This window comes from Pseudomonas sp. Q11 (assembly GCF_024494355.1).
Taxonomy (GTDB): Bacteria; Pseudomonadota; Gammaproteobacteria; order Pseudomonadales; family Pseudomonadaceae; genus Aquipseudomonas; species Aquipseudomonas hefeiensis.
The window spans coordinates 1-43,215 of record NZ_JAKNQY010000036.1 but is presented as its reverse complement, the minus strand read 5'-3'; the positions used below and the strand labels follow the sequence as shown (position 1 = coordinate 43,215).

At 60.5% G+C, this 43,215-nt stretch carries 39 protein-coding genes; 15 read left to right on the top strand and 24 right to left on the bottom strand.

Annotated features, from left to right (window positions below):
- Positions 1-247 precede the first annotated feature (247 nt).
- From thiO to MA884_RS25995, 7 genes are read right to left on the bottom strand one after another with little or no spacing between them, the layout of a single operon-like run.
- The gene (thiO, locus tag MA884_RS26025) at positions 248-1,348 is read right to left on the bottom strand and encodes a glycine oxidase ThiO (RefSeq protein WP_256233190.1); all 1,101 of its coding nucleotides are present in this window, start codon (positions 1,346-1,348) and stop codon (positions 248-250) included.
- 55 nt (positions 1,349-1,403) lie between these two features.
- A complete protein-coding gene (locus MA884_RS26020) occupies positions 1,404-1,805 on the bottom strand; it encodes a type IV pilin protein (RefSeq protein WP_256233189.1) in 402 nt (133 codons plus the stop codon).
- 10 nt (positions 1,806-1,815) lie between these two features.
- Entirely contained in the window at positions 1,816-4,917 is a 3,102-nt protein-coding gene (locus tag MA884_RS26015) for a pilus assembly protein (RefSeq protein ID WP_256233188.1), read from the bottom strand.
- Positions 4,904-5,383: a PilX N-terminal domain-containing pilus assembly protein gene (locus tag MA884_RS26010; RefSeq protein ID WP_256233187.1), complete on the bottom strand. Its 480-nt coding sequence runs from the start codon at positions 5,381-5,383 to the stop codon at positions 4,904-4,906. Before MA884_RS26010 ends, MA884_RS26015 begins: the two co-directional genes overlap by 14 nt.
- A 13-nt stretch (positions 5,384-5,396) precedes the next feature.
- Positions 5,397-6,110, bottom strand: a complete 714-nt coding sequence (locus MA884_RS26005) for a PilW family protein (protein ID WP_256233186.1) — start codon at positions 6,108-6,110, stop codon at positions 5,397-5,399.
- Entirely contained in the window at positions 6,107-6,568 is a 462-nt protein-coding gene (gene pilV, locus MA884_RS26000) for a type IV pilus modification protein PilV (RefSeq protein WP_256233185.1), read from the bottom strand. The genes MA884_RS26005 and pilV overlap by 4 nt, the downstream gene beginning before the upstream one ends.
- A complete protein-coding gene (locus tag MA884_RS25995) occupies positions 6,565-7,038 on the bottom strand; it encodes a GspH/FimT family protein (protein WP_256233184.1) in 474 nt (157 codons plus the stop codon). The genes pilV and MA884_RS25995 overlap by 4 nt, the downstream gene beginning before the upstream one ends.
- 175 nt (positions 7,039-7,213) lie before the next feature.
- Between MA884_RS25995 and MA884_RS25990 the strand changes: the two genes are divergently transcribed.
- On the top strand, positions 7,214-7,729 hold the full coding sequence (locus MA884_RS25990; RefSeq protein ID WP_256233183.1) for a GspH/FimT family pseudopilin: 516 nt from the start codon (positions 7,214-7,216) through the stop codon (positions 7,727-7,729).
- On the opposite strand, the gene ispH is transcribed toward MA884_RS25990, so the two are convergent.
- The 6 genes from ispH to murJ form a co-directional block, all read right to left on the bottom strand.
- Positions 7,706-8,653 (bottom strand): 4-hydroxy-3-methylbut-2-enyl diphosphate reductase, encoded by a 948-nt coding sequence (gene ispH, locus MA884_RS25985; protein ID WP_256233182.1) that lies wholly within the window; start codon positions 8,651-8,653, stop codon positions 7,706-7,708. The genes MA884_RS25990 and ispH overlap by 24 nt on opposite strands.
- A gap of 135 nt (positions 8,654-8,788) precedes the next feature.
- Positions 8,789-9,226 (bottom strand): FKBP-type peptidyl-prolyl cis-trans isomerase, encoded by a 438-nt coding sequence (gene fkpB, locus MA884_RS25980; RefSeq protein WP_256233181.1) that lies wholly within the window; start codon positions 9,224-9,226, stop codon positions 8,789-8,791.
- Positions 9,219-9,740 carry a signal peptidase II gene (gene lspA / locus MA884_RS25975; RefSeq protein WP_256233180.1) on the bottom strand — a complete coding sequence of 174 codons (522 nt, stop codon included), beginning with the start codon at positions 9,738-9,740 and terminating at the stop codon, positions 9,219-9,221. Before lspA ends, fkpB begins: the two co-directional genes overlap by 8 nt.
- Positions 9,733-12,564 carry an isoleucine--tRNA ligase gene (gene ileS, locus MA884_RS25970; RefSeq protein WP_256233179.1) on the bottom strand — a complete coding sequence of 944 codons (2,832 nt, stop codon included), beginning with the start codon at positions 12,562-12,564 and terminating at the stop codon, positions 9,733-9,735. Before ileS ends, lspA begins: the two co-directional genes overlap by 8 nt.
- Before the next feature lie 13 nt (positions 12,565-12,577).
- The gene (gene ribF, locus MA884_RS25965; protein WP_256233178.1) at positions 12,578-13,516 is read right to left on the bottom strand and encodes a bifunctional riboflavin kinase/FAD synthetase; all 939 of its coding nucleotides are present in this window, start codon (positions 13,514-13,516) and stop codon (positions 12,578-12,580) included.
- A gap of 129 nt (positions 13,517-13,645) precedes the next feature.
- On the bottom strand, positions 13,646-15,184 hold the full coding sequence (murJ, locus tag MA884_RS25960; RefSeq protein ID WP_256233177.1) for a murein biosynthesis integral membrane protein MurJ: 1,539 nt from the start codon (positions 15,182-15,184) through the stop codon (positions 13,646-13,648).
- A 254-nt stretch (positions 15,185-15,438) separates the two neighbouring features.
- Here murJ and rpsT point away from each other — a divergent pair, with 254 nt between their 5' ends.
- Positions 15,439-15,717 (top strand): 30S ribosomal protein S20, encoded by a 279-nt coding sequence (gene rpsT, locus MA884_RS25955; RefSeq protein ID WP_003185593.1) that lies wholly within the window; start codon positions 15,439-15,441, stop codon positions 15,715-15,717.
- Positions 15,718-15,901: 184 nt separating this feature from the next.
- Here the strand turns inward: rpsT and MA884_RS25950 are convergent, their stop codons facing one another.
- The 5 genes from MA884_RS25950 to rplU form a co-directional block, all read right to left on the bottom strand.
- The gene (locus tag MA884_RS25950) at positions 15,902-16,366 is read right to left on the bottom strand and encodes a CreA family protein (protein WP_256233176.1); all 465 of its coding nucleotides are present in this window, start codon (positions 16,364-16,366) and stop codon (positions 15,902-15,904) included.
- A gap of 9 nt (positions 16,367-16,375) precedes the next feature.
- The gene (proB, locus tag MA884_RS25945; RefSeq protein WP_256233175.1) at positions 16,376-17,494 is read right to left on the bottom strand and encodes a glutamate 5-kinase; all 1,119 of its coding nucleotides are present in this window, start codon (positions 17,492-17,494) and stop codon (positions 16,376-16,378) included.
- Between the two features lie 285 nt (positions 17,495-17,779).
- A complete protein-coding gene (gene cgtA, locus MA884_RS25940) occupies positions 17,780-19,003 on the bottom strand; it encodes an Obg family GTPase CgtA (RefSeq protein ID WP_256233174.1) in 1,224 nt (407 codons plus the stop codon).
- A 190-nt stretch (positions 19,004-19,193) separates the two neighbouring features.
- Positions 19,194-19,451 (bottom strand): 50S ribosomal protein L27, encoded by a 258-nt coding sequence (gene rpmA, locus MA884_RS25935; RefSeq protein ID WP_003176049.1) that lies wholly within the window; start codon positions 19,449-19,451, stop codon positions 19,194-19,196.
- A gap of 35 nt (positions 19,452-19,486) precedes the next feature.
- A complete protein-coding gene (gene rplU, locus MA884_RS25930; protein ID WP_003176051.1) occupies positions 19,487-19,801 on the bottom strand; it encodes a 50S ribosomal protein L21 in 315 nt (104 codons plus the stop codon).
- A 239-nt stretch (positions 19,802-20,040) separates the two neighbouring features.
- Between rplU and MA884_RS25925 the strand changes: the two genes are divergently transcribed.
- The 3 genes from MA884_RS25925 to MA884_RS25915 all read left to right on the top strand — a co-directional run bounded on the left by MA884_RS25925 (position 20,041) and on the right by MA884_RS25915 (position 22,019).
- On the top strand, positions 20,041-21,009 hold the full coding sequence (locus MA884_RS25925) for a polyprenyl synthetase family protein (RefSeq protein WP_076386394.1): 969 nt from the start codon (positions 20,041-20,043) through the stop codon (positions 21,007-21,009).
- Positions 21,010-21,216: 207 nt separating this feature from the next.
- Positions 21,217-21,558 carry a zinc ribbon domain-containing protein YjdM gene (locus MA884_RS25920; protein ID WP_076386396.1) on the top strand — a complete coding sequence of 114 codons (342 nt, stop codon included), beginning with the start codon at positions 21,217-21,219 and terminating at the stop codon, positions 21,556-21,558.
- 203 nt (positions 21,559-21,761) lie between these two features.
- On the top strand, positions 21,762-22,019 hold the full coding sequence (locus MA884_RS25915; RefSeq protein WP_256233173.1) for a hypothetical protein: 258 nt from the start codon (positions 21,762-21,764) through the stop codon (positions 22,017-22,019).
- A gap of 127 nt (positions 22,020-22,146) precedes the next feature.
- Here the strand turns inward: MA884_RS25915 and MA884_RS25910 are convergent, their stop codons facing one another.
- The 4 genes from MA884_RS25910 to MA884_RS25895 all read right to left on the bottom strand — a co-directional run bounded on the left by MA884_RS25910 (position 22,147) and on the right by MA884_RS25895 (position 26,680).
- Positions 22,147-22,764, bottom strand: coding sequence for an FKBP-type peptidyl-prolyl cis-trans isomerase (locus tag MA884_RS25910; RefSeq protein ID WP_025215564.1), 618 nt, complete (start codon positions 22,762-22,764; stop codon positions 22,147-22,149).
- A 205-nt stretch (positions 22,765-22,969) separates the two neighbouring features.
- Complete coding sequence (locus MA884_RS25905; RefSeq protein WP_047230159.1) at positions 22,970-23,458, bottom strand: TIGR00645 family protein; 489 nt, start codon at positions 23,456-23,458, stop codon at positions 22,970-22,972.
- 132 nt (positions 23,459-23,590) lie between these two features.
- Positions 23,591-23,932: a hypothetical protein gene (locus tag MA884_RS25900; RefSeq protein WP_210641051.1), complete on the bottom strand. Its 342-nt coding sequence runs from the start codon at positions 23,930-23,932 to the stop codon at positions 23,591-23,593.
- Positions 23,933-24,241: 309 nt separating this feature from the next.
- Entirely contained in the window at positions 24,242-26,680 is a 2,439-nt protein-coding gene (locus MA884_RS25895) for a Lon protease family protein (protein ID WP_256233172.1), read from the bottom strand.
- Between the two features lie 272 nt (positions 26,681-26,952).
- Between MA884_RS25895 and MA884_RS25890 the strand changes: the two genes are divergently transcribed.
- The 4 genes from MA884_RS25890 to MA884_RS25875 all read left to right on the top strand — a co-directional run bounded on the left by MA884_RS25890 (position 26,953) and on the right by MA884_RS25875 (position 30,416).
- The gene (locus tag MA884_RS25890; RefSeq protein ID WP_057451579.1) at positions 26,953-27,441 is read left to right on the top strand and encodes a DUF3015 domain-containing protein; all 489 of its coding nucleotides are present in this window, start codon (positions 26,953-26,955) and stop codon (positions 27,439-27,441) included.
- Between the two features lie 88 nt (positions 27,442-27,529).
- On the top strand, positions 27,530-29,383 hold the full coding sequence (locus MA884_RS25885; protein ID WP_256233171.1) for a DUF4105 domain-containing protein: 1,854 nt from the start codon (positions 27,530-27,532) through the stop codon (positions 29,381-29,383).
- 117 nt (positions 29,384-29,500) lie between these two features.
- Positions 29,501-29,854: a hypothetical protein gene (locus MA884_RS25880; RefSeq protein ID WP_256233170.1), complete on the top strand. Its 354-nt coding sequence runs from the start codon at positions 29,501-29,503 to the stop codon at positions 29,852-29,854.
- Between the two features lie 70 nt (positions 29,855-29,924).
- On the top strand, positions 29,925-30,416 hold the full coding sequence (locus tag MA884_RS25875; protein ID WP_256233169.1) for a GreA/GreB family elongation factor: 492 nt from the start codon (positions 29,925-29,927) through the stop codon (positions 30,414-30,416).
- A gap of 383 nt (positions 30,417-30,799) precedes the next feature.
- Here the strand turns inward: MA884_RS25875 and ettA are convergent, their stop codons facing one another.
- Positions 30,800-32,464: an energy-dependent translational throttle protein EttA gene (ettA, locus tag MA884_RS25870; RefSeq protein WP_256233191.1), complete on the bottom strand. Its 1,665-nt coding sequence runs from the start codon at positions 32,462-32,464 to the stop codon at positions 30,800-30,802.
- A 271-nt stretch (positions 32,465-32,735) separates the two neighbouring features.
- Between ettA and MA884_RS25865 the strand changes: the two genes are divergently transcribed.
- From MA884_RS25865 to MA884_RS25840, 6 genes are all read left to right on the top strand, one after another.
- Positions 32,736-36,584 carry an EAL domain-containing protein gene (locus MA884_RS25865; RefSeq protein WP_256233168.1) on the top strand — a complete coding sequence of 1,283 codons (3,849 nt, stop codon included), beginning with the start codon at positions 32,736-32,738 and terminating at the stop codon, positions 36,582-36,584.
- 222 nt (positions 36,585-36,806) lie between these two features.
- Positions 36,807-38,060, top strand: coding sequence for a serine hydroxymethyltransferase (gene glyA / locus MA884_RS25860; RefSeq protein ID WP_256233167.1), 1,254 nt, complete (start codon positions 36,807-36,809; stop codon positions 38,058-38,060).
- A 197-nt stretch (positions 38,061-38,257) separates the two neighbouring features.
- Positions 38,258-38,788, top strand: coding sequence for a hypothetical protein (locus MA884_RS25855; RefSeq protein ID WP_256233166.1), 531 nt, complete (start codon positions 38,258-38,260; stop codon positions 38,786-38,788).
- 303 nt (positions 38,789-39,091) lie between these two features.
- Complete coding sequence (locus tag MA884_RS25850) at positions 39,092-40,405, top strand: C4-dicarboxylate transporter DctA (protein WP_256233165.1); 1,314 nt, start codon at positions 39,092-39,094, stop codon at positions 40,403-40,405.
- 59 nt (positions 40,406-40,464) lie between these two features.
- A complete protein-coding gene (locus MA884_RS25845; protein WP_256233164.1) occupies positions 40,465-41,169 on the top strand; it encodes a FadR/GntR family transcriptional regulator in 705 nt (234 codons plus the stop codon).
- A gap of 22 nt (positions 41,170-41,191) precedes the next feature.
- A complete protein-coding gene (locus MA884_RS25840) occupies positions 41,192-41,911 on the top strand; it encodes a GntR family transcriptional regulator (RefSeq protein ID WP_256233163.1) in 720 nt (239 codons plus the stop codon).
- Here the strand turns inward: MA884_RS25840 and yjiA are convergent.
- Positions 41,903-42,871: a GTPase gene (gene yjiA / locus MA884_RS25835; RefSeq protein ID WP_256233162.1), complete on the bottom strand. Its 969-nt coding sequence runs from the start codon at positions 42,869-42,871 to the stop codon at positions 41,903-41,905. The genes MA884_RS25840 and yjiA overlap by 9 nt on opposite strands.
- Between the last annotated feature and the right edge of the window lie 344 nt (positions 42,872-43,215).

Below are 43,215 nucleotides of genomic sequence, written 5' to 3'. Positions count from 1 at the left end.
GTGGTGGGGCAAAGCGCTTTTGGTTACTTTTGGCGCTCTTCCAAAAGTGACCCGCTGTAAGAGCGGAACCGCCAGCAGCCATTACCGCAGAAACGGATATATACCCAGCCAACAAAACCCTGGCCGGCTGTCAGGCCGCCATCGCGAGCAGGCTCGCTCCCACAGTTGGATCCGGGTACAACCGTGAGAGACAGGCCGGCTGTCAGGCCGCCTCGTCACCCAGCTCAACCCAAACCAGAGCCGAACCTTACAATCGCCCCGCCGGCGCATAAGGCGCAGGATCAATCACCGGCTCACGCCCCAACATCACATCAACAAACAACCGACACGACGCCGGCGCCAGCACCAGCCCATTACGATAATGCCCACAGTTCAACCACAACCCAGCAAACCCCGGCACCTCGCCGATATAGGGAATACCTTCAGGCGATCCAGGCCGCAACCCGGCCCAATGCCCCACCACCTCGGCGTCCGCCAGCGCAGGAATCAGCTGCTGCGCCGACGCCTTCAGGCTCTCGAGCGCAACATCGGTCGGGGTCTTGTCGAAGCCTTCGCGCTCCAGCGTACTGCCCACCAGAATATGCCCGTCGCGACGCGGAATCGCATAACGGCCCTTGGCCAGGACCATGCTCGATAGAAAATCCGACGCACACTTATACAAAATCATCTGGCCCTTGACCGGCTCGACCGGCAATTTCAGCCCCAGAGTCTTGAGCAGTTCACCGCTCCAGGCGCCCGCAGCCAGGACCACCTGATCGCCAAGGATCGGACCCTCGGAGCTGTTAACCCCCACGACACGCCCACCGTCGCGGATGAAACCACCAACCTCGCATTGCTCATGCAGCGTGACATTGGGTAGCGCCAGCAACGCTGCCTTGAGGGACTTCACCAACCGGGGATTGCGCACATTAGCCACATCGGCCATGTAGATCGCCCGGGAGTAACCCGCGCCCAGCACCGGCACCGCATCATGGACAGCCGAGATTTCCACAGCCTGCAACGGGCGCCCTTCCCGCTCGGCCCAGGCCAGTGCTTCGGCCTGATCGTCCAGGTCCAGCCAATACAGACCGGTGACATGCACCTGCGGATCAACCCCGGTGGCGGCTAACAGACGCTGAGCCAGTTGTGGATAAAAATCCTGCGACCAGTGGGCCAGCGCAGTGACCGCCGGGCTATAGCGCCAGGGGTACAGCGGCGAAACAATACCGCCACCGGCCCAGGACGATTCCTGGCCGACACTGGAGCGGTCCAGTAGCACCACACGCTGCCCTTCGGACGCCAGATTGAACGCCGTCAGCAGACCGATGACTCCGCCGCCGACAATCACCACTTGCTGTTGCCTGGTCATGTTCTATTTCAACTCACAAGACAAAGGGCGCAGGACAGCGCCCGAATAAATAAACTCAGCGACCCCAGCAATCCTTGGCAGTCAGCCCGGCAGCAGCGTTGATGATGCTTCGCGCGCCGGTGTTGTTGATGGTGAAATCACCACATTTGTCGGTTGCCATGGACGAGGCGTTGTTGCGCACGGCAGTCAGGGTGAAACTCTGGTCCATGAGCGTCTGGGTAATGGTGTAGAAATCGTTACCGCTGCTCAGCCCGGTCGCGTTGGTGTAGACATTGTTCTTGGAGTAATGGCGCTCAAGGATCTGCGCCTGCTCCGATAGCAACCCGGCGATTTCGGCCCGTCGGCCTTTTTTCATGTATTCGGTCAGGCTCGGATAGCCGACGGTGATCACGATACCGATGATCGCGATCACGATCATGATTTCGATCAAGGTGAAGCCCCGGTTGGATCTGCGCATACCTTATCTCTCATTGTATTTGCCGCCACATGATGCGGCGGCTGCCGCCGACGGATTTTCCCAGCAGGTCGGTGATACCGCCACCGGAGTCGTTCACGATCATGTTGGTGGCCCCATTGGCACTGACGACAGCACTCAAGGTCGGGATCCCCCCCGTGAAAATCACCCCGCTGGAGACCGTGTCGAGGCTGTTGAGCATGCCGTCACCGTTGGTGTCGAGCACCGCGTAGTTGAGCATCTTACCGTTGAACGCATCCACCTCGATCAGCTTGCCGGTACCAAAGCTGGCGCAGGGGTCGGTGGTGTCCACCGCGGCCGTGGTGAAGACCACGCGCCCGAGCACCAGACTGGCCGGGTTGATCACCCGTTCCCCGGTCAATGCGTTGTTGTACACCAAGGGCAGATACCAGCCATTTTTCGCAGGATACGTCACGTCGGTCTGGCTGGTCGTCACGAATTGCCCGGTGCTGCCTGAAAACACCCCTGTGATCGACTGGGCTTGCAGGCTCGAAACCGTGATTTGTCCGGTACCGCCGGGGGCGTCCCAGATCGAATAGAACCCCTGCAAATCCTTATTGAGCTTGTCCACCGCTTCGTTGAATTTGCCCGTGCCGAAAAAAACCTGGGTCCCGCCCTGGGGGTTGTCCGCCAGCAGCGGCTGGACGGTGATTGGCTGGGTTGCGCCACCGGGTGCGGTGAATAGTGGCTGCCCGGCAAACGCGACGCCCCAGGTGGTGGGGGAAGTACCGCTGAGGTCGAACTTCCACATCCGCCCTTTCAAGTCGCCACCGTACGCGGCCTGTACCACGTTCTGGGAATTGACCCGAAGCTTGACCGACGACAGACCATTACCGGTCTCACTGCTGTTGACGATGATCTTCCTGATCAGCGAGCCATCACGGATATCCACCACGTACAGCGCCGCCACGCCGGTGTTGCTGCCATAGCCATTGGCGATGAACGCGGCCCAGCGACCATCGGCCAGGCGCGCGACTTCAGGACGCGCATAGGCGTAGCCCAGATCATTGAAGGCGTTGGCCGTATTGGCGACGGTAGGTGCGCTGATTTCCCACAACGCCCGAAGCGCATTGCCTGCCGCTGCATCGAACAATTGCACCGCATAGAACGCTTTGCCCCCGGCTCCGGTCCCGCCCAGGGCAACTGTCTTCCAGGCACTGCCCAGTTGCGCATCGAATACGCCGATCTGCCCATCCACCAGGAACTTGTGGCTCACGCCATTGATGTAACGGGCGTCAGCGATGTCCAGCAGCGAGGGCAGGACGCTTGACGGCATATAAGCGTAACGCCGCGTGCCGTTTGCGCTGTTGATGACGCTGAAGAAACCGTCGTTGGCATTCACCACGAGATTGGCGTTCATGTTCGCCGCCTTGGTTGCCAGGTAGGTGCTGTAGCTGGTGTCGTTCAGCAGGTCCGAGGCGGTCTGGTCGTTCGGTGAGGCCAGGAGCAGTGGCGAGTTGATAATGTCCCCCAGCAACACGCTGCGCACCTTCAGACCAGTTTTATTGACGCCTTTGCTCCATTCCACCAGATCGTTGCCGGTGATCCCCGTGGGCAGTCCCTGGCTGAGGCTGGTTTGCTGGGCCGGTGAAAAGTTGCCGTAGGCCAGGGTTACGGGGGTGTTGGTCGCGGTGTTCCATGACTGATAGGTCGGTGCCGTGGCACCCGGCACGATGCTGGTGTTGGTGGTCCATTGCACCGCTGCCGTATCGACCGTTCCTGCCGAAGTAAAACCGAATGCCCGGATGGTGCCCCGCCAGTCCTTGGGGTCATAGGTGGTCTGGTAATAGCTGGAGGTAGTGGACAACGTTGCACCGTTGGTGGTGCCGCCGCCCCCCGATCCGGCCTTGGAGGTGATGTCACTCAAGGCCGATGACAGGGCTGAGTTCAGGCCTTCGCTGTCGGACGCCGGATAATATTTACCCGCACCGTAGCGAGCGGCGTCGGACAGCATCGTATTGCTGACCGCAAAACCCACGGTGTAGGTATTGAGGTACTGCCGGGGGAAATCCGTGGCGTTCCAGCTCTGGCCGGTGGCGTCGGTACCGGTGGAGCGCATGTCGATGTCGAAAGCGAACTTGGCGATGTCGTCCAGATAAAGCGTATCGCCCTCGGCGTCACCGTTGCGATCAGCGCCATCGTTGGTAGTGATGCCATCCCAGTTCGGCAGACGGGATCCACCTAGTGGGTCGTTGGTGGGAAAGGTGCGGTCAAAGGTGGGCAAGCCGTCGGTGATCACCACGCCGAAATTCTTCTGGCACCGGTACTGGATCGGGCTGGTGTAGGTGCTGGGGGTACTGTTGTGGTACGGCGCCATGCCCCTGAAATAACGGGTGACCTCGTAATAGCTCTCGGCCAATGGCGTATTGGCGACCGCGCCCAGGCCGTTGATGGCGTTGATCAGGGCGCTGTAGTTGGTGTTGGCCTGGGTCTGGGTCACGCTGCCGCTGACGGGTGACAGATCGCTGACGCCACGGGCAATGTAGCCCCCCGGGCCGGAGTTGCTGAAGTTGGGCGGGTTGAAGGTGGCCAGACCGATGCGCAAGGCACGGTTGTTGGCGACCAGGTCGTTGGAGACGTCCCGTGCCACGTTGATTCGATAGTCCCTGGGGATGGAGCCGTTGGTGTAGTCCCGGTTCGAGCCGTTGGCCAGGGTCAGAAGATACGCCAGGTATTTAGTGGTATAACGGGTGTCACCATTGCCCACGGGATCTGGTAATCGCAGGCAGACCCGATCAAGAAAGCCTCGATAGAAACCGTACCAGTTACTCGAGCAGCCACCCCGGTACAGACTCGACAGCAAAACGTTTCCATCATCGGGATCCAGTAACTGCCCTCCAAAGCAACTGTTGTTGGAGTTGCATGTATAAACACTCGAGCGCGACACCGTCGGATCAAACCCCGACGCCCAAATGATGTTGTTCATACTCCCCGAATCATCGATCAGCAGCATCACATTAGGTGTGACTGCGGCGGCACTCAGCAGCGGCGAATCCGAAGGCGTGAAAGCATAGGCCGGTGCAGCCAGATACAGGCTGAGCAGCACGCCCCAGAACGCCGGCCTCCAATCCCGGCGCACCTTAATATTTCGCATAGATGCTCTCCACGACGCTGCGCTGGTTATTTCCCACCACAGCCACCGCCGTGATCCGGTACAGGGTCGCCGACGTATTGATCGGCACGTTGACCGCCGTGAGCGTGGTGCCAAGATTCTGCACGCCGTAAAACCCGCCAGGGACCGCGATCCAGGTCACCCCCGACGATGAATTGCGCCCGGCCACCGTGAGCGTTGCCGACTCAGCCGGTGGCGCACACTGGGTCGCGGTGGTGCACACCGGTAGGGAGTAGGCCTCGGCCTGCACCGCGCTTTCACCGACCCGCAGCGCTGCCTCGGCCAACTGGAAGGACTGGTTGCGCAGCATGACGCTACTGGTCATTTTTTCCTGGAGGGTAGCGCTCTGCATCGACGACAGGCCGATCAGCGTCAGGAGCAGCAGGAAAACCAGGCTGACCAGCAGTGCCATCCCATGTTGCCGGTGTCTGGCGAGAGTCGGACGCATCAATTGTCCCCCCTCACAAAAGCCGGTTGCGCAAAGCGGCAACCACGTTGAAGGTCTGCTCGCGCACGTTGTTCTTCGGGTCAAAGAGCGTGAGGGTCAGGCGTACGCTGCGGATCAGGGCCGGATCGGTCGGGTTGCGGTTGTAGCTCGATGCCGCGATGTCTGTCGCGCTGCTGGCCACACCAAATGTCACATCGAATGTCCGGACGTTATCCACCAGTACCGCCAGGGTCGGATTGCCAGCGCCGGAGCCCATCAACAACTGGTTATTGCTGAAGCTGTAGACCAGCCGCCGTATCGGAAACGCCATTTGCCCGGCCGCCGGTAGCCGCGCCCCGGTATAGGCGGTCGCCGTGTTGCGACAATCCGAGACCACAGTCCAGGTCGGCACGCCGCCGCTGTTGCCGACATCCGTCGTCACCAGGGTCAGCTTCAGATTGGCGTTGTCCCAACTGATCGGCGTGACCTTGCTGGCATTGAAATCCCCCGCCGAGGAGGCGTCGAGAACGGTCTCCAGGCAACCGAACATGCCCACCATGCGAAGTTCCTGGACCATCTTGCTCAGGGCGAACCGCGCATCCTCCTGCATAACCGCCGCCGCGCTCTGACTGACGTAGGTGTTTTTGGCGGCGATGAAAATCTGCACCACACCCAGCACGACGATCAGGCTGAGCACCAGCGCGATCATCAATTCAATCAGGCCAAATCCCCGGCAATGCCTGTTCATGGCGTTGTCCCCACCGGGTCGACGGCGACGCGACTGGTCAGCACGAAGCTGCGTCGTGCCTCGGCGGCGTTGGTCGTGTTGGCGGCCCGGGCATCGTCCCAGGAGATGGTAATGGTGTAGACCCGCTGGTGCAGCGCAACAGTGCCGGTGGCCGTGGCGCCGCCGAAGCTGACGATGTTGGTCTTGAAATCGTAGAGGTCCTGGTCCCGGGCCACGTTGAGGTTGGGTGAACTGGGCGGCGTGACCGTGTAATCGGCGCTGGAGTTGGCGCGAATGCGGTCCAGCATGTCGTAGGCGATGAAGCTGGCCTGGCTGGTCATGCGCGAGCTATCGGTATATTTAAGCGCATTGAGCTGAACCATCGCCGCTCCCAGCAAGCCCACGCCAAGAATCAGCACCGCCACCAGCACCTCGATCAGTGTCATGCCATCCTGTGCCTGTTTACTGCCACCCTTCATCCGCAACTTCCACCCAATACGATTCGTCCATTGAGGCAAACACTCAGCGCCCTGCTCTGCGCCCCCCTTACATAATTGAAAGTCACCGGCATGGCCGGTGCCGACAACCCGCCCAGGTTGTTGAAATCAATGTTGGTCACGTCTGAGGTTAGCGTCAGAGTCGCGCCGCTGCTCATCGCTGGAACAACCCGCAATACATTGGGCTCAGCGCCAGTACTGTCATACACCGTCAGTTCGCCACTCCAGGCACCGCCCTCGGCCGTGGGGCGAATCCGTGTCGTGACACCGCGGTCGATCGCCGTCATCCGGGCGAAGTTCAGCGCCCGGCGCAGGTCGCCAATATCGGTATCGGCCTTGGTCCCCTGCACCGAGCCGGTAAGGGCCGGTACCGCCAGGGTGATCAGGAGCAGCAGCACGCCGAGGGCGACCAGCACCTCAATCAGCGTGAAACCTTTTGTACGAAGATCCATCGATGCCCTCCGTTGCCGTCGGCTATACCTGCTTCTACACGCTAGAACAAACGACTGCCTGTGGCGAGGGAGCTTGCTCCCGCTGGGGTGCGAAGCGGCCCTCATTTTTTGGGGCCACTACGCAGCCAGCGGGAGCAAGCTCTCGCCACAACAAGCTCTCCAGGGAGGAGGCGTCATGCACCAACAGGGCTTCAGCCTGATCGAACTGCTCATGGGACTGGCAATTGCCGCGATTGTTCTGCCGTGGGCCGGTTCCGGATACAAAGCACTCGTCGAATCCGCTGAACGCGACGACGCCGCGCGGCTGCTGGCCAGCGGTCTGCGCAGCGCTCGCAGCGAAGCAATCACGCGCAATAGGACGGTGACGATTCAAGGGATAGACAACGATTGGAGCCAGGGGTGGCGAATCATGCTGGAGGGCGATGACCAGACATTGCTGACGCAGCGCAGTCGCCATGCTCGAATCATTGGCAACGGGCCGGTAAAACATTCGGTGCGGTTCGGCGGCCAGGGGGAGCCGCTCCTGCCCAGCGGCGCATTTCAGGCGGGGACGTTACATGTTTGTGCACGCCATAAGCCGTTCAGTCACCATCAGGTGGTGCTGTCGCGCAGCGGCCGTGTCAGCCTGCGCAGCGAGAAAACCGAGCAGGCCTTGTGCGAAAAGGACTTAAAGCAAGGAGCGCACGCGTAGTTCCTTGGGCATGGAGAAGGTGACGTTCTCCTCGCGACCGGACAACTCATCGGCACCGGTTGCACCCCAGGCCTGCAATTGCTGGATCACGCCGCGCACCAACACTTCCGGCGCTGAAGCACCGGCAGTGATGCCAATACGCTCGACGCCTTCGAACCAGCTGCGCTGCATGTCTTCGGCACCGTCGATCAGATAGGCCGGCGTGGACATGCGCTCGGCCAGCTCACGCAGGCGATTGGAGTTGGAGCTGTTCGGGCTACCAACGACCAACACAACATCGCACTCGTCGGCCAGTTGCTTGACCGCATCCTGACGATTCTGGGTGGCGTAGCAGATGTCGTCCTTACGCGGTCCGCCGATGGCCGGGAAGCGTGCGCGCAGGGCGTCGATCACCCGACTGGTATCGTCCATGGACAGGGTGGTCTGGGTGACAAAGGCCAGCTTTTCCGGGTTACGCACCTGCAGGGCGGCGACGTCTTCTTCATCCTCGACCAGGTAGATCGCGCCACCGTTGCTGGCATCGTATTGGCCCATGGTGCCTTCGACTTCCGGATGGCCTTCGTGGCCGATCAGGATGCATTCGCGACCGTCACGACTGTAGCGCGCCACTTCGATATGGACCTTGGTCACCAATGGGCAGGTGGCGTCGAACACCTTCAGGCCACGACCGGCGGCTTCGGTACGCACCGCCTGGGAAACCCCGTGGGCACTGAAGATCACGATGACGTCGTCCGGCACCTGATCCAGTTCCTCGACGAAGATCGCCCCACGGCTACGCAGGTCTTCGACGACAAATTTGTTGTGGACCACTTCGTGACGCACGTAAATGGGCGGCCCGAAGACTTCCAGGGCGCGGTTGACGATTTCGATCGCCCGATCCACGCCGGCGCAGAAGCCACGGGGGTTGGCGAGTTTGATTTGCATGCTGTGCCTCGTGTCTGTGGGAGCGAGCCTGCTCGCGATGCGGTGGATCAGTCAACTCGACGGTGGCTGTGACTCAGCTTTCGCGAGCAGGCTCGCTCCCACAGGTATTGTGGGAGCGGTAATTGCCGTTAAATCTTAAACCGCCTTCACTTCGATGATTTCCACTTCGAAACTCAAGCTCTTACCCGCCAGCGGATGGTTGAAGTCCACGGTCACCTGGGCGTCGTCGAAAGCTTTCACCACACCCGGCAGCTCAGTATTGGCCGCATCGTTGAAGATCACCAGCAGGCCTTCGGACAGTTCCATGTCCTGGAACTGGGAGCGTGGCATGGTCTGCACGTTTTGCGGGTTGGGCTGACCAAAGGCGTTTTCCGGTGGCACAACCACGGTGCGCTTGTCGCCGGCCTTGAAACCGAAGATCGCCGCTTCGAAGCCTGGCAGCAGGTTACCGTCGCCAACCTTGAACACCGCCGGAGCCTTGTCAAAGGTGCTGTCGACGGTATCACCGTTTTCCAGGTACAGGGCGAAGTGAAGCGTCACTTCAGTGTTTTGAGCGATGCGCTGCTCAGTCATGGACGGCTTCTCCGGTTTTCTTGCTCTTGAACATGTCCAGGGCGAGCATCACGGCGCCCACGGTGATGGCGCTGTCGGCAAAGTTGAACGCCGGAAAATACCAGCGGTTCTGCCAATGCACCAGGATGAAATCGATCACGTGGCCCAAGGCAATCCGGTCATAAAGATTACCCAACGCGCCCCCGAGCACCAATGCCAGCGCCACGGCCAGCCAGGTCTCATCGCGGCCCAGGCGTTTGAGCCAGACCACCAGCACGCCGCTGACCACGATGGCGATCAGGGCGAACAGCCAGCGCTGCCAGCCCGAACTGTCGGCCAGGAAGCTGAACGCCGCGCCGGTGTTGTAGGCCAGCGTCCAGCTGAAGTAATCGGGAATGACCACGATCTGCTGGTACATGGTCAGCGAGTTCTCGAAGTAGTACTTGCTGGCCTGGTCGATGACCAGCACCAGCACGCTCAACCACAGCCAGCTCAGCCGTCCGAAACGGCTCGCCACGTTAGACGCACTAGGCATAGTGACGAACCTCACCGGTGCCGCTGATGTTGTCGACGCAACGACCGCAGATTTCCGGATGCTCCGGGTTCACGCCGACGTCTTCGCGGCAGTGCCAGCAGCGGGCGCACTTGGTGTGGTTCGACTTGACGATTTTCAGCTTCAGGCCGCTGACCTCAGTGGTTACCGCATCGGCCGGCGCCTGCACCAACGGCGCGACACTGGCGGTGGAAGTGATCAGCACGAAACGCAGCTCGTTGCTCAGCTTGGCCAGGTCGACTCCCAGGGCTTCTTCGGCGTAGAGCGTCACTTCGGCCTGCAGGTTGCCACCCACGGCCTTGGCCGCGCGCTGGATCTCCATTTCCTTGTTGACCGCCGCCTTGACCGCCATGATCCGGTCCCAATAGGCACGGTCCAGCTCGAAACCTTGCGGCAGTTCGGTCAGGCCTTCGTACCAGGTATTGAGCATCACCGATTCGTTGCGCTCGCCCGGCAGGTACTGCCACAGCTCGTCGGCGGTGAACGCCAGGATCGGCGCGATCCAGCGCACCAGCGCTTCGCTGATGTGGAACAGCGCGGTCTGGCAGGAACGACGCGCCTTGCTGTCGGCGCCAGTGGTGTATTGGCGGTCCTTGATGATGTCGAGGTAGAAACCACCGAGCTCCTGCACGCAGAAGTTGTGGATCTTGGAGTAGACGTTCCAGAAACGGTACTCACCGTAATGCTCCTGCAATTCGCGTTGCAGCAGCAGGGTACGGTCCACGGCCCAGCGGTCCAGCGCGAGCATTTCTTCGGCCGGCAGCAGGTCGGTGGCCGGGTTGAAACCGGTCAGGTTCGAGAGCAGGAAGCGCGCGGTGTTACGGATCCGCCGGTAGGCGTCCGCGCTGCGCTGCAGGATCTGCTCGGAAACGGCCATCTCGCCGGAATAGTCGGTGGAGGCGACCCACAAGCGCATGATGTCGGCGCCCAGGGTGTCGTTGACCTTCTGCGGCGCGATCACGTTGCCCAGGGACTTGGACATCTTGCGCCCGGACTCATCGACGGTGAAGCCGTGGGTCAGCAGCTCGCGGTACGGTGCGTGGTTGTCGATGGCGCAACCGGTCAGCAACGACGAGTGGAACCAGCCGCGGTGCTGGTCCGAACCTTCCAGGTACAGGTCGGCACGCGGGCCGGTTTCATGGCCCATCGGGTGCGAGCCACGCAGCACATGCCAGTGGGTGGTGCCGGAGTCGAACCAGACGTCCAGGGTATCGCTGATCTTGTCGTACAGCGGCGCTTCGTCGCCCAGCAGCTCGGCGGCGTCCATCTTGAACCAGGCTTCGATGCCTTCGACTTCAACGCGCTTGGCCACCATTTCCATCAGTTCGACGGTGCGCGGGTGCAGCTCGCCGCTTTCCTTGTTCAGGAAGAACGGGATCGGCACACCCCAGTTACGCTGGCGGGAGATGCACCAGTCGGGACGGTTGGCGATCATCGAGTGCAGGCGCGCCTGGCCCCAGGCCGGCACGAACTTGGTGTCCTCGATGGCCTTGAGGGAGCGCTGGCGCAGGGTCTCGCCAGTGGCTGGCTGCTTGTCCATGCCGATGAACCACTGCGCGGTGGCGCGGTAGATCAGCGGGGTCTTGTGGCGCCAGCAGTGCATGTAGCTGTGTTCGATGACGGTGGTGTGCAGCAACGCGCCGACTTCGGCCAGCTTGTCGACGATGGCCGGGTTGGCCTTGAAGATGAACTGCCCGCCGAAGAACTCCAGCGACGGCACGTACACGCCATTGCTCTGTACCGGGTTGAGGATGTCGTCGTTGACCATGCCGTACTTCTTGCAGGTCACGAAGTCGTCAACGCCATAGGCTGGCGCGGAGTGAACCACACCAGTGCCTGCGCCCAACTCCACGTAGTCGGCCAGGTACACCGGCGACAGGCGGTCATAGAACGGATGACGAAAATTGATCAGCTCCAGCGTCGAGCCTGGCGCGGTGGCCAGCACCGAGCCTTCGAGGTTGTAGCGGGCCAGGCAGGACTCGACCAGTTCTTCGGCCAATACCAGCAGCTTGTCGCCAACATCGACCAGGGCGTAGTTGAATTCCGGGTGAACGTTCAACGCCTGGTTGGCCGGGATGGTCCACGGGGTGGTGGTCCAGATCACGATCGACGCCGGCTTGCTCAGCTTGCCCAGGCCGAAAGCGGCGGCGAGCTTGTCTTCATCGGCGATCGGGAACGCGACGTCGATGGTCGACGACTTCTTGTTCTCGTACTCGACTTCCGCCTCGGCCAGGGCCGAACCGCAATCGAAGCACCAGTTCACCGGCTTGAGGCCCTTGAACACGAAGCCACCCTCGACGATTTTCGCCAAGGCACGGATTTCGCCGGCTTCGTTCTTGAAGTCCATGGTCTTGTACGGGTTGGCGAAGTCGCCCAGCACGCCGAGGCGGATGAATTCGGACTTCTGCCCTTCGATCTGCTCGGTGGCGTAGGCACGGCACAGCTCGCGGGTCTTGTCCGCGCCCAGGTTCTTGCCGTGGGTCACTTCAACCTTGTGCTCGATCGGCAGGCCATGGCAATCCCAACCCGGGATATACGGCGCGTCGAAACCCGACAGGGTCTTGGAGCGGATGATCATGTCCTTGAGGATCTTGTTCAGCGCGTGACCGATGTGGATCGTGCCGTTGGCGTACGGAGGGCCGTCGTGCAGGACGAACTTCGGACGATCCTTGCCAATTTCGCGCAACTTTCCGTACAGGCCAATGCTGTCCCAACGCTGCAGAATCTGTGGTTCGCGCTGAGGCAGGCCGGCCTTCATTGGGAAGGCGGTGTCCGGAAGGTTTAGCGTGGCTTTATAGTCGGTCATTTAAGGCTCTTCATTAGCGATTGGCGCTGGTTGCGACAAGGGCACGGGCGGCGGCGATATCTGCATGGATCGCCGTCTTGAGCGCCTCCAGAGAGGCAAAACGCTGCTCTTCACGCAGCTTTTGGTGGAAAACCACCGTCAAACGCCGGTCATACAGATCGCCGGCAAAATCCAGAACATGTACTTCGAGGTGGGCCTTGCCATCCCCCTGGACCGTGGGCCGGACGCCGATATTGGCGACACCGGGCCAGGTTTTGCCGTCGATCTCGACACTCACCAGGAACACCCCGGTCAGCGGCACACGACGACGCTTGAGTTGCACGTTGGCCGTCGGCGTGCCCAGTTGGCGCGCCAGCTTCTGCCCGTGCAGGATCCGTCCGGCAATCCGGTACGGCCGGCCGAGCAAACGCTCGGCCCATTCGAAGTCGGCAGCCGCCAGGGCATTGCGGACCTGGGTACTGCTGACGCGCAGGCCATCCATCTCGACGGTCTGCGCCGCTTCGACGGTGAAGCCCCGGGCCTTGCCGGCCTGTTGCAGGTAATCGAAATCCCCTGCCCGGTCGCAGCCGAAACGGAAATCATCACCGACTTCCAGGTGTTTTATATCCAGACCGTCCACCAGGATGGTCTCGACGAACTCGGCGGCACTGAGCTTGCTCAGGCGTTGATTGAAGGCCAGGCACAAGACCCGGTCGACACCTTCGGCGGCCAGCAGATTCAGCTTGTCCCGCAGCCGGGCCAGACGGGCCGGCGCGGTGTCCGGGGCGAAAAATTCCCGGGGCTGCGGTTCGAAGATCACCACGCAACTGGGCACGCCCAATTCCTGGGCACGCTCGCGCAACCGCGCCAGGATAGCCTGGTGGCCACGGTGAACACCGTCAAAGTTGCCAATAGTGGCGACACAGCCCCGATGCCGGGGGCGCAGGTTGTGGAGGCCTCGAACCAGCTGCATAACGCGCTTCTTGCTCATAAAGTGGCCGATTATAACCACACCCGGCGGCCGACGACAGGCAACACCGTAACCCAAAGTGATCGAGCCGACAAAACCACTGCCCGGCCCGGGATTATCGAGGGTAAACCCTCAGCTCAAGCCCTTGCGGTTGAAGTCGCGCAGGCGGAAGCCCATCAGCAGCAGCATGCCGAAATACGCCACCACACCCGCGATGACCAGCACGCCCAGGCGCAGGAAACGCTCGAGCATCTGCCCTTCGCCCCACGCCGGCATGAAATGCATCGCCCCCAGCAGCACCGCTGACATCACCGCCACGGCGACCAACAGCTTCAGGCCGAACTTGCCCCAGCCCGGCTGCGGCTGATACATCTTCTGCTTACGCAACTGATAAAACAGCAGCCCGGCGTTGAGGCAGGCGCCGGCACTGATCGCCAGGGCCAGGCCGGCGTGGGCCAGCGGACCGATCAGCAACAGGTTGAACAATTGGGTCATCACCAGGGTGAAAATGGCGATTTTCACCGGTGTGCGAATGTTCTGCTGGGCGTAGAAACCTGGCGCCAGGACCTTGATCACAATGATCCCGAGCAAGCCCACCGAGTAAGCAATCAGGGCCCGCTGGGTCATCAGCGCGTCAAATGCATTGAACTGGCCGTACTGGAACAACGAGACAGTCAACGGCTCGGCCAGGATGCCCAGCGCCAGGGCGCAAGGCAGCACCAGCACGAAGCACAGGCGCAGCCCCCAGTCGAGGATGCGCGAGTATTCCTGGCGGTCCTGGCTGGCGTAAGTCTTGGCCAGGGTCGGCAACAGAATCGTGCCCAGAGCCACGCCCAACACGCCGGACGGCAACTCCATCAGGCGGTCGGCGTAGTACATCCACGACACCGAGCCGGCCACCAGGAACGAGGCGAATATGGTGTTGATGATCAGGGAAATCTGACTCACCGAAACCCCGAGGATCGCCGGCAGCATCTGCTTCATCACCCGCCACACACCGCTGTCGCGCAGATTCAGGCGCGGCAGCACCAGCATGCCGATTTTCTTCAGGTGAGGCAGTTGATACAGCAACTGCGCCAGGCCGCCCACCAGCACCGCCCAACCGAGGGCCATCACCGGCGGGTCGAAGTACGGCGTCAGGAACACCGCAAACACGATCATGCTGACGTTGAGCAGGGTCGGCACGAAGGCCGGCACCGAGAAACGGTTCCAGGTATTGAGGATCGCCCCGGCCAGGGACGACAGGGAAATCAGCAATATATAAGGAAAGGTCACCCGCAACAGGTCCGAGGTGAGCTGGAATTTTTCCGGGGTATCGGTAAAACCCGGTGCCGTCGCCCAGATCACCCAGGGCGCGGCGAGCATGCCGGCGACCGTGACCAGCGCCAGCACCAGGGTCAACAAACCCGTGACGTAGGCAATGAACGTGCGGGTCGCCTCGTCGCCCTTCTGACTCTTGTATTCTGCCAGGATCGGCACGAAGGCTTGGGAAAACGCCCCTTCGGCGAAGATCCGCCGCAACAGGTTGGGCAACTTGAAGGCAATGAAGAAGGCATCGGTGGCCATTCCGGCACCAAATATCCGAGCGATCAGCGTGTCACGAACGAAGCCCAGGACGCGTGAAAGCATCGTGATAGAGCTGACGGCAGCCAACGATTTGAGCAGATTCATGAAAAGAGTTTTTGCCTGTCGATAAACAGCAGGCGAACAACGCGCCCACTTATGCGATACTCCGCGCCGCTAAACAGTGCAGAGCCAAAGCCCGCGAGTTTACAGGTCGCACGCCGGAAAGAAATCATCCGGTGCGTTGTACCTGCCATTCAGCGGAACGCGTCACCCGCCCTTGACAAGACATCAACTCATCGGCATGATTCGCGGCCTATTTTGTTTGCTATTTCCTAAAAAGTCTTTCGAGGAGCTCGACGGTGGCCAACACACCTTCCGCCAAAAAACGTGCAAAACAGGCTGAGAAGCGTCGCAGCCACAACGCCAGCCTGCGTTCCATGGTCCGTACCTACATCAAAAACGTAGTTAAGGCCATCGACGCAAAAGACGCTGAAAAAGCACAAGCTGCTTACGTTCTGGCTGTGCCAGTTATCGACCGCATGGCCGATAAAGGCATCATCCACAAGAACAAGGCTGCTCGCCATAAGAGCCGTCTGAATGGCCACGTAAAGGCCCTGAACGTTGCCGCTGCTGCCTAAGCGACACGCTCGTTAAAAAACCGACCTCAGGGTCGGTTTTTTATTGCCCGCGATCTACCAGGCACACCGCAAAAAAATGGGGGAGCGAGCCTGCTCGCGATAGCTGACTAACATTCAATACCTGTATCGACTGTTACATAGCTATCGCGAGCAGGCTCGCTCCCACAATAGGATTTTCGTCCGCTTATTGGGCACGAGCCCACGGCAGGATCGGAATCGCCGTCACCGCATTCTGCGGACTGCCTTCGATCACGCGGTCGCTGTAGACCAGGTACACCAGCGTATTGCGCTTCTTGTCGAGGAAGCGCACCACCTGCATGGTCTTGAATACCAGCGACGTGCGCTCCCTGAACACCTCCTCGCCGTCCTTGAGTTCGCCCTTGAAGCTGATGGGACCGACCTGGCGGCAGGCAATGGACGCCTCGGCGCGATCCTCGGCCAGGCCCAGGCCGCCCTTCACACCACCGGTCTTGGCCCGCGACAGATAGCAGGTCACCCCGTCCACCTTCGGATCGTCAAAGGCTTCGACGACGATACGGTCATTCGGCCCGACAAGCTTGAACACCGTCGACACCTGGCCAATCTCCTCGGCCGAGGCCAGCAGCGGCAATGCCACCAGCAAGCCGATCAATCCTTTTGCCAAACCCATGATTTTTCCTTAGACGAGAATCAGGTTGTCACGGTGAACCAGTTCTGGCTCAGCCATGTAACCCAACAGACCGACAATCGCATCAGACGATTGACCGATGATTTTTTGTGCCTCAAGCGCGCTGTAGTTGGCCAGGCCTCGGGCGATCTCGCGACCATCCGGCGCCACGCACACCACCATTTCGCCACGACGAAAACTGCCCTGGACCAGCTTCACGCCCACCGGCAGCAGACTTTTATTGCCCTGGGACAGCGCCGACACCGCCCCCGCGTCCAGCACCAGCGTGCCACGGGTTTGCAGATGGCCGGCCAGCCACTGCTTGCGCGCCGCCAACATGCCACGCTCAGGAGACAGCAACGTGCCGATGCGCTCGCCCGCCTTGAGGCGATCCAGCACCCGCTCCAGCCGACCACCGACAATGATGGTGTGAGCCCCGGAACGAGCAGCCAGACGGGCGGCACGCAGCTTGGTCTGCATGCCGCCACGCCCCAGCGCGCCACCGGTACTGCCCGCGACCGCGTCCAGCGCCGGATCATCGGCACGGGCCTCGTAAATCAGCTTGGCGCCGGGGTTACTGCGCGGGTCGGCGTCGAACATGCCGTCACGATCCGTGAGGATCACCAGCAGATCCGCCTCCACCAGGTTCGCCACTAACGCGGCCAGGGTGTCGTTGTCGCCGAAACGAATCTCGTCGGTGACCACCGTGTCGTTTTCGTTGATCACCGGGATGACTTTCAGCTCCACCAGCGCCCGCAAAGTGCTGCGAGCATTGAGGTAGCGCTTGCGGTCGGACAGGTCGTCATGGGTCAGCAGAATCTGCGCCGTATGGCGACCGTGCTCGGCAAAGCTCGACTCCCAGGCCTGCACCAGCCCCATCTGACCGATGGCGGCAGCGGCCTGCAACTCGTGCATCGCGCTGGGTCGCGACGTCCAGCCCAAACGGCTCATGCCAGCTGCCACAGCCCCCGAAGAGACCAATACCAGCTCGACGCCAGCCTCATGCAAGGCCACCATCTGCTCGACCCACACCGCCATTGCCTTGCGATCCAGGCCCTTGCCATCCGCCGTCAGCAGTGCACTGCCGATCTTCACGACCCAGCGCTGCGCACCCGTCACCTTGCTCCGCATCTTCTTCAACCTTTGCCAGCGAACGGCGCGACCCAGCACCGCCCATGGGATTATTCGTATTTGCGTTTTACAGATACCAAAACGCCGCTCAAATGAGCGGCGCCTTGGAAACTGGCTGATTGCGATGATAACACCGCACTGGACCAGTTAAACCTGCCCCCAGGCCAGTCACCCGAGAATCCATGAGTGAGCACACCTGTGGGAGCACGCCCGTGGGAGCAAAGCTTGCTCCCACAGATTCGCCCCCACAGGTTTTGACCTCAAGCGGCGAGCATCCGCAGAAAGTCAGTCGCGAACGTAGATGATTTCCGGACCGTCTTCGTCATCCACGTCTTCTTCGTCCCAATCGTCATCACCGATGTCATGGACCGACTTCACGCCGCTGCGACGCAGGGCACGCTGGTCATCCAGCGCTTGCAACTGAGCACGCGCCTCGTCTTCGATACGCTGATCGAGCTCGGCCAACTCTTCCTTGTAGGCTGGGTCATTGGCCAGGCGATCGGCACGATCCTCCATATAACGCATGATGTCGTGGCACAGGCGCTCAGTGCCTTCTTTGGCAATGGCCGAGATCACGTAGACCGGACCTTCCCACTCCAGGCGATCGACGATTTCCTTGACCCGCTCCTCGTGCTCTTCTTCAAGGATCTGGTCGCACTTGTTCAGCACCAGCCAGCGGTCACGCTCAGCCAGGGCCGGGCTGAACTTGGTCAGCTCGCTGACAATGACTTCGGCCGCATCAGCGGCACTGGTTTCATCCAGCGGCGCCATGTCCACGAGGTGCAGCAACAGTCGGGTACGGGACAAGTGCTTGAGGAAGCGAATCCCCAGGCCCGCACCATCGGAAGCGCCTTCGATCAGCCCCGGAATATCCGCAACCACGAAGCTCTTCCAGCGGTCGACACTGACCACGCCCAGGTTCGGCACCAGGGTGGTGAACGGGTAATCGGCCACCTTCGGCTTGGCCGCCGACACCGAGCGAATGAAGGTACTTTTGCCGGCGTTCGGCAGACCCAACAGGCCCACGTCGGCCAGCACCTTCATTTCCAGCTTGAGGTCGCGCTGCTCGCCTGGCTTGCCTGGCGTGGTCTGGCGCGGCGCACGGTTGGTACTGGACTTGAAACGGGTGTTACCCAGACCGTGCCAGCCGCCATGGGCCACCATCAGACGCTGGCCAGCCTTGGTCAGGTCGCCAATGACTTCCTGAGTGGCGGAGTCGATCACCGTGGTGCCGACCGGCACGCGCAGGATCAGGTCTTCGCCCTTTTTGCCGGTGCAGTCGGTGCTGCCACCGTTGGAGCCACGCTCGGCATCGAAGTGCCGGGTGTAACGGTAGTCCACCAGGGTGTTGAGGTTTTCGTCGGCGAGCATGTAGATCGAGCCGCCGTCGCCTCCATCACCACCGTTCGGACCACCGTTCTCAATGAATTTTTCCCGACGGAAACTCATGCAACCATTGCCGCCGTCGCCAGCCTTTACTCGAATCGATACTTCATCAACAAACTTCATGACACACGCCTCTCGCCATACGGACGAGCCAAAAAAACAAGACATAAGACTCTTGCAAAAATGAGCGCAGCGACCTGATGACACGCCCCAACTGCAGCGCCGACAGCCCATACAAACAGTTTTGCAAGAGACTCACCCCACAAACGAAAAAGCCCCGTCGCAAGACAGGGCTTTTCCAGCGATCTCGCAATTAAGCTGCGACAACGCTCACGTAACGGCGGTTGAACGCGCCCTTTACTTCGAACTTGATCACGCCTTCGATTTTCGCGAAGAGGGTGTGATCCTTACCCATGCCAACACCGTAACCGGCGTGGAATTGGGTGCCGCGCTGACGCACGATGATGTTGCCCGGAATGATTTTCTGGCCGCCATACATCTTGACGCCAAGGCGTTTGGCTTCTGAGTCGCGACCGTTACGGGTACTACCACCAGCTTTTTTGTGTGCCATGAGTTCAATTCTCCTAGTGAGGAATTAGGCTGAAATTAAGCCTGAATACCGGTGATTTTGATCTCGGTGTACCACTGGCGGTGGCCCATGCGCTTCATGTGGTGCTTACGGCGACGGAACTTGATGATGCGGACTTTATCGTGACGACCTTGGGAGATCACTTCAGCCACAACGGTAGCGCCAGCAACGACTGGAGCGCCGATATTCACGTCATCGCCATTGGCGACCAACAGAACGCGATCAAAAGTCACGGATTCGCCGGTAGCGATTTCCAGTTTTTCGATCTTCAGGTATTCACCTGGGGCGACCTTGTATTGCTTGCCACCAGTAACAATTACTGCGTACGACATGGTATTTCTCCGATAATCCTGCTCACCCAGCGCTTTATAAGAAGAGGTATTGGCTGGCATGGCTGCATGGGCTGGAAGGCCCGGATGCAATTGCGTAAGGCAGGTGCTGCCCAGGAAGTTCAGGGTGCGCGATTGTACGCAAGCCGCAAGCGCCTTGCAAGTAGCCGTCCATCGCGCCTTGACAGGTCTGGGTGGGGGTCCTAGCATGCCGCGCAACCCTTCTGGAGCACCTGTCGCTGATGCAACCCCAAGCTTTCTACCGCGCGGTGGCGGACGATTTTAGCGCCGTCGACGGCATCATCAAGAAGCAGCTGACTTCCCGAGTGCCGCTGGTATCGAAAATCGGCGACTACATCACTTCGGCGGGCGGTAAACGCCTGCGTCCTTTATTGGTGCTGTTGTGCGGCAAGGCCCTGGGCCGCGAAGGCGACGACATGCGCCTGCTGGCCGCCACCATCGAGTTCCTGCACACCGCGACCCTGCTGCATGACGACGTGGTCGACATGTCCGGCATGCGCCGTGGACGCTCGACCGCCAACGCCATGTGGGGCAATGCCCCAAGCGTGCTGGTGGGCGACTTCCTGTATTCGCGCTCGTTCGAAATGATGGTCGAACTGGGCTCGATGCCGGTGATGAAGATCCTGTCCCAGGCCACGCGCATCATCGCCGAAGGCGAAGTGCTGCAGCTGTCCAAAGTGCGCGATGCCAGCACCACCGAAGAGACCTACATGGAAGTCATCCGCGGCAAGACCGCGATGCTCTTCGAAGCCTCGACCCACAGCGCCGCCGCCCTGGCCGGCGCCAGCGCCGAGCAGAGCGAAGCGTTGCGCACCTTTGGCGATCACCTGGGTGTGGCCTTCCAGTTGGTCGACGACCTGCTGGACTACAAGGGCGACGCCGAGACGCTGGGCAAGAACGTCGGGGACGACCTGGCCGAAGGCAAGCCGACCCTGCCGCTGATCTACACCATGCGCGAAGGCACCCCTGAGCAGGCGGCACTGGTACGCCAGGCGATCCAGAAAGGCGGGATCGAAGACCTGGAGAGCATTCGTGAAGCGGTTGAAGCGTCCGGTTCGCTGGACTACACCGCGAAACTGGCCCGTGACTACGTCGCCCGCGCGATCAAATGCCTCGACGCCCTGCCGGCCAGCGAATACCGCGATGCACTGGTGGAACTGAGCGAGTTTGCGGTGGCCCGTACTCACTGAGTACACACAGGCTTTTTGTGGGAGCAAGGCTTGCCCGCGATGACGACGATGCGGTCCTTCAGAAACCGAGTCGCCTGTATCGCGGGCAAGCCTTGCTCCCACAAATCCTCTCGCCACAGGATATCCAAACGCAGCACCGTCCCTCTTTCGCAACAAAACCCTATATAATGTGCGCCCTTTTGCCCTCCTGATACCCAAGGAACCTTAGTGAGCACGTTGCCTCCCTGCCCGAAATGCAATTCCGAATACACTTACGAAGACGGTACTCAACTGGTCTGCCCGGAGTGTGCCCACGAATGGTCTGCCAGCGGCGAAGCTGAAACGGCGTCCGATGAAACAGTGAAGAAGGATTCGGTCGGCAATGTCCTGCAAGACGGCGACACCATCACCGTAATCAAGGACCTCAAGGTCAAAGGCACGTCGTTGGTGGTCAAGGTGGGTACTAAGGTCAAGAACATCCGTTTGTGCGATGGCGACCATGACATCGACTGCAAGATCGACGGCATCGGCCCGATGAAACTCAAATCCGAGTTCGTCAGAAAAGTCTGAGCCTTGTGTATTCCATCCCACGCCCGGCGTGGGATGGTGCTTCACCCTCCCCCGCTCCAGCCCACGTTTGCACCTTCGAGCCAAGCGCCAGCCGATTGAGCTGCCGCCACCCACCGTCAGAAAAACAATTCGAACACCAATAGAGCCTTGCTATTTAGCGAATAAGAATTATTCTCATCAAACCCATCAAGGAGATGAGAACCATGACTTATTTGATCGATGCCTGGCTGGACCGCCCACACCCTTACCTGAGAATCCTGCATCGGGAAACCGGGGAAGTCTGTGCGGTGCTTGAAGAAGAAGCCTTGAACGAATTGCAGGACCAGGGGGATCTGGACCTCAACAGCCTCAATTCCAGCGAGCCACTGGTGCTCAAGGAACTGGTGCGCAATCTCTTCCTGTTTTGTTACGCCCGGGCGTTGCGCCCCAGTGGCGATTTTAATGGCAGGTTTCACGGATGAAGCACGCAAACCCTGTGGGAGCGAGCCTGCTCGCGATAGCGGTGTGACATTCAACATCAATATTGACTGATCGACCGCCATCGCGAGCAGGCTCGCTCCCACAAAAGCCTGTTCAAGCGTTGATGCCTTACAGAACGTCCAACAGCTCGACGTCGAACACCAGTACGCTGTGCGGCGGAATGCTGCCAACGCCTTGAGCGCCGTAGGCCAGTTCGCTTGGTACGTACAAACGCCATTTGCTACCGGCGTTCATCAGTTGCAGCGCTTCGGTCCAGCCTGGGATCACGCCACCCACCGGGAATTCGGCAGGCTGGCCACGATCGTAGGAGCTGTCGAACACAGTGCCGTCAATCAGGGTGCCGTGGTAATGGGTACGCACCTGGTCCTCACGGCTCGGCTTGGCGCCTTCACCCTGAGTCAACACTTCAAATTGCAGACCCGAGGCCAGGGTGGTGATGCCTTCGCGCTTGGCGTTTTCAGCCAGGAATGCACGGCCTTCGCCAGCGGCGGCTTCTGCCTTGGCGGCAGCTTCGGCCTGCATGATTTCGCGGATGACTTTGAAGCTGGCGGACATCTCGTCCTGGCCCACACGGCTCGGCTTGCCGGCGAAAGCGTCGGTCAGGCCAGCCAGGATCGCGTCCAGGCTGACGCCCGGTGGCGGGTTGTCGCGCAGTTGGTCGCCCAACTGACGGCCAATGCCGTAGCTGACGCGGGTTTCGTCGGTGGACAGGTTAACTTCGGACATGATGCTGCTCCGCTGTGCGGACGGCTCGGGAATATGCCGTGCTTGACACAGCGCCTCCCGGAGCGCCCGGAACCAAAAGGGCGAGCAGACTAGCACAGATGCCGTGGCGGGTGACGAGCGCCCTCATCAAAGCGCCGCCACCAGAAACGACAACGCCCGTCTGCCTTGCAACAGACGGGCGGTGCCCCGGGGCGATGAACGGACCTCAGTGCTTGGTCAGTTTATCCAGGTAGCCCATGGCAAACGCCGAGACCACGAAGGTCATGTGGATGATCACGTACCACATCAGGTGCTCGGGATCGACGTTCTTGGCGTCCATGAAGATGCGCAGCAGGTGAATCGAGGAAATGGCAACGATCGAGGCCGCGACCTTCATCTTCAGCGAGGACGAATCCATGGTCCCGAGCCAGTTGAGCTTTTCCTTGTCGGAGTCGATGTCCAGTTGCGAGACAAAGTTCTCGTAGCCGGAAATCATCACCATCACCAGCAGGCCGCCCACCAGCGCCATGTCGATCAGCGACAGCAGCACCAGAATCAGCTCGGATTCGGCCATGGCAAACACATTGGGAATGATGTGAAAGACTTCCTGGAAGAACTTCAGCGCCAGGGCCAGCAACCCCAGGGACAGCCCGAAATAGATCGGCGCCAGCAGCCAACGGGAGGCGTACATTGCATTTTCGATAAAGCGTTCCATTGAGTCTCACACCAGGGCTGAAAAATCGCGGCGAGTATATCAGTCACGACCTGGGTCATAAACGCCAGGCCCATCCGTGACTTCAGCCCTTGTGTCAAAACTTTACTGCCAACGCCCGTACGCTGACGACTTTCAATGCAGCGGGCGAAACTCGAAGCCGTCAACGCTGCGACAGCGGCCTCCATTGATTTCCCGCAACTGGGCCTGCATGTGCAGGCACCAGATCTGCGGGTCGTCGGCCAGCTCATAACCATGCAGTGTCAGGCTTTGCACAATGGTGTCGAGAATGGACTCAGCGGCATTCGGGCCGGGAAAAGGGCCTTGAGCCTTGATGGCGGAAGGTTGTTCGCCAGCCATTCCGGCGGCGAAGAGCAAGGTCCACATACCGGTATCTCCCGCCAGCGGACGAATGGCGCATTCGATACGGGTCACAAGGCCCAGGCATTGACGAGTGAGGCAAAGGTTGCGCGACATGGCGGCGCCCCTCGATAGATCCGGTATTCAGCCTCAGGACAAGGCTGTTTCGATCCGATGATGGCTCTCGTTATCCTTGAACTGAGAATAGAAGAAAAGTTCCGGCCGCAAGCCCCAGCGAGACCAGAATGCGCCGAATGGTCATAGTGTGAATATTGACGCCAGATCTGTGACTATTTACTGGCTTTTGTGGCGAGGGAGCTTGCTCCCGCTGGGTTGCGCAGCGACCCCCATTTGGATTGGGAGTGCTGCGCCCTCCAGCGGGAGCAAGCTCCCTCGCCACAACAGCTTATTGCCGCGAATATTGCCTCAAGCCGGCTTGGCCTCCGCCAACGCCTGCTGCGCCAGTTCCTTTTCCGCTTCCTTGATGTCGTCTTCGCTGATCATCTCCGCGATCACCCGCAGCCGTTCCACCACCCGGGCATTGACGCTGCCCTCAGGGAATTCACCGTTTTCATCCGGCTCGCCGGCAGGTTCACCCACCAGCAGACTCAGGGCTTCGTCGGCCTGGCGCACCGCATAGACGTGGAACTGCCCGGCTCGCACGGCAGCGAGTACTTTCTCGTCGAGCATCAGGGTCGCGACGTTGGCCTGGGGGATGATAGCCCCCTGCTCACCAGTCAGCCCACGGGCTTCGCAGAGGCGGAAGAAGCCTTCGATCTTCTCGTTGACCCCACCCACCGCCTGCACTTCACCAAACTGGTTGATCGAGCCGGTAATGGCAAAACACTGCTTGAGCGGCGTCTTCGACAAAGCTGAAATCAGCGTGCATGCCTCCCCCAGGGATGCGCTGTCGCCATCCACGTAGCCGTAGGATTGCTCCAGGGCGATGCTGGCCGAGATCGCCAGGGGGAATTCCTGGGCATACCGGCTGCCCAGGTAACCGGTGAGGATCATCACGCCCTTGGAGTGAATCGGCTGACCGAGGTTGACCTCCCGCTCGATGTCGACGATACCGCTGCCACCGGGGTAGACCGTGGCGGAAATCCGCGCCGGCACGCCGAACGCCGAATCCCCCACCTCCAGCACCGTCAAGCCGTTGCACTTGCCCACGGCCGCGCCGTCGGTGTCGATCAGGATGATCCCCGCCAGCATGTCGTCGAGGATCCGCGCCGAGACGCGTCCCGTACGGGTTGCCTTGGCCTTGAGGGCCCGCTCGATGTGTCCGGCATCGGTCATCTCGTCAGCGGCCAGTTGGCGAATGAAGTCCGCTTCGCTGACCAGCTGGAACAGGTCACCAATACGCGCGGACAAGCGCCCTTGATGCTCGGCCAGACGCGCACTGTAGGTAGCCAGGCGCGCCACCGCATCCGCGGTCAACGGCGCCATGCCCTCTTCCGAAGTGCGGGTCTTGAGCAACTGGGCGAACTGCTCCAGGCTTTCGTCCCCCATCGGAATGTCTTCGTCGAAATCCACCAGCACGCGAAACATTTCCTGGAAGTCCGAATCCAGGTCCTGCAAGGCGTAGTAGAGCTGGCGGGCGCCAATGATCACCACTTTGACTTGCAGCGGGATGTGCTGCGGGGTCAGGGTGACCGTGGCCAGACGCCCCAGCTCGCCCAGTGGCGACTCCATTTTCAGTTTGCGCGATTGCAGGGCACGCTTGAGTGCATCCCACACGAACGGCTCGCCAAGCATCTTTTCTGCTTCGAGGATCAGGAAACCACCGTTGGCCCGGTGCAACGCCCCGGGGCGCAGTTGCCGATAGGTGGTATAGAGCGCGCCCTGGTCAGTGCTGTATTCAATGCGCCCAAACAGGTTGTCGTAGGTCGGATGCGGTTCGAACACCACCGGTGCGCCACCGCTGGTTGGATGCCCGACCATCAGGCTAGGGGCGTATTGCTCCTCCAACAGCTTGCGGGCAATGGCGTCGCTCTTGCTGTCGTCCACCAACTGCTCGACCACCGTCTTGAGCAGGTAGACCTGCATGGCTTGCAGGTAACCGCAGACAGCGGCGTTCTCTGCGTATTTTTCCGACAGCGGCGCCAGCAAGGGTTGCAGGGCCAGGGTGATGGTCTCTTCGTTGAGTTGACGCAACTGGTTGCTGGACTCGCGCTTCCACTGCGGCAGGCTGGCGAGTTCTTCGTTCAAACGCTCTTCCAGGCCCGAGATATCGTCATGAAAACGCTCGCGCTCGGACTCCGGCAACTGGGCGAATTCCGCCTCGTCCAGGGCCCTGCCCTCGCTCATCGGCGTGAAGGCGATGTTGCTGCTGTCACGGTACAGGGCGACATCCTTCTCCAGCGCCAGACGCTCGATTACATCCAGGGCGCGGTCGTAGCGCTGGTTGAAAGCACGGTCGATGGCGCTTTTTTTCTGTTGATAGGACGGGTGCTCGAACACCGCCGGGAAAGTCGCCAGCAGGTTGTCGATCAGGCCGTTGATGTCGGCGATGAAAGCCCCCGCCGCACCCGATGGCAACTCCAGGGCACGGGGCTCGCGGGGTTCATCAAAGTTGTTGACGTAGACCCAGTCCGCCGGAGTCTGCAGGCGCTTGCCTTCGGCCTTGAGGTAACGTTTGACGAACGAAAACCGGCCAGTGCCGGGCTCGCCCATGACAAAGACGTTGTAACCGGGACGCGGCATGGCCACGCCGAACTGCAATGCTTCGACCGCACGCTCCTGGCCAAGCACACCGCGGAAGGGCTCCAGATCATTGGTGGTAGAGAAGCTGAACTGTTCAGCGGAAAACGGGCGGGTCAGCGCTTCGGGCGCTAGGCGCAAGCTGGCAGCAACAGGATCAGGCATCGGGCTTCCTTACATCAGGCGGGGCAGATAGCGGCATTCTGGCGCTGCCTGCACCTGACTGGCAAGGAGCGCCTCAGACCAAAGCATAGTCCAGGGGCATACCTTGAGCCCGAGCCCGTAAATTCATGGCATTGCAGTTAGTTTTTGCAAAATGTCACGGAACCCTCGGATCGTGCCTAAACTCCAAACTGCGCGGCTGGAACAATAACCGGCCCACTGGCCTGTAGGGTCAGACCCTGTCCATTGGTATGCACATAAAAGAGAACATAGCTATGAAACGGATTCTTCTCGGTACTCTCTTCACCGCTGTATCCCTCAACGCCATGGCTCAGGCGCCAGGCGGTCCGGATTGCGGTTGGGGCAACATGCTGTTCGAAGGTCAGCGTGGCACTCCGGCTCACTTCCTGGCATCCACCACCAACGGCACTTCCGGCAACGCCACCTTCGGCATGACATCCGGCACCAACGGTTGTTCGACCAACGCGGCACTGACCTACGGTGGCAAGTCCTGGCTGGCCATGAATGGCATGATGAACGAGCTGTCCGAAGACATGGCCAAGGGTCAGGGCGAAGCGCTGACTACTTACGCCGTGGTACTGGGCGTGGCTCCGGAAGATCGCGCGCATTTCTCCGCTGTCACCCATGAGCACTTCCAGCAGATCTTCAGCAAGGCTGACGTGACCGCAGAAGACGTGCATACCAACACCCTGGCCGTGCTGAAAAGCGACCCTCGCCTGGCCAAGTACGCCACTCAAGCTTAAGCTCGACACCACTCGCTCCTCTCGGGGAGCGGGTTTTCTTTTTGGGGCCCCTTTCGGTCTTTATTTTCGACTTTCCAAGTAGCCAACTATGCTCAAACGCCTCGCCTGGCTGGCGCTCTGTGTGTGCGCCCCGCTGTCCGCCGCACCTCATGTCGACCCTCAACGTTTGCAGCAACTGGCCAGCGACCGTTTCTGGATTTCCCTGGGCCATTACGAAACCGCCAAGCTCGGCGGCTGGCGCAGCTATATCAGCGACAAAAGATTTTTCCTCGCCCCTGACGGCAACGAACATCCCGACCGCGAACTGACTGCCACGGTGCAGGCGCTGTACGGCCCGGCCAGTGCTGGCCAGCAACACGCCCAATGTGTGTACCCGGCGCGTACACGCTGGCTGAAGGCGCAGCTCAACCTGACGGATCTGCCGACGGTCGACTGCAGCGAATTCACCCAATGGTTCAAGGATGTCGCGCCCCACAGCGCGGTGATGATCTTTCCGGCCGCCTATTTGAACAGCCCTTCTTCGATGTTCGGCCATACCTTGCTGCGTATCGATCAGGCCGATGTGCAAAGCGACAAGACCGCGCTGCTCAGTTATGCGATCAACTTCGGCGCCTACATCGAAGGCTCGGACAACAGCATTCTTTATGCCTGGAAAGGCCTGATGGGCGGTTATCCGGGCCTGTTCGCCCTGGTGCCCTATCAGGAGAAACTCTCCGAGTACCGCAGCCTGGAAAACCGCGACCTGTGGGAATACCGCCTCAATCTGAGCCAGGCGGAAACCGAGCGCATGGTCGAGCATGTGTGGGAACTCAAGCAGATTCAGTTCGACTATTTTTTCTTCGATGAAAATTGCTCCTATCGCTTGCTCGAACTGCTACAAGTGGCCCGTCCCAGCCTGCGCCTGACCGAACAATTCCCGTTGACGGCGATTCCCACCGACACCGTAAAGGCGGTGAAAGAAGCCGGGCTGGTGGAAAGCATCGAGTACCGGCCCTCCCGTGAGCGGGAGTTGCTCAGCCGCGCCGAGCCACTCACCGACGACGAGCAGCAATGGGTGCTGAAAGTCAGCGCCGACCAAAAACAATTGCAAACTTCAGCCTTCAAGGCATTGCCTCGCGCCCGCCAGGCGCTGATCATCGACGCGGCCTATCGTCTGGAGCGCTACCGCGCCAACGGCCAGGAACGCGACCCGCAGCGCGCCCAGCGCAGTTTCGAACTGTTGCGGGCGATCAACCAGAACCCCGCGCCGGAACTCGACATCCCGCAACCGGGCCTGCCCGAAGATGGCCATGAGTCGCGCACCTGGCAGGCCGGCCTCGGCACCCGTGGCGACCGGGCGTTCGGCGAATATGGCCTGCGCATGGCGTATCACGACCTCAACGACAACGCCGAGAGTTTCCCCCTGGGGGCGCAGATCGAGATCCTGCAACTGAAGCTGCGTCAGTACGAAGGCAATGATTGGCAGGTGCAGCAACTGGACCTTGCGACCATTCGCTCCCTGACCCCGCGCAACGAACTGCTGCAACCGCTGTCCTGGCAAGTCACCGGAGGCCTGGAACGGGTGCCGGGCAAGCACGACGATGAAACCCTGGTTAGCCACGTCAACGGTGGGGCCGGGGGCACCTGGGCACTGGGTGACGACCTGCTGGGGTTCGCCTTGGGCACGGTGCGGGTCGAACACAACAACGACTTCGCCCAATTCATCGCCCCGGCCACAGGCTTCAACACTGGTGTGCTGTGGAAAAACCCGCTGGGCAACTTGAGCCTGGAGGCCAAAGGCGACTATTTCGTCAACGGCGAAGTGCGCCGGAGCGTGAGCCTGAACCAGCAGTGGGAACTGTCCCGCAACCTCGGCCTGCGCCTGAGCGCCCAGCGCGAATTCAGCCATCTGGCGTCACCGGAGAACGAAGTGATGCTCGAGGTGAAGTGGTATCACTATTGACCGGGGCATACCCCGCACTCACCTAAGCGAACAGATTCATCACAGCGCTTTCACATCGGCCTGACGAATCCACTTCTAAACTTCTCTTATGAGTGGATCAGGCAGGAATGCAAAAAAATGAGGCGCGCGGGGGTGCTGAGTGTGGTGATGTTGCTCGGTGGCTGCGAAACCACCCACGAAAACCTGATCGCCCGGGGTTACCCTCCGGCATTCGCCGACGGCTTTGATGACGGTTGCAGCAGCGGCCGGCAGGCAGCCGGCGTGATCACCGGCCAGTTCAGGAAGGACGTGCCACGGTATCTCAAGGACGCTCCCTATGCCGAAGGCTGGAGCGACGGTTTCCGTCAATGCCAGGCCATGCGCGAAAGTGAGGAGCGTAACGCTTACCGCGAACGCCATTGGGACGAGCGAGAACGGGCCTGGCAGCAGCAGAAGGACCAGGACGCCGCCCGGGCTTATCGCTCACAGTGAGTCGCGTACAGACATCCGCTGAAACCAAAAGCCTGCGACCATGGCCCAAACTCCAATAGAGGAGAACATCATGAGTCGCGCCTTCGTCAACGAGGACAACGCCACTGCCCAGGCCGATCAGCCGGTCGAACGCCAGGTCAGCGCGCAACCCAATTACGTCACGCCCGCCGGACTCGCCCAATTACAGGCCCGGGTCGCTGAGCTGCAGGCGCTGCACAGCCAGCAGGTGGCCAGGGGAGAACTGGCGGACAAGCAGCGAATCGCGGATATCGAACGGGATCTGCGGTATTTCAATCCGCGTTTGCAAAGCGCGCAGGTCGTTACGCCAACCTCAGTGGATCAGGTGCGGATCGGGCATTGGGTGACCTTTGTCGATGAGCATGACCACGAGCAGCGAGTGCAGTTGGTGGGTGAAGATCAGGCCGATGCGGCCAGCGGACTGGTCAATTGGGGTTCGCCGCTGGGGCGGGCGTTGCTGGGTGCCAAGGTTGGGGACGAGGTGGTCTGGAAGCGGCCGGTGGGGGAGTTGACGATTGAAGTGGTGGCGATAGAACCGGGGTGATCTTGCCGGCCTCATCGCGAGCAGGCTCGCTCCCACAGGAATCGAGCCCCACCGTGCAGCTTGTGACTGACCCAAAACCAGTGTGGGAGCGAGCCCCACCGTGCAGCTTGTGGCTGACCCAAACCAGTGTGGGAGCGAGCCCCACCGTGCAGCTTGTGGCTGACCCAAACCAATGTGGGAGCGAGCCCCACCGTGCAGCTTGTGGCTGACCCAAAACCAATGTGGGAGTGAGCCCCACCGTGCAGCTTGTGGCTGACCCAAAACCAATGTGGGAGCGAGCCTGCTCGCGATGGCGGCGGATCAGGCAACCTTATGCTGGCTGATCCACTGCTATCGCGAGCAGGCTCGCTCCCACAGGTTTTATCGCTCGATCGCCGGCCGTATCAGGCCAGTTTCTTGTGCCGTACGCGGTGCGGCTGGGCAGCAGCTTCACCCAGGCGTTTCTTGCGATCGGCCTCATACTCGGTGTAGTTGCCTTCGAAGAACACCGCTTGCGAGTCGTCTTCGTATGCCAGGATGTGGGTCGCCACGCGGTCGAGGAACCACCGGTCGTGGGAGATCACAATCGCTGCGCCCGGGAAGTCCAGCAGGGCTTCTTCCAGGGAACGTAGGGTTTCGACGTCGAGGTCGTTGGACGGTTCGTCGAGCAACAGGACGTTGCCACCCTCCTTCAAGGTCAACGCAAGGTGCAAACGACCGCGTTCACCACCGGACAAGTCCTTGACGAACTTCTGCTGGTCGCCGCCCTTGAAGTTGAAGCGCCCCACGTAAGTGCGCGACGGAATTTCATAGTTGCCGATGCGGATCTGGTCGGAACCGTCGGATATCTGCTGGAACACCGTCTTGCTGCCGTCCAGGTCTTCGCGACTCTGGTCGACGCAGGCCAGTTGCACGGTTTCGCCGATTTCGATGCTGCCCGAATCCGGTGTTTCCTTGCCCATCAGCATGCGGAACAGCGTGGATTTACCCGCACCGTTACCACCGATCACACCGACAATGGCGCCTTTTGGCATGGCGAACGACAGGTTGTCGATCAGCACGCGATCGCCGTAGCCCTTGGAGACGTTCTTGAATTCGATGACCTTGTCACCCAGGCGTGGACCGGCCGGGATGTAGATCTCGTTGGTTTCACTGCGCTTCTGGAATTCCTGGGACTGCATTTCCTCGAAGCGTTGCAGACGTGCCTTGGATTTGGACTGGCGGGCCTTGGCGCCTTTGCGCACCCATTCCAGCTCTTCCTTCATGGCTTTTTCATGGGCCGACTGCTGCTTGGATTCCTGGGCCAGACGATCGGACTTGGCTTCGAGCCAGCCCGAGTAGTTGCCTTCGTAAGGAATACCCGCGCCGCGGTCCAGTTCCAGGATCCAGCCGGCAACGTTGTCCAGGAAGTAACGGTCGTGCGTGATCGCGACCACGGTGCCCGGGAAATCGTGCAGGAAGTGTTCGAGCCAGGCGACGGAATCGGCGTCCAGGTGGTTGGTCGGTTCGTCGAGCAACAGCATATCCGGCGCCGACAGCAGCAGGCGGCACAGGGCCACGCGGCGCTTTTCACCACCGGACAGGACTTCGACCTTGGCATCCCACGCGGGCAGGCGCAGCGCATCGGCGGCGACTTCCAGTTGGCGATCCAGGTTATGGCCATCGCTGGCTTGCAGGATCGCTTCGAGCTTGGCCTGTTCGGCGGCCAGCTTGTCGAAGTCGGCGTCCGGTTCGGCGTAGGCAGCGTAGACCTCGTCCAGGCGCGCCTGGGCATCCTTGATCACGCTGACGGCCTCCTCGACCACTTCACGTACGGTCTTGGTCGGATCCAGCTGAGGCTCTTGAGGCAGGTAGCCGATGTTCAGGTCCGGCATCGGACGGGCTTCACCGTCAAATTCGTTGTCGACACCGGCCATGATTTTCAGCAGCGTGGACTTACCCGAGCCGTTGAGGCCCAACACGCCGATCTTGGCGCCGGGGAAGAACGAGAGCGAAATGTTTTTCAGGATTTCCCGCTTCGGCGGAACAACTTTGCTCAGCCGATGCATGGTGAAGACGTATTGAGCCATGGTGAACCTAGCGTCAGTGACAGGTGAAAAGAACGAGCCAGGCCATGCGCGGCGCCGGCGCTTGACGGTGATCAATGCCGGCGGGCAGATAAAAGCCTGGGGATCGGAGCTTGCGCGCTCTTGTTTGACCGGCAAAGCTACCTCAACCATCGGTCAAGGTCCAGCCACCAGGGGCTGGCACTTTGCCACAAGTCAAGGCATGCTAGCCGCCCTTTGGGCGTCCGGCTTATAGTGCACGTCGCGCCAGTCCAGCAAACTGCAGGATTATAGCTTGTCCAACGTCACGCCGACCCTGTCCCCACGCGCACCGACTGCTGCGAGCGGCTCGCCCCTGCGCGGGACATTGAAGGGCGCGCTAGCCACGTTGGTGTTGTTGTTACTCGGGCTGCTCTTCTGGCAGTTGCTTGACCAACTACACGAAACCCAGCAGCAACAGCGCCAGTACACCATCGATTACACCGCCGACCTGGCCGCGCAAGTCAGCCTGAACATGGCCTTGAATGCGCAAATCGCCCTCAACCTGCTACCGATCATCGAACAACCGCAGAGCGCCGACGAGCAGCAGGCTCTGCTGCGCAAACTCCAGCAATCGTTACCCGAGCTACGCAGCCTGGCGTTGCTGAGTCCTTCCGGCCGGGTGCTCAGCGACAGTGATCCCGCCAGCCACGATGCCGATTATCTGGTGGACCTGGTACGGCGCAGTCATGCCCAAGCGCACTATTTCAGCAATGCCGAGGACGGCTCCGTGGTGCATCTGTTATTGCACCAGGCCGCCGGCAGCAGCCGCGGCTATTGGGCCCTGCGCCTGACCCCGACCTTCTTCTCGACCCTGACCAAGCAGGCCGATACCGGCATGCGCCCACTGTGGCTGGTGGAAAACCGGCTCAACCAGCAAATCATCAGTCGGGACGAAAGCCTGCCCTCGGCCCACCCTACCCGGCTGTCCCCGGATGATCTGAGCAACACTGTGCTGACCGTGCCCCTGAGCAGCAGCGACTGGCAATTGCGTGGGCTGTTCGACCGGCGTCAGGTGCTCGAACAACTGCTCCCGGCCTTCATCGGCAAATGCCTGCTGGGCCTGGCGTTTTCGATGCTGCCGGTGATCGCGCTCCTGAACATGCGTCGGCGTCAGCGCCAGTTGCACGAGGGCCGTCGGCGCTACCAGGATATTTTCGAAGGCACGGGCGTCGCGCTCTGCGTGCTTGACCTGTCGAGCCTCAAGGCGTTTTTTGAAAGGGCCGGCTTGCACAATGGCGACCAGTTGCGCGCCTGGGTGTCCGTCCCTCACCAGCTTGAACAATTGCAGCAGGAAGTTCACGTCACCGAAGTCAATCAGATGGCGTTGAAGCTGCTCAATGTCACCTCCTGCGAACGGGCCTGGCAACTGCTGGTCGGCAATGCAGCCCCGGATAACAATCCCGTGGGCTCGAAACTGCTCGAAGCGCTGCTTGATCAGCACAAGCAGTTGGAGCTGGAAATCAAGCTGCAGGACGCCCATGGCCGTGATCAACACCTGTGGCTGGTGCTGCGCCTGCCGGAAAAACAGCAGGACTACAACGCCGTCATCCTGAGCATCAGCGACATTACCAGCCGCAAGCTCATCGAACTCTCGCTGCTCGAACGCGAAGGCTTCTGGTCCGACGTGGTGCGCACCGTGCCGGACCATCTCTATGTGCAAGACGTGATCAGCCAGCGGATGATCTTCAGCAACCATCACCTGGGGCAGACCCTGGGATACGACCGCACCGAACTGCACCAGATGGGCGAATACTTCTGGGAAATCCTGCTGCACAGCGAAGACGCCGACCACTATCACAACTTGCGCCAGGAACAACGGCGGGCCGGGTATGCGCAACTGCTGCAATGCCAGTTGCGCTTTCGTCATCGCAACGGCAAATGGCGGCGCTTCGACATTCGCGAACAAGCGCTGGCCCGGGACCGGCACGATCAGGTGACACGTATCATCGGCGTGGCCAAGGACATCACCGAACAGATCGAAGCCAGCGAATCGCTGCGCGACAGCGAACAACGCTACCGAATGCTCGCCGAAAGCATCAGCGACGTGATTTTTTCCACCAACAGCAAACTCTCGCTCAATTACGTCAGCCCCTCGGTGCAAGCGGTGCTGGGCTACAGCGCCGACTGGATATTCCAGAACGGCTGGCAATCGACCATCGCCAATCCGCAACAACTGACCGGCATCTACACCTTGATGGATCGGGTCAGCAAAGCCCTCGACAAGCCCGAGCAACTGGCCGAGTTGCGCAACCAGATGCAGACCCAGCTGTTCCTGTTCGATTGCCTGCGCGCCGACGGGCGCAAGATCCCCATCGAGCTGCGACTGGTGCTGGTATGGGATGACCTTGGCGCGTTCGAAGGCGTGCTAGGCGTGGGTCGCGATATCAGCCAGCAAAGACGCGCCGAAAAAGACCTGCGCATGGCCGCCACGGTATTCGAGCATTCGACCTCGGCGATCCTGATCACCGACCCGGCCGGTTACATTGTCCAGGCCAACGAAGCCTTCAGTCGTGTCAGCGGTTATGCCGTGTCACAAGTGCTGGACCAGTTGCCCAACATGTTGACCGTCGACGAACAGCAGGAAGCCCACCTGCGTTATGTGCTCAAGCAGTTACAGCAACACAGCACCTGGGAAGGCGAAGTCTGGCTCAAGCGCCGCAATGGCGAACATTACCCGGCCTGGGTCGGCATCACGGCGGTGCTGGACGATGAAGGCGACCTGGCCAGCTACGTGTGCTTTTTCAGCGACATCAGCGAACGCAAGGCCAGCGAGCAGCGCATCCATCGCCTCGCCTACTACGACGCCCTGACCCACCTGCCCAACCGCACGTTGTTCCAGGATCGCCTGCACACCGCGCTGCAATCGGCCGAGCGGCAGAAAAACTGGGTCGTGCTGATGTTCCTCGACCTGGACCGTTTCAAGCCGATCAACGATTCCCTGGGCCACGCCGCGGGCGACCGGATGCTCAAGGAAATGGCCACGCGATTGCTCGGCTGCGTAGCCGACGACGACACCGTGGCGCGCATGGGCGGCGACGAATTCACCCTGCTGCTGCAACCGCGCTCCAGCCGCGAAATGGCGCTGAACCGGGCGATCAACGTCGCCGAGCAGATTCTCGCCAGCCTGGTCCGGCCTTTCGTACTGGAAGGTCGGGAGTTCTTTGTCACCGCCAGTATTGGTATCGCCCTCAGCCCCCAGGACGGCAACGAGCTGAGTCAGTTGATGAAGAACGCTGACACGGCCATGTATCACGCCAAGGAACGCGGCAAGAACAACTTCCAGTTCTACCAGGCCGACATGAACGCCAGCGCCCTGGAACGACTGGAGCTGGAGAGCGACCTGCGCCACGCCCTGGAGCAGAACGAGTTCGTGTTGTATTACCAGCCACAGTTCAGCGGCGACGGCAAACGCCTGACCGGCGCCGAGGCCTTGCTGCGCTGGCGCCATCCGCGGCGCGGGCTGGTGCCGCCGGGGGACTTTATCCCGGTACTCGAAGAACTCGGGTTGGTGGTGGACGTCGGCGACTGGGTCATCAGCGAAGCCTGTCGGCAGCTCAAGACCTGGCACCAGGCCAAGGTCCGGGTGCCGAAAGTCTCGGTCAACATTTCAGCCCGGCAGTTCTCCGACGGCCAGCTCGGCACGCGAATCGCCAACATCCTGCGCGGCACCGGTCTGCCGCCGGCCTGCCTGGAGCTGGAACTGACCGAAAGTATCCTCATGCGCGAGGTCAGCGAGGCGATGCAGATTCTGGCCGGGCTGAAAAACCTGGGCCTGAGTATCGCTGTGGATGACTTCGGTACCGGTTATTCGTCCCTCAACTACCTCAAGCAATTTCCCATCGACGTGCTGAAAATCGACCGCACCTTCGTCGATGGCCTGCCGTCCGGCGAGCAGGACGCCCAGATCGCCCGGGCGATCATCGCCATGGCCCACAGCCTCAACCTGGCGGTAATCGCCGAAGGGGTCGAAACCCACGAACAACTCGACTTCCTGCGCGAACATGGCTGCGACGAAGTCCAGGGCTACCTGTTCGGCCGCCCGATGCCAGCCAACCGGTTTGAAGCGCAGTTCAGCAATGAAGCGCTGTTTATGCTCGATTGAAGCCTTGTACTACCCGGGCCGGCCTCTCGCGGGCAAGCCTTGCTCCCACAGGGGCATGCAGACATCTGTGGGAGCAAGGCTTGCCCGCGATGAGGCCAGTACAGGCAACGCCCCTCTTGCTTGAATCCCATTCGTCCGCGACATGACGTCCTTTCATATGCCTTCCAAAACCGGTTGGGTTAGAATGCCCCCCTTTTCTGCCCCCGATCCTTGAGGACCGCCATGTTCAGCCGTGATTTGACTATTGCCAAGTACGACGCCGATCTCTTTGCCGCCATGGAGCAAGAAGCTCAGCGCCAGGAAGAGCACATTGAGCTGATCGCTTCGGAAAACTACACCAGCCCCGCGGTGATGGAAGCTCAAGGCTCGGTACTGACCAACAAGTACGCCGAAGGCTATCCGGGCAAGCGCTACTACGGTGGTTGCGAGTTCGTCGACGTGGTCGAGCAACTGGCCATCGACCGCGCCAAGGAGCTGTTTGGCGCCGATTACGCCAACGTCCAGCCCCACGCCGGTTCCCAGGCCAACGCTGCCGTCTACCTGGCGCTGCTGTCGGCCGGTGACACCATTCTGGGCATGAGCCTGGCCCACGGCGGTCACCTGACTCACGGCGCCAGCGTTTCGTCTTCGGGCAAGCTGTACAACGCCATCCAGTACGGCATCGACGGCAACGGCCTGATCGACTACGACGAAGTCGAGCGCCTGGCGGTCGAGCACAAGCCGAAAATGATCGTGGCCGGTTTCTCCGCCTACTCGCAGATCCTCGATTTCCCGCGCTTTCGCGAAATCGCCGACAAGGTCGGTGCCTACCTGTTCGTGGACATGGCGCACGTAGCGGGCCTGGTTGCCGCTGGCGTCTACCCGAACCCGGTGCCGTTCGCCGACGTGGTCACCACCACCACCCACAAGACCCTGCGTGGTCCACGTGGCGGCCTGATCCTGGCTCGTGCCAACGCCGACATCGAGAAGAAGCTCAACTCCGCCGTGTTCCCGGGTGCCCAAGGCGGCCCGCTGGAACACGTGATCGCAGCCAAGGCGATCTGCTTCAAGGAAGCGCTGCAACCTGAGTTCAAGGTTTACCAGCAACAAGTGGTGAAAAACGCCAAGGCCATGGCCGGCGTGTTCATCGAGCGTGGCTTCGACGTCGTGTCCGGCGGGACCGAGAACCACCTGTTCCTGCTGTCGCTGATCAAACAGGACATCTCCGGCAAAGATGCCGACGCAGCACTGGGCAAGGCCTTCATCACCGTGAACAAGAACTCGGTGCCAAACGACCCACGCTCCCCGTTCGTCACCTCCGGCCTGCGCTTCGGCACCCCGGCCGTCACCACTCGCGGCTTCAAGGAAACCGAGTGCAAGGAACTGGCCGGCTGGATCTGCGACATCCTGGCGGACCTGAACAACGAAGCGGTGATCGACGCCGTTCGCGAGAAGGTCAAGGCGATCTGCAAAAAGCTGCCGGTGTACGGCGCCTAATCAGCCCGCTAAACCATCATTAAAAAAGGCCTCCATTGAAAGATGGGGGCCTTTTTCATGGGTGCAAACAACTGCCCCAAACAACTAAACCCCACGTTTATATAATCTCCTGCAATACACACAGCACCACCGACAGCCGATAAATCAATAACATCCATAACTGCACACTTCATACACCCAACGGGAAGTCGAATCACATGGACAGTGATCAATCTTTTAGCGCAACACTTCGAATGTTTGACAGCCACGTCAATCTGCTTGAAATACTTCATGGCAAACCCGCGATGGCCACCGTGAGTTTATTCAGCGGTGGCTTCTTTACCGGCCGTCCCCAAACCCATGACCATTCCAGCCTGCTCGGCATGCGCCCGAAAGGCCAGAACCTCTCCGCCGCCGCATTAAAACTGCATTTTCGCCATACCAGCGACGGCTACAGCCTGGTCATTAAAAACACGGGGGAACATGACAACAAATTTATCGGTAAACGCTGGCTTGAGGTTCTGGGCGCACAGGACTCAGGCACGGATGATCCGATGCTCTTTACCCTCGTTGATCATCAGAACAACGCCATCACTCTGAAGAACATTTCCAGCCCCCATTTACCTGTCTCGCTCATGACAGAAAAGAAAAAATATATAGGCGGATTAAAAGTACGAGGCTCGCCTTATATTTATCTCGCCGAAACAGAAAAAACGGCGAAAGCAACTTTCATCTTGAGCATTCTTTAAGAGGACGTCCCCATCCGACAACCTTTGTGGCGAGGAACCTAAACCCTCGCCACTGAGTTCCGTGTCGGGCTGGTTGCCACTGACAGCCTTTTTTTCACCGCAACAAACGGCTCAAGCACAAGGGTTCCGCCTCAACTGGTAAGACCGGTCATGCCAAATCTCTGCAAATCAGCTTGCGCAGCAGCAAAAACCGCGCCTAGACTGCCCCTGCACTGGACAAACCGGTAAGACCACAATAATGAAGTCCTGACGCCAACAGCTCTACTGACGGCGAAAAAGGACACCGAACCAGGAATCCCTCCCATGCTCAAATGGTGCTCGCGTTCGATCTTCCTTCAAGTTGTCCTCGGATTGGTGCTCGGCATCGTCTGTGGGCTGACCCTTCCCGAATACTCCGCACAGCTCAAACCCCTCGGCGACGGCTTTATCAAGCTGATCAAGATGCTCATCGGCCTGATCGTGTTCTGCGTGGTAGTCAGCGGTATCTCGGGTGCCGGAGACCTCAAGAAGGTCGGGCGCATTGGCCTCAAGTCGGTCATCTACTTCGAAGTCCTCACCACCATCGCGCTGGTCATCGGGCTGGTGCTTGCCTTCAGCACCGGCATCGGCAGTGGCGCGAACATTCACCTGGAACAGCTTTCCAGCGCAGACATGGGCGATATCGCCCAGCGTGGCGAGCATCTGGTCACCACCACCCAGTTCCTCATGAACCTGATCCCGACCTCGGTGCTCGGGGCCTTCGCTGAAAACAACATTCTGCAAGTACTGCTGTTCTCCGTGCTGTTTGGCAGCGCGCTGAACCTGGTGGGCGACGCCGCGTCCGGTATCTCGCGGCTGATCAACGAACTGAGCCACGTGATCTTTCGCATCATGGGCATGATCGTGCGTCTGGCCCCCATTGGTGTCTTCGGGGCCATCGCCTTCACCACCAGCAAATATGGCTTGGACTCGTTGCAACACCTGGGCAGCCTCGTGGGCCTGTTCTACCTGACCTGCATCGCCTTCGTTGCGTTGATCCTCGGCCTGGTGATGCGTGCCTCGGGCCTGCCGATGTTGCCGTTTCTCAAATACCTGCGTGAAGAGCTGCTCATCGTGCTCGGTACAGCCTCTTCCGACGCCGTCCTGCCACAGATCATGCGCAAGCTTGAACATCTGGGAATCGGCAGTCCCACCGTCGGTCTGGTCATTCCAACCGGTTACTCGTTCAACCTGGACGGTTTTTCGATCTATCTGACCCTGGCGATAGTGTTCATTGCCAACGCCACCGGCACGCCTCTGGCGATGAGTGATTTGCTGACCATCCTGCTGGTGTCACTGATCACCTCCAAGGGCGCCCACGGGATTCCCGGCTCGGCGCTGGTGATCCTGGCTGCCACACTGACGGCGGTCCCGGCGATCCCGGTGGTTGGCCTGGTGCTGGTACTGGCCGTGGATTGGTTCATGGGCATCGGCCGAGCCCTGACCAACCTGATTGGTAACTGTGTGGCCACCGTGGCGATTGCCCGCTGGGAAAAAGACATCGATGTCCCTCGGGCGCGCAAGGTACTGTCCGGCCAACAAGGTTATGCCTTCCAATCCAGGAAACCGGCGGGCACTGCCCATCAGCAACAATTCTGAAGGACTGCGGTGCCGGCCCGCGAACCGGCACCGCCTGATTGATTTTCGAGGAGTAACAAGTGATCAGTTCATCAACCGTCGTCAACTCCGTAGTGGAGAAACTACGTGCCGCACTCGCCCGGGGCCAATGGCGCTCGGGCGACATGCTGCCCGGCCAACGGGAACTGGCCGAGCAATTGGGCATCAGCCGACCAAGCCTGCGTGAAGCGGTGATTGTGCTGGAAACCTTGGGGCTGGTGCGTTCGATGCCCGGCAAGGGTGTCGTGGTGCTGGAGGCCAACTTCGCCGACACCGCCAGTGAAGGCAGCGCCATGGCCGGTGCGAGCCTGGAGGACGTGCTGCAACTGCGCTACACCCTGGAGCCTTTTATCGTCGGCCTGGTGGCGCAGTCCATCAGCAGCAAGGAAGTCGGTCAGTTGCGCCTGACCCTCATGGACATGCGCGAAGCGTTGGAGGCCAACGACAGCGACGCCTGCGCCAACGCCTATATCGCCTTCCATGAAGAGCTGTTTGCCTTGACGTCCAACCCGATTTTTCAAAACGTGGTCCAGCAGACCAGCAACGCGCTCAAGCAAAGCGCCGATGTGTTGCGCAATTCACCCCAGCACCTGGCCGAACGCCTGGAGGAGAACGAAGCCGTGGTGCGCGCCATCCGCGGCAAGAACAGCGCCCAGGCCAGCAGCGAAATGCGCCGGCATATCCTCAAGGAAGGCCAGCGCATGGGCATCGAACTGAATATTCCGGACGACAACCTCGGCACTTGAGCCACGGCCTGCGGAGACCTCCATGAACAACCTCATGCCCCACCCACATCAGCCTGACCGCAACGTGCTCGCGTCCCTGTCGCTGCCCGGTCGGATTGGCAAACCGTCGGTGGACGATATCTACCCGCGGATCTTCGACGCCATCCTCGAACAACGTATTGCTCCGGCCAGTCGTTTCACCGAGGAAAGCCTGGGGGATGTGTTCGGTGTCAGCCGCAGCATCATTCGCCGTGTCCTGGCGCGCCTGTCCCACCAGCAAGTGGTGATCCTGCGGCCCAACCATCGGCCGCAAGTGGCGGCCCCGGACCTGGAGCAGACCAGGCAGATCCTGCACGCGCGACGCCTGACCGAACAAACCCTCGTGCGCCTGGCCTGCAAGGCGCCGCAGCCCAAGGATCTACAGCGTCTGCGGGAGCTGGTAGAGCGCGAGCGCCAGTGCCTGGATCGCGGCGAACGCGGCCCGGCGATTCGCCTGTCCGGTGAGTTTCACCTGCAATTGGCGGCCATGGCCGGCAATGCGCCGTTGGCGCAGTTTCTCGGCAGCCTTGTGCCCTTAACCTCGCTGGCCCTGGCGCGGCATGAGATCAAGGCCCGCAGGCATTGCGCCTGGCAGGAGCATTTGACGATCGTAGACGCGATAGAACGTGGCAACGTTGATGAGGCGTGGCAACTGATGAGCGAGCACCTGGACCATCTTGAGCAAAAGCTGCTGATGGCCACAGGCACCGGGACGTCAAAGTAGCGTGGCTTCGAAGCCTGCGCGAATTTTCTCTTCAGGCAACTCGTCGGCGATGAACACAATGACGCTCTCCCGGGCTTCGCCTGGCGCCCATTCGGTGTCCCAATCAAAGCCGTACAGTTTGAGTACGCCCTGGAACACCAGTCGACGGGATTCGCCAGCGATATTCAGCACCCCCTTGTAGCGCAGCAACTGCTTGCCGTGCTCTTCCAGCAACTGGTTCATGAACTCGCTGAGCTTGTCGATCTCCAGCGGTTTATCGGTGCGAAGCACGAGACTGCTGATGCGGTCCCCGGCGGTTGCCTTGCCCACCGGTCGCAGACTGAACCCCGCTCCCAAGTCTGCGTTGAGATTGAAGCCGCGGATGTCGAGCAGTTCGGCCAGATCGATTTGGCCGTGTTCCACCACCCTGATCGGCGCCCGTCGGTTGATCCGCGTCAGACGTTCGCCAAGGGCTTGGACATGGTCTGGGTCCACCAGATCGGTCTTGCTCAGCAGCAGACGGTCGGCAAACCCGACCTGAGCCTGGGCGATGGCCTGGGTCAGGTGGATCTCGGCGTGAGCGGCGTCCACCAGAGTCAGGATACCGTCGAGGATGTAGCGCTCGCGCAGGTCCTCATCGATAAAAAATGTCTGAGCCACAGGGGCCGGATCGGCCAGACCGGTGCACTCGATCACCAGGCGATCGAAGGCGATTTCGCCGCTGTCCAGCCGTTCGAGAAGCAGATAAAGGGCTTTGGTCAAGTCAGTGTGAATCGTGCAACACACACAGCCATTGGCCAGGGTCATAACTTGCACCGGCTCATCGCCCAATAGCTGAGTGTCGATGCCGGCATCGCTGAATTCATTCTCGATCACGGCGATTTTCAGGCCGTGCTCGGCCTTGAGCAAATGACGCAAAAGCGTGGTCTTGCCAGCGCCGAGGAAGCCGCTGAGGATGGTGACCGGGATGGGAGAGGACAACGTGATTCTCCTGTTGCGAAATTGAAAGAAGAGCACAAAACCCATGTGGAGGCGAGGCAAACTGCTCGCGATAGCGGTGGATCAGCAAACATCAATGCTGCTGACCTGACGCCATCGCGAGCAGGCTCGCTCCCACAAGGGTTCGGTGGTGATGCAAATCCCGAGGCCACCCCAAAACAACTGTGGGAGCGGGCTTGCTCGCGAAAGCGGTGGGTCAGCAAACATCAATGCTGCTGACCTGACGCCATCGCGAGCAAGCCCGCTCCCACAGGGTTACCTCATCAACCGACTATCAGTTGATCAACAGCACTTGGGCCCCGCCTTGCCGCCGTAACGGGCCTCCT

Bases quoted from the DNA above. Each gene is read 5' to 3' on its own strand.
- thiO (WP_256233190.1), bottom strand. From the start codon at position 1,348: ATGACCAGGCAACAGCAAGTGGTGATTGTCGGCGGCGGAGTCATCGGT.
- MA884_RS26020 (WP_256233189.1), bottom strand. From the start codon at position 1,805: ATGCGCAGATCCAACCGGGGCTTCACCTTGATCGAAATCATGATCGTG.
- MA884_RS26015 (WP_256233188.1), bottom strand. From the start codon at position 4,917: ATGCGAAATATTAAGGTGCGCCGGGATTGGAGGCCGGCGTTCTGGGGC.
- MA884_RS26010 (WP_256233187.1), bottom strand. From the start codon at position 5,383: ATGCGTCCGACTCTCGCCAGACACCGGCAACATGGGATGGCACTGCTG.
- MA884_RS26005 (WP_256233186.1), bottom strand. From the start codon at position 6,110: ATGAACAGGCATTGCCGGGGATTTGGCCTGATTGAATTGATGATCGCG.
- pilV (WP_256233185.1), bottom strand. From the start codon at position 6,568: ATGAAGGGTGGCAGTAAACAGGCACAGGATGGCATGACACTGATCGAG.
- MA884_RS25995 (WP_256233184.1), bottom strand. From the start codon at position 7,038: ATGGATCTTCGTACAAAAGGTTTCACGCTGATTGAGGTGCTGGTCGCC.
- MA884_RS25990 (WP_256233183.1), top strand. From the start codon at position 7,214: ATGCACCAACAGGGCTTCAGCCTGATCGAACTGCTCATGGGACTGGCA.
- ispH (WP_256233182.1), bottom strand. From the start codon at position 8,653: ATGCAAATCAAACTCGCCAACCCCCGTGGCTTCTGCGCCGGCGTGGAT.
- fkpB (WP_256233181.1), bottom strand. From the start codon at position 9,226: ATGACTGAGCAGCGCATCGCTCAAAACACTGAAGTGACGCTTCACTTC.
- lspA (WP_256233180.1), bottom strand. From the start codon at position 9,740: ATGCCTAGTGCGTCTAACGTGGCGAGCCGTTTCGGACGGCTGAGCTGG.
- ileS (WP_256233179.1), bottom strand. From the start codon at position 12,564: ATGACCGACTATAAAGCCACGCTAAACCTTCCGGACACCGCCTTCCCA.
- ribF (WP_256233178.1), bottom strand. From the start codon at position 13,516: ATGCAGCTGGTTCGAGGCCTCCACAACCTGCGCCCCCGGCATCGGGGC.
- murJ (WP_256233177.1), bottom strand. From the start codon at position 15,184: ATGAATCTGCTCAAATCGTTGGCTGCCGTCAGCTCTATCACGATGCTT.
- MA884_RS25950 (WP_256233176.1), bottom strand. From the start codon at position 16,366: ATGGGTTTGGCAAAAGGATTGATCGGCTTGCTGGTGGCATTGCCGCTG.
- proB (WP_256233175.1), bottom strand. From the start codon at position 17,494: ATGCGGAGCAAGGTGACGGGTGCGCAGCGCTGGGTCGTGAAGATCGGC.
- cgtA (WP_256233174.1), bottom strand. From the start codon at position 19,003: ATGAAGTTTGTTGATGAAGTATCGATTCGAGTAAAGGCTGGCGACGGC.
- rpmA (WP_003176049.1), bottom strand. From the start codon at position 19,451: ATGGCACACAAAAAAGCTGGTGGTAGTACCCGTAACGGTCGCGACTCA.
- rplU (WP_003176051.1), bottom strand. From the start codon at position 19,801: ATGTCGTACGCAGTAATTGTTACTGGTGGCAAGCAATACAAGGTCGCC.
- MA884_RS25925 (WP_076386394.1), top strand. From the start codon at position 20,041: ATGCAACCCCAAGCTTTCTACCGCGCGGTGGCGGACGATTTTAGCGCC.
- MA884_RS25915 (WP_256233173.1), top strand. From the start codon at position 21,762: ATGACTTATTTGATCGATGCCTGGCTGGACCGCCCACACCCTTACCTG.
- MA884_RS25910 (WP_025215564.1), bottom strand. From the start codon at position 22,764: ATGTCCGAAGTTAACCTGTCCACCGACGAAACCCGCGTCAGCTACGGC.
- MA884_RS25905 (WP_047230159.1), bottom strand. From the start codon at position 23,458: ATGGAACGCTTTATCGAAAATGCAATGTACGCCTCCCGTTGGCTGCTG.
- MA884_RS25900 (WP_210641051.1), bottom strand. From the start codon at position 23,932: ATGTCGCGCAACCTTTGCCTCACTCGTCAATGCCTGGGCCTTGTGACC.
- MA884_RS25895 (WP_256233172.1), bottom strand. From the start codon at position 26,680: ATGCCTGATCCTGTTGCTGCCAGCTTGCGCCTAGCGCCCGAAGCGCTG.
- MA884_RS25890 (WP_057451579.1), top strand. From the start codon at position 26,953: ATGAAACGGATTCTTCTCGGTACTCTCTTCACCGCTGTATCCCTCAAC.
- MA884_RS25885 (WP_256233171.1), top strand. From the start codon at position 27,530: ATGCTCAAACGCCTCGCCTGGCTGGCGCTCTGTGTGTGCGCCCCGCTG.
- MA884_RS25880 (WP_256233170.1), top strand. From the start codon at position 29,501: ATGAGGCGCGCGGGGGTGCTGAGTGTGGTGATGTTGCTCGGTGGCTGC.
- MA884_RS25875 (WP_256233169.1), top strand. From the start codon at position 29,925: ATGAGTCGCGCCTTCGTCAACGAGGACAACGCCACTGCCCAGGCCGAT.
- ettA (WP_256233191.1), bottom strand. From the start codon at position 32,464: ATGGCTCAATACGTCTTCACCATGCATCGGCTGAGCAAAGTTGTTCCG.
- glyA (WP_256233167.1), top strand. From the start codon at position 36,807: ATGTTCAGCCGTGATTTGACTATTGCCAAGTACGACGCCGATCTCTTT.
- MA884_RS25855 (WP_256233166.1), top strand. From the start codon at position 38,258: ATGGACAGTGATCAATCTTTTAGCGCAACACTTCGAATGTTTGACAGC.
- MA884_RS25850 (WP_256233165.1), top strand. From the start codon at position 39,092: ATGCTCAAATGGTGCTCGCGTTCGATCTTCCTTCAAGTTGTCCTCGGA.
- MA884_RS25840 (WP_256233163.1), top strand. From the start codon at position 41,192: ATGAACAACCTCATGCCCCACCCACATCAGCCTGACCGCAACGTGCTC.